A 56321-nucleotide genomic window follows, 5' to 3' on the forward strand; every position below is an offset into this window, starting at 1 on the left:
AGCAAGGATCTGCACCGCGGGCTGCAGCAGATCGCGCGCACCAACAACGCGACCATGTTCATGGTCGTGCACACCGCGCTGGCGGTGTTCCTGGCGCGCCTGTCGGGCACCTCCGATATCGCGATCGGCGCGCCCATCGCGGGCCGTGGTGAGGCCGAGCTGGACAACCTGATCGGTATGTTCGTCAACACCCTGGTGCTGCGCACCGAGGTGAACGGACAGGCCGGCTTCACCGAGCTGCTGGCCAAGGCCAAGGACGGCGACCTGCAGGCGTTCGCGCACGCGGATATTCCGTTCGAGCGGCTGGTCGAGCTGCTCAACCCGGAGCGGTCCACCGCGCGGCACCCGCTGTTCCAGGTGGCGCTGTCGTTCGAGAACCTGCCCGACAGCTCCTTCGAGCTGCCCGCGCTGCGGGCCGAGGCGGTCGACTTCGAGAACGAGATCGCCAAGTTCGACCTCATGCTCACCCTGACCGAGGCTCCGGCCGACGCTCGTATCTCCGATGGGCAAAGCACAGGCGCGGGCATGTACGCCGAATTCGGTTACGCCCGTGACCTGTTCGACCAGGAGACGGTGGAGGGCTTCGCGGAGCGGTTCCTCCGCCTGCTCGGCGAGATCATCGCCGCGCCGCGCACCGCGGTCGGCGACCTGGAGATCCTGGCCGCCGACGAGCGCGCCGACCTGATCTCCCGCACGGGCGGTCCGGCCATCGAGCCGCGCGTGCTGCCCGAGCTGCTGGCCGAGGCCGTCGCCAACAACCCGGTCGGCGAGGCGGTCGTGTTCCAGGGCCAGGCCCTGGGCTACGCCGAACTCGACGCGGCCTCCTCGCGCCTGGCGCGCGTACTCATCGAGCGTGGCGCCGGACCGGAAACCCGTGTCGCCGTGGCCATCCGGCGCTCCTTCGAATCGGTGCTGGCCATCTGGGCCGTCGCCAAGTCGGGTGCGGCCTTCGTGCCGGTCGATCCGTCCTACCCGGCGGATCGCATCGCGCACATGGTCAACGACTCCGGCGCGGTGCTCGGCCTCACGGTCGACGCCGAGCTCGAGGGGCTGCCGCCGGTCAAGAGCCTGGCGGGCTGGATCTCGCTCGACGATCCCATGGTGCAGGCCGAGATCGCCTCGCACTTCGCCGAACCCGTCACCGACGCGGAGCGGTGGGCGCCGGTCCGGCCGGACCACGTGGCCTACGTGATCTACACCTCGGGTACCACGGGCATGCCGAAGGGCGTCGTGGTGACGCACTCCGGTCTCGCCAACTTCGCGACCGAGCAGATCGTGCGCTACCACCTCGACTCCGGTTCGCGGGCACTGCATTTCGCCTCGCCGTCGTTCGACGCGTCGGTGCTGGAGTACCTGCTCGCCATCGGCGCGGGCGGCACCCTCGTGGTGGTCCCGCCGGGCGTCTACGGCGGCGAGGAACTGGCCGAGCTGATCAAGCGCGAGCGGGCCACGCACGCCTTCATCACCCCGGCCGCGCTCGCCACCCTCGACCCGAAGGGTCTGGACTCGCTGCGGGTGCTGGTCGCCGGTGGTGAGGCCGTGCCTGCCGATCTGGTCGAGAAGTGGGCGATTCCGTTGGAGAACCGCACGATTCGTGCGTTCCACAACGGGTACGGCCCCACCGAGACCACGATCATGACCAACATCAGCGATGCGCTGGTGCCGGGCGATCTGGTCACCATCGGCGGTCCGATCCGCGGTATGCAGGCCCTCATCCTGGACGCGCGCCTGCGTCCGGTGCCGGTGGGCGTCGCGGGTGAGCTGTACCTGTCGGGTATCCAGCTCTCGCGCGGCTACCACGACCGCCCGGGCCTGTCGGCCGAGCGGTTCGTCGCCAACCCGTTCGTGGCCGGCGAGCGCATGTACCGCTCCGGTGACGTGGTCCGCTGGACCCCCACCGGCGAGGTGGAATACGTGGGCCGCAACGACTTCCAGGTGAAGGTCCGCGGCTTCCGCATCGAACTCGGTGAGATCGACGCCGCGCTGGCCTCGTACGAGACGGTCGACTTCGCGGTCACGGTCGGTCACAAGACCGAGGCCGGGGCCACCATCCTGGCGGCATACGTGCTGCCGGTGGCGGGCCGGACCATCGACATCCCGGCGCTGACCGAGCATGTCGCGGGCCGCCTGCCGGAATACATGGTGCCGACGGCGATCACGATCCTGGATGCCATCCCGCTGACCCCGGTCGGCAAGCTGGATCGCCGGGCGCTGCCCGAGCCGGTGTTCACCGCGCGGGACTTCCGCGCGCCGGTCACCGAACTGGAAGCGACCATCGCCGAGGTCTTCGCCGACGTGCTCGGCGTCGACCAGGTGGGTGCGGACGACTCGTTCTTCGCGCTCGGCGGCGACTCGATCCTGTCCATCCAGCTGGTCTCGCGGGCCAAGGCGCGCGGCATCGTGTTCTCGCCGCGCGACGTGTTCGAGAAGCGGACCGTCGCCGGGCTGGCCGAGGTCGCGACGCTGGGCGGGGACACCGCGCAGGAGAAGCTGGCGGAACTGCCGGGCGGCGGGGTCGGCGACATTCCGCTGACGCCGATCATGCACGCGATCCTGTCGAGTGGGTCGTCGTACGAGCGGTTCTCGCAGACCATGCCGCTGCGACTGCCGGACGGCATCACGCGGACGGTGCTGGTCGGGGCCATCGGTGCGCTGTTCGACCACCACGATGTGCTGCGGTCGCGACTGCGCGGCAGTGCCCATGGAAAGAATGCAACGGAGGGCTTCGAATTCGAGGCGCTGCCGCGCGGGGCCGTCGACGTCGACGCGCTGGTGCACCGGGTCGAGCTGGCCGCGGACATCTCCGACGAGGAGCTGACCCGGGTCGGCAGCATCGAATTCGATGCGGCGCTGGGCCGTTTGGATCCGGCGAATGCCGCCATGGTGCAGTTCGTCTGGTTCGCCTTCGCCCCCGAGGGTTCCGACGAGGCACGCGTCCGCCGGGACGTGCTGCTCATCGTCGCGCACCACATGGTGGTCGACGGCGTGTCGTGGCGCATCCTGATTCCGGACCTGGGCCTGGCCTGGTCGCAGGTGGCGTTCGGGCAGCCGCTGGCGCTGCCCGAGACCGGCACCTCGATGCGGCGCTGGGCGCACGCCCTGGTCGGGGAGTCGCGCAGCGAGGCGCGGGTCGCGGAACTGCCGTTCTGGCAGCGGGTTACCGAGACTGCGGATCCGTTGGTCGGATCGCGGGCGTTCGACCCGAAGGTCGACACCTTCGCCACCGTCGAGCGGATCGAGGTCACGGTGCCGACATCGGTCACCGAGGCCGTACTGACCGCCGTCCCGGGCCTGTACCGGGGTGGCGTCAACGACGGTCTGCTGTCGGCGCTGGCCCTGGCGGTCGCGCGCTGGCGCGGGGAGACCACCGGCGGCTCGGCGCTGATCAAGCTCGAGGGCCACGGCCGTGAAGAGAACATCGTTCCGGGCGCGGATCTTTCACGGACGGTCGGCTGGTTCACCGCCGCCTTCCCGGTGCGACTGGACCTGAACGACGCGGATCTCGCCGATGCCTTCGAGGGCGGAAGCGCCCTGGGCGACATCGTGAAATCGGTCAAGGAACAGCTGCTGGCGCTGCCCGACAAGGGTCTGGGCTGGGGTCTGCTGCGCTACCTCAACCCCGAAACCGCCACGCAGCTGCGCGATGTCGGCCAGATCAGCTTCAACTACCTGGGCCGGATGTCCGCGGGCGAGGTGCCCGAGGGCATGGCCGAACTGGGCTGGGTGCCGGTCGACGACCTGGGCCGCCTCGACGGCGACATGGACGCCGACATGCCCGCCAACGCCACCCTCGACATCAACGCCATCGTCACCGACGGCGCCGACGGCCCGCAGCTGGGCGCGGCCTTCTCCTACCCGAGTGGGCTGCTCGAGCGCGAACGGGTCCAGGAGTTCGCCGACCTGTTCGTGGCGGCGCTGACCGCGCTGGCCGTGCACGCCAAGCGGCCGGAGGCGGGCGGCTTCACGCCGTCCGACCTGCCGCTGGTGCGGGTGGAGCAGTCCGACATCGAGGTGTGGGAGCAGACGTACCCGGCACTGTCCGACGTGTGGCCGCTCTCGCCGCTGCAGTCGGGTCTGCTGTTCCACGCGCTGCTCACCCAGAACACGGTGGACGTCTACACCATTCAGACCGTGCTCGACCTGAGCGGTGTGGTGGACGTGGATCGGCTGAAGGTGGCCGCTCAAGCCATCCTGGACCGGTACCCGAGCCTGCGGACCGCGTTCGTCACCGACGCCGACGGCCAGGCCCACCAGGTGGTGCTGGACCAGGTCGAGGCGCCGTTCACGGTCATCGATCTCACGGATCTGCCTGAGGCCGAACGCAATCCGCGCATGCGGGAGATGATCGAGGCCGATCGCGCCGATCACTTCGACCTGTCCGCGGCGCCGCTCATGCGGTTCAACGTGTTCCGGATCAGCGACGACCTGGTGCACCTGGTCATCACCACCCACCACATCCTGGTGGACGGCTGGTCCATGCCGCTGCTCATGCAGGACCTGCTGGTGCTGTACGCGGTGCGCGGGGACCAGTCGGTGCTGCCGCGGGTGCCCTCGTTCCGGAACTACCTGGCCTGGCTGGCCGGACGCAACCGGGACGAATCGCTGGCCGCCTGGCAGCGCGCCCTCGCCGGAGTGAGCGAGCCGACCCAGCTCGCGCCCGCCGCGACCCGCGACGAGAACTACGAAATCGGCCGCTACACACTGGATATCGACGCCGACCGCACCCGCGCGCTCACCCAGCGCGCCGGGGAACTCAATGTCACGCTGAACACGCTGATCCAGACCTCCTGGGCGGTGCTGATCGGCCGCCTCACCGGGCGCAGTGACGTGGTGTTCGGCGCGACCGTCTCCGGTCGCCCAGGTGATCTGCCCGGTGTCGAGTCCATGGTGGGTCTGTTCATCAACACGGTGCCGGTGCGCATCCGGGTCGATGACCGGTTGACCATCGCGGGGCTGCTGCAGCGGGTTCAGCACGATCAGGCCGATCTGCTCGAACACCACCACATCGGGCTCACCGAGATCCAGCGATTGGCCGGTGCCGGAGCGGAATTCGACACCATCATGGCGTTCGAGTCCTACCCGGTGGACAAGGACGCCATCGCCGCGGCCAGCTCCATCGACGGCATGTCCGTCAGCGGTGTGGGCATCAACGACAACACCCACTACCCGATGAGCCTGGTCATCATGGCGGGCGAGACCATCGACATCTCCATGCGCTACCTGGGCAGCCGGTTCACCGCCGACGAGGTCGCCATCCTCGCCGCGCGCTTCAACCGGATCCTGGACGCGCTGGTCGGAGACGCCGAGGGCCTGGTCGGTGACATCGACATCCTCGAGGCCACCGAGCGCGCCCGCATCCTCGCCGAAAGCGCCGTCACCCCCGCCGATTCCGCGGCGGACGCGGCGCGCGTCGGCACCGCGACCGTGGCCAATGTGCTGGCCGAGGTCGTCGAAGAGGACCCGCAGGCGCCCGCCCTGCTGTCCGACGGCCAGGAGATCGCGTATGCCGTCCTGGACCGCCGCAGCTCCCAGCTGGCGCGCCTGCTCATCGAGCGCGGTGCGGGCCCAGGCGACGTCGTCGCCGTGGCCCTCCCGCACACGGTGGACGCGGTGGTCGCGGTCTGGGCCATCCACAAGGCCGGTGCCGCAGTGCTCTTCGCCGACGGCCTCTCCTTCGGCGACATCCTCGCCGCCGGAGCCGGTTTCGGCATCGCCCAGGAACCGGCCGCCAGCTCGGTCCGCTGGCTGGTCCCGTCGGACCCGAAGGTCCAGTCCGACCTGACCACCCGCCCCGCGCACCCGGTCTCCTACACCGACCGCGTCCGCCCCCTGTCCGAATCCGACCCCGCCTTCGTCTACCGCGACGCCGACACCTGGGCCACCCTCACCCAGTCCGAGGCCCTCGACCGCGCAGCCACCCTGCGCGCCGACAACGACGTCGACTACGAGTCCACGACGTACACCACCGCCTCCACCGACCAACCCGCGATCGACGAATTCCTGGCCTCCGCCACCGCAGGCGCCCTCTCCGTCCTCCCCACCGGCAACACCCCCGCAGACCTGGAAGACGGCGAAGTCACCCACTGGTTCACAACCCCGGCCGACCCGACAGCCGAAGCAGGCGAGGACATCCACCTGATCGACTAACCCCGCCCCGCCGGTGACGAACACCCCCGTCCGTCACCGGCGGCAAACGGCCTGCTCGTTGAGCAACCTCAGCCAGGTCGATGTGGACGTGCGCTGCCGCATGCGGTGACCATGCTCCTCACTGAGAATGTCGGGCGGCCAGCAGATTGCTGGGTCGATTGTCGAGCTCGGTGGGTACGGTCGGGGTTGTGGAGAGTGAGAGCGTCGCGGCGGCGGATGCTGGGGACGAGGCGGCGTTCGCGGGGTTGGCTGAGCGTTACCGCTGGGAGTTGCGGGTGCACTGCTATCGGATGTTGGGCTCGTTCGACGAGGCCGAGGACTTGGCGCAGGAGACGTTGCTGCGGGCGTGGCGCTATCGAGGAAGTTTCCAGGGCCGCTCCACGTTTCGGGCGTGGCTGTATCGGATCGCGACGAATGTGTGCCTGGACTTCCTCGACCGGCACCCACGGCAGCCGGTGGCGGGTGAGGCCGGCGGACCGGCGGAGGTGGGATGGTTGCAGCCGTTTCCGGATCGGTTGCTGGAGCCGGTGGCCGACCCGGAGGCGGAGCCGGAGGCCGTGGTGGTCGCGCGGGAGACCATCGAGCTGGCGTTCCTGGTGGCGATCCAGCACTTGCCGGCTCGGCAGCGCGCCGTGTTGATCCTGCGAGACGTGCTCGGCTGGTCAGCGGTGGAGACCGGTGAGTTGCTGGGCATGAGCGTGGCCGCGGTGAAGAGCGCGTTGCAGCGGGCACGACCTGTGCTGAGGGCGCATCTGCCGCAACGCGGCTCCGGGCAGGCTGTGGTCCCGACTGCGCAAGAGCGGGAGCTGCTGCGGCGTTTCGTGACCGCCCACGAGCGCGCCGATATCGCGGCGTTCGCGCAGCTGTTGAGCGCGGATGTGCGGCTGTCCATGCCGCCGTTGCCGTACTCCTTCGTCGGCCGTTCAGAGGTCGCCGCGTTCGCCGAGAACGCGTTGCGGCCGGACTCGACCTTGCATAAGGGGCAGTGGCGGGGCGTGCCGGTTCGGGCGAACCGGCAGCCGGCCATGGCCGGCTACCTCTGCCGGCCGGATGAGCAGGTCTACCGGGCACAGGTGCTCAACGTGGTGCGTGTCGAGGACGGGCAGATCGTCGAGATCACCGCGTTCGGGCCCGAGGTGTTCGCCGCGTTCGGTCTGCCTGCGGCCCTGCCCTGATTCGGCTCCGATTCCTTTTTCGCGCACTGCCGGTCTCACAGGGGCACGACCGCGACCGGCGCGGTCGATGACCCCAAGGAGTTGGGTATGCACATGTTGACGCGCGAGGAACTGCCGGCGCTGCCGCGGGGCGATGTCCGCCTGCTGGACAGCGACATCGCACAGGACATGCTGACCTCGACCGAGCCGGCGCGCGCCCGGGTGGGGGTGCTGGACTTCCAGGCCCGGTTCCCTGGTGGCTCCACAGCGGCCGAGTTCGCGCAGCGGGGGCAGGCGTGACCGAGTACGTGTTCATCCCCGGGGCTGGGTCCGATTCCTGGTACTGGCACCGGCTCGCGAGCGAGCTACGGTCCCGCGGCCACCGCGTGGCCACTCCCGACCTGCCCTGCGACGACGACGCGGCCGGGCTGCCCGAGTATGCCGACACCGTGGCCGCTGCCATCAGCGATCACACCGACACCGTGCTGGTTGCCCACTCCTTCGGCGGGTTCACCGCACCGCTTGTCTGCCAGCGCTTCCCGGTCCGGCGACTGGTGCTGTTGTCCGCGATGATCCCGCGGCCTGGAGAAGCCCCCGGTGAGTGGTGGGCCAATACCGGTTACGAGCACGCCCGCCGCCGGCAGGACGAACGCGACGGCCGACACCCCGACGACGAGGATGCTCTGTTCTTCCACGATGTCCCGCCCGAGTTGGCAGCCCAGGCCCGGGAACACAGCCGTCGGCAATCCGCCACCCCGTTCACCGAACCCTGGCCCCTGCCCACGTGGCCGGCGACACCGACGACCTTCCTGCTCTGCCGTCATGACCGCTTCCTGCCCGCCGCGTTCATGCGCCGTATCGTCGCCGAACGCCTCGGCGTCGTTCCCAGCGAGATCGACGGCGGCCACATGATCGCGCTCGCCCGTCCCCGACAACTCGCAGATCAACTGGAGGCATGTACCCCCACGAACTCAACACCACTGTGAACATCACGGGGTGCGATCGAGATCCTCGACGTTCCAATTGACCCGTGTCCTGTTGCCGGCCGGGCACTTTCCTGTCCGGCCGGCAACACATCGTTATTCGCATCGACCAGCGATCGATACCCACATCGGCAGCAGTGGATGTCTCTGGGCCGCCGTCGGTCTCGCCGCCAGATGGTTTGTGTACCAAGCTCTCTCATCCGGCCGGCCACGATAGTCAGCGGCCAAGCCGTCGAGGAACTCGATCAGCTCGTCACTGTCTACAAAGCTGTTGTTAGCCAATGATTTACCGCGCGTGTTGTGGTGATCCTGCTGTCGTGTCGCGTTATTCGAAACTATGATCGAATACATGGTCGAGTCTGCTGATGACACGCTTGCTGCCACCGAGGTGGTGGAGCGGCTCCAGGTCGTGCACTCGATGATTGCCACGGCCCAAGCCGAGGAGATCGGCCTGATGACACGGCTGTATCGATTGCGCCGCTCGCAGCAACTCGCACTCGGGGTCGGAGCCTTGTATGCGGGGGAGGATGCGGCCACCGAGATCGGGATCGCGCTGCGGGTGTCGCAGCGCTCGGTGGACGGGTTGATCGGGGTGGGGTTGGGGTTGGCGCATGGCTCCGTGCATCGCGTCCATGTCTCCGGCGATGAAGGTGTCGGGGCCCAGGGGCAGCTCTCGGCGATGGATGCGCTTGATCGTGTAGAAGCGAATCGGGATGCCGCGCTGCCGAAGTCCTTGCGCCAGCAGGCTCTCCTCGTGGCGCATCGGGCCATTGCCGGAGTACTGAAGGAACGCGGTGGTGATCATGGTGGTCACCATCTTGCACGGCTGACCTCCGGGCGGTGGTCAGCCGCGCAGGGTAGGTGGGTCAGGGCTGGGCGGGTCGTGGGTCGGTGCGGTGCGGGGAATAACGAATTGTCGTGATGTGGAGGGCCCCTCTTTATCGGAAAACTCGATGTCATGAGCGACACCGGCATCCGTCCCTTCCGCATCGACATCCCGCAGGCCGACCTCGACGACCTGAACCAGCGCCTGACTCGTACCCGGTGGATCGACGAGGTCCCGGGTACGGGCTGGGAACGCGGCGTTCCCACCTCCTACCTGCGTGAACTCGCCAACTACTGGTCCGAGAAGTTCGACTGGCGGGCCATCGAAGCCACGCTGAACGCCCATCCGCAGTTCTCCACCACCATCGACGGGCAGCACCTGCACTTCCTCCACGTCCGCTCCGAACGGCAGGACGCGACCCCGCTGCTGCTCATCCACGGCTGGCCCGGCACCCCCGCCGACTTCCTGGACATGATCGGTCCGCTGACCGATCCGGCCGCCCACGGCGAGGCCGACGCCCCGGCCTTCCACCTGGTCATCCCGACTCTGCCGGGGCACGGCTTCTCCGGGCCGCTGACCGAAACCGGTTGGGACGATGGGAAAGTCGCTGCCGCGCTGGCCGAGCTCATGACCCGGCTCGGGTATGAGCGGTTCGGGGTGCACGGCGGCGACCACGGCGCATTCGTGGCGCCGCGCGTGGCCCGCGATTTCAGCGACCGGGTGATCGGGGTTCACGTCAACGCTTTGGTCACTTTCCCCACGGGCGACCCGGTCGACATGGCCGCGCTCACCGAGGCGGAACAGCAGCGGTTGGCGGCGATGAAGCAGTTCCAGGACGACGGCTCCGCCTACATGAACCTGGCCGGGTCGCGGCCGAACACGATCGCGCAACTGCTGGCGGATTCGCCTGCGGGACAACTGGGTTGGATCGTGGAGAAGTACAAGGAGTGGACCGACGCCGGCCACGAGCTGCCCGAGGACGCGATCGATCGGGACAAGATCCTGACCACCGTGGCGATCTACTGGCTCACCGACACCGCCCGCAGTGTCGCCAACTACTACTACGAACGCTTCCACGACTACACGATGTTCGCCCCGAAGCCGAAGGGCACGGTCCCGACCGGCGTCGCGGTGTTCGCCACCGCTGACTTCGCCATCCGCCGCTTCGCGGAGAAGGCCCACAACATCGTGCACTGGTCGGAGTTCTACTCCGGCGGCCACTTCCCCGCTCTGGAAGTCCCCGACCTGCTCACCGGCGACATCCGCGCATTCTTCACCACCCTCACCCGCTGAATCCTGGTCCGCGAGGCCCGACGCACTCGCCCGGCCTCGCGAGGTGTCAAGGGTTTTCGAGGCTGCCCCGGGGAACGACCCAGCGGTGGTCGAGGTCGATGACGGAGGCGATCGTCTCGAAGTCCGCGTCGTAGTGGATCAGGACGAGTCGGTGCTGGCTTGCAACGACGGCGGTCAAGAGGTCAGGCATGCCGACCGCGCGATGGCGGCCGGTGCGGGCCAATTCTCGCTGAATGGTGAACGCGCACTGCCAATGTTCGTCGTCGGTCGGGAGGTACTCGTAGGCGATACGTCGACGGGACTTGATCTGTTCGTACTCGGTGGGGGTCCTGGCGCTGAACAGAGCCTCGGCGTCCAGTGTGGCGCAGGTGGCTGCCAGGCCGTGCTCGATCAGCGGCTCGAGCTCGCGTGCTACGGCGGGATGCCTCATCCGGGCCGCGGCGCTTGTGTCGATGAGAAACCGCGCGGTCAGCGCCACACTTCGCCTCTCTTGTCCGGGTCGGCCATCGACTCCATGCCGCCGCCGACGAGCCATTCGATCTCGCGAAGCCGGGCGCCCTTCGCAACCGCGTCCCGCAGGGCCGCGCGCACGGTATCCGACACACCGGTCGTGCCCAGCTCACGCTGGGCTGAGTCGAGTAGCTCGTCATCGATCTCGATCAGTCGCTTTGTCATGTCAGCTCCTTATATCGACGGCGTTGTCGAGTATATATTCGCGCGCTTCGTTGCGTAGTCGAGTTCTGCGGCGATGACTCTTTGAACAGCGGGTTCGTACGTATGGTGGGCAATGGTGTCGCCGATGCGCTTCAAGGAGGGGAAATGACTACCAACGGGCAACTGGCGCTCGAGCTGGACGGGCTCTACAAGAAGTTCGGCGGGCCTTGGGTGGTCGAGGGGGTGAGCCTGGCGGTGCCGCCCGGGTCGTTCTTCGGGTTGGTGGGGCCGAACGGGGCGGGAAAGACGACGACGCTGTCGATGGCGGTGGGGTTGTTGCGGCCGGATCATGGGGCGGCCCGGATCTTCGGGCATGAGGTGTGGGCGGATCCGGTGCGGGCGAAGACCGTGGTGGGGGTGCTGCCGGATGGGCTGGCATTGCCGGAGCGGCTCACCGGGCGGGAGTTGTTGAACTTCACCGGGTTGCTGCGCGGGATGGACAAGGCGACCGTGGTCGGGCGGGCAGACGAGCTGCTGCACGTGCTCGAGCTGGACGGCGCGGAAAACACTGTGGTGGTTGATTATTCGGCGGGTATGCGGAAGAAGATCGGCCTCGCCACCGCTCTGCTGCACGCACCGAAACTGCTGGTGCTGGACGAGCCGTTCGAGGCGGTGGATCCGGTGTCGGCGGGAACGATTCGAACGATCCTGCAGCGGTTCGTGGCCGCGGGCGGATCGGTGGTGCTGTCGAGTCATGTGATGGCACTGGTGGAATCCATCTGCGACCGGGTCGCCGTGATCAACCGGGGACGGGTGGTGGCGGGCGGGACGCTCACCGAGGTGCGCGGCGAGGGCACGCTGGAGGAGGCCTTCGTGCGGCTGGTGGGCGGACGCGTGGGCGGCGAGGAGGGGCTGTCGTGGTTGGCGTCCTGATCCGCATGCGATTGCGTATCACCGCGCGGCACATGCGGGAAGGCCGTGCGGCACTGAACTTCTGGACCGGCAGCATCTTCGGCCTGATCGCCGCGGTGGCCACCGCGCTCATCATCGCCCGCGCGCACGAGACCGTGCACGGGGGAGTGACGGTGGCGGCGGCGATCTTCGCGGCCTGGACCCTCGGCTGGATCTGCGGCCCGGTGCTCACCGGCAGCAGCGACGAGACCCTGCAGCCCGAGCAATTCCGCCTGCTGCCCTTGACGACTCGGCAACTGGCCTATGGGCTCGGCGCGGCGGCCTTCGTCGGGCCGGCACCCATCGTCAACCTGATCGCGTTCGGCGGCCTGGTCCTGCTCGCCGCGCCGATCGGCCTGGGCGCCACCGCGATCGCGGCGCTCGGCGCGGTCCTGCAACTGGTATTCGTGGTCCTGCTGTCGCGGGTCGTGGTGGCCTGGCTCGGCGCGGCCATGCGGTCCCGGCGCGGCAAGGACCTGGGCGTGCTCTTCGCCGCCCTCATCGGCCTGGCGTATTACCCACTGAACCTGCTGGTTTCGGCCGTCGGCCCGAAACTGGAGGGCGACCACAGCGGTCTGTCGGTGACGCTGCGCGCGGTCCCGTCGGGCTGGGCGCCCTACGCCGTCGAGGCCGCGGCCCGCGGCAACTACCTGCTCGCCCTGCTGCCCCTGCTGGGCCTGGTGTTGCTGTCGCTGATCCTGTGGCAGTCCTGGGCGGTCTTGCTGGAACGCCGCCTCACCACCCCGGCCGCACCCGCCGGCCAGGTGGTCGACACCGGCGGCGGTCTGCTCGACCGTTTCATCCCCGCCACCGCGGTCGGCGCCGTGGTCGCCAAGGAGCTGCGCACCTGGTGGCGCGACGGCCGTCGCCGCGCCGCCCTGCTGCCGCTGCTGCTCATCGGTTTCGTGCTGCCGATCTTCCTCTCGCTCCGCACCGGTGGTAGCGGAACCATCCCGTTCTCGGGCGCTTTCGTGGTGTGGCTGGCCACCATGTCCAGCACCAACCTGTACGGATTCGACGGCACCGCGATCTGGCAAACGCTGGTGACGCCCGGCGCGTCACGCGCGGATGTGCGGGGCCGCGCCTACGCCTGGCTGCTCCTGGTCATCCCGCCGTCGGTGCTCGCCACCCTCGTCCTGCCCGGCGCGCTCGGCCGGCCGTACCTGTACGTCTGGGCGCTGTCGACGCTGCCGGTGCTGGTCGGCGTCGGCGTGGGGGCCGTGGTGTTCCTGTCCACGCATGCCGCCTTCGCCCTGCCCCCGCAGCGCGGCAACCCGTTCGCGGGCTCGGGCAATCCCGGCTGCCTGAAGATCCTCATGCAGCTCGCGGTGGGCCTGGTGCAGTTGCTGACGGCGGCTCCGGTGCTCGCGATACTGGGAATCGGTGTGGCACTCCACAACTCGCTACTCCAGTGGGCGGCACTGCCGATCGGCATACTGCTCGGCGGGGTGGGCGCCGCACTCGGAATCCGCTGGGCGACCACCCGGTTGGAGGCCCGTGGACCCGAGCTGCTCGCCGAGGTCAAACCGCGCTGAACAGCGCCGGCCGCTCACCGGAAGGCCGGCGGCAGCGCGGTGAGATCCACCGCCTCCGCCATGGCCCGGGCCCCGTCGTCATTGAGATGCATGCCGTCGCCGCTGTCGAACTCGGGCCGGATGAAGTCCGGATCCGCCGGATTCTCCACGGCCGCAGCCACATCGAAGACGGCGTCGAACACCGTGGTGGTGCGCAGCCACTCGTTTACCGCGCGCCGCACCGGAATGCCCTCGGCCACCGCCAGACCCGGGTAGATGGCCCCGCCGAACGGTCCGATGGTGTTGGCGTAGATCGGCAGTCCGGCCGCGTGCGCCCGCTCGGCCAGCGCGGTGAAACCGGCGATGAGCGCCCCGGCGGTCGCGGTGCCGGCCAGGATCAGGTCATTGATGCCGAAGTTGGCCCACACGGCCGCGACCCCCGGCACCGACGGCACGTCCCGCTCGAACCGGGCCAGCCCGTGCTCGCCGATCTCGTCGGTGAGCAGCCGGTTGCCGCCGATGCCCTGATTGACCGCCCACCCGGTGGCCAGCCGCTGGTTCAGCACATCCACCGACCGGCGGTTCGCGCCGTGGGTCGAGCCGAAGCCTTCGAACCACGAGTCGCCGAAGGCCACCAGCACCGGAACCTCGGAGTCGACAGCGACGTCGATTCCGGTGAGGAGGAACCGCGCCGCGGTCTCCTCGGCATCGGACGGTGCAGCGTCGCCCGTCCGATCGCCGGCGCTGATCCAGCTGCTGTCGACCGGGAACTGCGCGAACGCGGGCAGTGCCGGTTCGGGCAGGTACACGCTCAGCGCGAGTTCGGTTCCCTCCTCGACGGCCAGGTCCACCGGGTCGCTGACGATATCGGCCCCGGCCGGGATCCGGATGGACGCGGACCCCGCGAACCGCACCGCGGTATCGGTCTCGGGCACGATCTCACCGCCCGTCTTGCGCACGGCGATCCGCGCCGCGCCGATCACGAGTTCGTCCGTGCCATAGCGATTGGTCAGGTGCACGCGCAGCCGTGACCCGCCGCCGGCCACCCGCACCACCTGCCGCACGGTCTCGCCGGCGAAGGCCCGCGGCTCCGCGAGCTTGATCTCCTCGGCCGGATTCACCAGCGGCGCACGGAATCCCGCCACCCAGCGCTCGATCGTCATCGTAACCTCCATGTAGTTGCAGTGCGGAATATTGCGTTAGCAACAAGATATCGAAAATGTTCCGCATGTCAACTATCCGCACTGAAAACGTCTGGTCTAGGCTGGTCACCGTGGATCCCAACCTCTTCGACGACCCCCGGCTGACCGCGATCGGACTGCTCTACGAGGCTCACGATGGGCTCATCGCCCGGCTCGAGGAGACCTGGAAGCGCAATGGCCTGTCAGGACTCGACCTGAATGCCCTGCTGCGGCTGAGCCGTTCACCCGGCCGCAAGCTGCGCATGACGGATCTCGCCACCCAGACCAGCCTGTCCACCTCCGGTGTCACCCGGCTGGTGGACCGCCTGGAGCGCAATGGCTTCGTCCGCCGCGAGGCCGATCCCGCCGACCGGCGCAGCTCGTACGCGGTGCTCACCGCCGCCGGGGCCACCCGCGTGGCGCGCGTGCTGCCCGCGTACCTCGACGGCGTGGAACGCTGGTTCACCGGCCTGCTCAGCCCCGAGCAACTCGACCAGTTCACCGCGAGCCTGCGCATCATTCGCGACGCCACCAATCCCGACGCGACGCACGTCTCGGAATGATTGGTGGAAATCAAGCCATAGCCACCGCTCCGGCGGCCTAGCCGGTAGTTTTCGTACCGCAGGGTGTCCTTCTCGGCGGGTAGGAAAGTGAGTGCGGGTATGACGACGGAACGTGCGCTGGTGATCGGCGGCGGCGGGGTGGCCGGGATCTCCTGGGCGACGGGCATTCTCGCCGGGCTGGCGGATGCGGGCGCCGACGTGACCGGGGCGGATCTGCTGCTCGGCACCTCTGCCGGGTCCAATGTGGCCGCCCAGGTGGGCAGCGGGCTCGAACTCGCGGAACTGGTTCGGCGGCAGGTGGATCCGGCGATGCAGAGCCGCGAGATCGTGCCGTCGATGGAGAAGTTCGCCGGGCTCTGGGAGACGCTGGCCGCCATCATCGAGGAACTGCAGGTGGATTCGGTCGAACGCCGGCAGCGCATCGGCGCGCTCGCGCTGCGGGCGGAGTCGGTCCCGGAGCCGGAGCGGCGGGCCGTCATCGAGACCCGGCTACCGGTGCACGAATGGTCCGATCGGGATGTCCGGATCACCGCGGTGAACGCCGCGACGGGCGAGCTGCGGGTCTTCGACAAGGATTCCGGTGTCGCACTGGTCGACGCGGTGACCGCCAGCTCCGCGGTGCCCATGGTGTGGCCCTGCGCCACGGTCGACGGCGCGCGCTACACCGATGGCGGCGTCCGGACATCGGTGAACGCCGATCTCGCCACCGGCTACGCCCGGGTGCTGGTGATCGCGCCCATGCCGGACGCGGAACTCGAGGCCCAGGTGGCGGGCCTGGTCGCGGCCGGCGCCCGGGTCGAGGTGATCGCCCCGGACGAGGCGGCCACCGCGGCCTTCGGCCTCAACCCGCTCGACACCGCCACCCGGGTCCCGTCACTGGAAGCCGGTCGCGCGCAGGGCAAGGCGGACGCGGACCGCGTCCTGGCGCTCTGGCAGAACTGACGGACCGTCAGCTCACCGCCCCGGCCGCCAGCGCCGCGCGCCAGCCACCGTATTCGCTGATGTCCTTGGCGGATTCGGCGGCCGCGCCGGTGCAGCCGAACCCGGTGTGCCAGGTGCCGTCGGCGAGTTCGACCGCGCCCAGCTGCATGGGGGCGGGCAGGGCCGCGAGGAAGCGGCCGAGGGCGGCGGGTGAGAGCAGCCAGCGTTCCCCGGCCACCGCGACACCGGATTCCATTGCGGGGACCCGGGTTACGGCCGGTTTGGGCGGCACCGTGTCCAGCGCGCCCAGGCGGTAGTGCGGAGCGGTCTCGACCGGGCCGCACCAGCGCGCGCCCAGGTCGGTCAGCTGAGCTTCGAGGGGCTGGCCGCGCAGGTGCGCGCCGAAGACGATCAGATCGTGCGCGGCCGCGACCGTCGCGGGCCAGCACGGCTCGCCGGGGTCGAGCGGGGCGCCGGTGATCAGGGCGGCGATATCGAGCGCCACGGCGTCCTCGAAGGCGCGGGCCAGCACGGTCACGCCGAAATGCGGCTCATCCGTGGGGATTGCGACCGCGCAGAGGTCGAAGAGATTGCAGAAGTTGGTGTAGGTGCCGAGCCGGGCATTCACGGCAATGGGATCGGCGTCGACCTCGGCAATGGTCGGGTGGGCCGGTGCGGTCGGGGTCAGCAGCGCGTCCGCCCCCGCGAGGCTCGCCATGGCGGTGGCGCGCAGGCGTTCGAGCGCGGCCAGATCGGTGACCAGCTGGTGCGCGGGTAGCTCGCGGGCGGCACGGATGATCGATCCGACCGTGGGATCGGCCGATTCGGGGTGCGCGTCGATGAATTCGCCCACCGCCGCATAGCGTTCGGCGACCAGCGCGCCGTCGTACAGCAGCCGGGCGGCGGCCAGGAAAGGCTCCGGATCGACTTCCACGATGGTCGCGCCCCGATCGCGCAGTGCCGCGACCGTCCGCTCGAAGGCGCTGTGCCACTGCGGATCCAGCTCCGGCAGCGCGCTGAACACCGCGATCACCGGCTGCGGCGGCGCGGCCAGCCGGACGTCGGCGGGCCATGGCCGGCCCGGCGCACCCGCGGCCATGACGCCCATGGCCCGATCGGCCAGGCGCAGATCGGCGGCGAAGATCGTCACGCAGTCATAGGTGCGGCAGGCGGGGACGACGCCCTCGGTGGAGATCACGCCGACGGTGGGCTTGATACCGGCCAGGCCGTGGAACGCGGCCGGAACGCGCCCGGACCCGGCCGTGTCGGTGCCGATGGCGATATCCGCCTCCCCGGTCGCGACCGCGACCGCCGACCCGGAACTCGAACCGCCCGAGACATATCCGGGTCGCAGCGCGTTCTCGACGACGCCGTAGGGCGAGCGGGTGCCGACCAATCCGGTGGCGAACTGATCGAGATTGGTCTTCCCGACCACGACCGCACCGGCCGCGCGCAGCGCGGCGACCGCAGGCGCGTCCCGATCCGGCGTATACGCGAAGTCGGGACAGGCGGCGGTCGTCGGCAGGCCCGCGACATCCACATTGTCCTTGACGGCGAGGCGCAGTCCCGCCAGAGCGCCTGCGGCGGTGGCCATTTCGGCGTCCACCTCGGCATCCGGGCGGTGGTGGATCCACACGGTCATGGGGTCTCCTAGGTCTGGGATGGGAGCGAACGGGCCGAGGCGCTCAGGGTGTTTCGGCGAGTTCGCCCGCCTCGCGCCAGGAATTGCGTTCGGCGGCGAAGGCGTCGGCCTGCCGGGCGCGGAACTCGTCGATGGATGCGGCATTGTCCGACAGGAACTTCCGGTAGTCGACGAGACGGAACTCGCCGTCCTCGGCCAGCAGCTCGCCGCGGCCCGCCGCGGTGTCGGCGCGCAGGTCGAGCAGTTCCTCGGCGCTCACCGGATACCAGCTGATGCGGTCGAAATACCGCAGCAGCCAGGGATCTTCGCCGACGCCACTGGAGCGGTGGTTCCACACCTGGGTGGTACGCCCGACGAACTGGTAGCCGCCGGGACCCTCCATGCCGTAGATGCAGAGGTAGGCGCCGCCGATGCCGACCGCGTTCTCCGGCGTCCAGGTGCGGGCCGGGTTGTATTTGGTGGTGACCAGCCGATGCCGCGGATCGGTCGGCGTGGCCACGGGCGCGCCCAGGTACACGTCGCCCAGGCCGAGGACCAGGTATTCGGCCGCGAACACGGTGTCGAAAACCTCGTCCACGGAGGCCAATCCGTTCATCCGGCGGATGAACTCGATATTCCACGGGCACCATGGGGCATCCGCGCGGACGCCGTGCATATAGCGGGTGATGGCCTCGCGGGTGGACGGATCGTCCCACGACAGCGGCAGCCGCACGGTGCGGCTGGGGACCACCAGCTCGTCGGCGGGCGGCAGCTCGGCCTCCACCTCGGCGAGCAGGCCCAGCAGGGTACGGGTGGGCAGCCGGCCGGGGTCATGGCGCACCTGCAGCGATCGCACGCCCGGGGTGAGTTCGGTGATCCCCGGTTCGGACCGTTCCAGCAGCGCCTGGTGCAGGGCGTGCACGCGGGCGCGCAGCTCCAGATCCAGTGTCATGTCCCCGTATTCGACGAGCAGGCCGTCATTGCCCGCGCGCCGATAGGTGACCGCGGTGTCCGCGCCGTCGCGGCGGGCCAGGACGCCGTCGTCACCGTCGCCGCCCGTGGACAGCACGACCGGCCAGGCGGCCCGGCGCTCGGCCCCGAGTTCCCGCAGCGAGGCCGCGTGGTCGGCGCGGACCGGGACGAAGCGCACGCGGTCGCCCGGCGTGAGCTGACCCAGCTTCCAGCGCTCGGCCGCCACCACGGTGACCGGGCAGACGAAGCCGCCCAGGCTGGGGCCGTCCGGGCCGAGCAGGATCGGGGTGTCGCCCGTGAAGTCCAGTGCGCCAACGGAGTAGGCGTTGTCGTGGATGTTGGACGGGTGCAGTCCCGCCTCGCCGCCGTCCCGCCGCGCCCACTGGGGTTTCGGGCCGATGAGCCGCACCCCGGTCCGATCGGAGTTGAAGTGCACCTCGTAGTCGGTGCCGATGATGGTGTCGAAATCGCTGCGGGTGAAGAACTCAGGTGCGCCGTGCGGTCCCTCGGTGACCGCCAGCTCCCAGCGCCGGGTCAGCACCGGCTGATCGTCGCCGGTCACCCCGGCCGTCACCCGCCCGGGCACACCGAGCGCGAACTCATCGCCCGCCGCCAGGGCTCGGCCGGTGCCGCCGCCGAACTTGCCGAGGGTGAAAGTCGCACGGCTGCCCAGGTATTCGGGCACCTCGATACCGCCGGCCACCAGCAGGTAGCATCGCATTCCCGGCCCGCGCACCATGCCGATGTCCAGCACGCCGCCCGCCGGCACCAGCACACTGCGCCACTGCCGCACCGCGCGGCCGTTCACGGTCACGGGCACCGGTGCACCGGTGACGCACACCCAGGTGGCGGCGTCGAAGCGCAGGGCCGGTCCGCCCAGGGTGCATTCCAGCCCGGCCGCGCCCTCCGGATTGCCGAGCGCCCGATTGCCGAGCCGGAACGACAGGTCGTCCATCGGGCCGGACGGCGGCACCCCGACATGCCAGTAGCCCACCCGGCCAGGCCAATCCTGCACGGTCGTCTGCATGCCCGGCCGGATCACCTGGAATGTCGCGGCCGGGGACGAGTGCTCGGGTGCGGTGAGGTCCGGCAGCACGGCGGTCATCGGGTCACCACCATGCGCACCGGGGTGGGGTCGAAGCCATTGCAGGGGTTGTTGATCTGCGGGCAGTTGGAGACCAGCACCAGGGTGTCGATCTCGGCGCGCAGCGTGAGCTTCTTGCCCGGCGCGGAGAGCCCGTCCACGATGCCGAGCGTGCCGTCCGCCTCGACGGGAACGTTCATGAACCAGTTGATGTTCGAGACCAGATCACGCTTGCCCAGCCCCCACTTCAGGCCCTCGGTAAGGAAGTTCTCCACACAGGCGTGCTGGTGGCGGGTGTGGTGGCCGTAGCGCAGGGTATTGGACTCCTGCGAGCACGCCCCGGCCACGGTGTCGTGATTGCCGACCTCGTCGGCGACCACCGTCATGAGCGGGGTGCCCGCCTCGGTCAGCAGGACGCTGCCGGTGGTCAGGAAGATATTGCGCTGGGCCGTGATCGTCATCTGCGCGCTGTACCGGTCGGTGTGATCGGCGGCGTTGTAGAGCAGGCAGTCCACCGCCTGATTGCCGTGCAGATCGATGATGTCCAGCTGGTCTCCCGCGCGCACCACGGCCGACCAGGGGGCGCGGGCGGGGACGGTCTCGTCGAGTACGACGGTGCGAGCGGTGGTGATCATGCGCGGGCCTCCAGAGTGCGTGCGTGCCAGTCCTGTTCGGTGTTCTCCACCGCGCGCAGGTATTCCGGGTCGGTACCGTGCGCGAGCGCGAGCTCTTCCGGGGCGGACCAGGCCACGAGGTCGAGCTCGGCCGGGGGAGTGGGGTCGAGCGGGTGTTCGGCATTGGCGACCAGCAGGGTCACCGGCAGGTGCACGAGCAGGTCGACCGCCGTGCGCGCCGCCGCGCCGCCGGTGATCGTCAGCGCGCCATCGGATTCCACCCGCACACCCCGGAAGAACGAGACCGTCGGGCCGATATCCCGTGGCTCGAGCCCCTGCTTGACCCCGGCCAGCCGCAGGCCCCGGCGCGCGGCGGGCGACGGGCCGCACAGGGTGTCGTGACGACCGGAGGAGTCCGCGATCACCGTGGCCAGCACTCGCCCCTGATCGGAGAGCAGCGGGTGGCCGACGCCCAGATACGCCTGCCAGGGCACCTTCACCGTGTCGGCGACATTCAGCCGCTCCCAGGGCGATCCGGCTCGCAGCAGCAGCAGATGCGCACACGCCGCACCGAACGGATCCGACAGCCGCACCCGGGTACCACGCGCGAGCACCACATTCGTGTATCCACCCGCCGGAATCCGCTGGGCGAACGTTATTTTCGCGATGTCGACGTCCACGGGGAGCTCGGGCCCGACGCGTTCGGCGGCGGCCGCCTGGGAGCGGGCATGATCCCGCGCGCCGGTGGTGTTGGCTGTGCTCATTGCTACTCCGTTTCTCGGGGATCGCCGGAGACCCGGCCGGCGGTGCAGGCGTTGGCCGGGCTCGGCGATTTCATCGGAATGTCGTGCCGGTCAGGCGATTTGAGGAATGGGATCGGTGACTATGCCGCGCGCGGGGGTCACCATCCGGTGCACCACCGCGCCGACCGCCACCGTGAGCAGCACGAACAGCGGTGCGGCCCAGAGCATCCACCAGCCGCCGCCGGTCGGGGTGTAGACCTCGGCGCGCGGCCAGGCCAGGTTCACCGCCATGGCGATGCCCCAGATCACCGCGAGCGCATTGATCGCAATGCCATAGCGGCCCAGCGCGAACAGTTTCGTGCCCGCGGCGTCGCCGGCGATATCGGCGGGCCAGCCCTTGATCCGGCGCACCAGCAGCGGCACCGTGACCAGCAGGTACGCGAGGTAGAGCATGACGATGCAGACACTGGCCAGCGTCGCGAAGATGGCGGCATTGCCCAGGTTCACCACCAGCAGGCCGATACCCAGCACGCCGATCGCCACGGCGGGCCACACTGGAGTGCCGAAGCGCGGATGCACCGTCGACAGCGGCTTGGCGAACGGCAGCCGCCCGTCGCGGGCCATCGAGAACAGCAGGCGCGAACCGGCCGTCTGAATCGCCAGGGTGCACACCGTGATCGCGCACGCCACGCAGGCCAGCACCACCTTGCCGGGCACGCTGGTCAGCTTGGCCTCGATCACGTACGCCAGCCCGCCACTGGCCAGCGAGCCGTCGGACAGGCTCGGTGCGGCCATGAGCGCGCCCAGCAGGATGAGCCCGCCGCCCAGCGCGGACACGGCCAGCGCTGACAGAATGGTGCGCGGCGCGACGTGCCGCGGATTCCTGGTCTCCTCGGAAAGCTCACCGGCGGAATCGAATCCGACCATGACGTAGGCGGCCATCAATCCGGAGGCCAGGAAGGCGGCCCAGTACGGCCCGGCCGCGGCCTGATCGGTGTGCGTGACCACGCCCGGCCCGCGGTCGGTGTGGGTGAAGAACACCGCGATCACCGCGATCACACCGACGATCTCGATGGTCACCCCGAGCGAGTTGATGCGCGCCATCCAGTCGATGCCCACCACATTGATGAGGGTGGTGATCACCAGCAGCACGCTGCCCAGCAGCACCGCGTTCGACGCCCCGTCGCGGGAGGTGAGATCGCTGTTCGTGCCGATGAGCTGGAATCCGGACCAGATGGTCGGCAGCACCACCTGCAGCGCGATCGCGGCCGCCGCGGCGGTGACGATCTGGGCGATGATCATCATCCAGCCCGCGAACCAGCCGACGACCTCCCCGGCCAGCCGGCGCGACCACTGATAGATGCAGCCCGAGATCGGGTAGCGGGCGGCCAGTTCCGCGAAGTTCAGCGCCACCAGGAACTGGCCCGCGAACACGATCGGCCAGGTCCAGAAGAAGGCCGCGCCGCCGAAGGAGTAGCCGAAGCCGAAGAACTGGAAGATCGTGGTCAGGATGGAGACGAAGGAGAATCCGGCCGCGAAGGAGGCGTAGCGGCCGAGCTTGCGGTGCAGCACCGGCTGATAGCCGAAGCGCGCCAGATCGGCGCTGTCCGAGCTGGTTTCGGTGCTGTTCGTGCTGGTCTCGGCGGTGACCGGTGGGGGCTGGGGAATGATGGCGTCGGCGGAGGCAACCATGGCGGTGAGTCTTTCGCGAGGCGAATATCTATCGCTTGAAAGTTTTCCGGTCGCGATCGCGGCTCAGGTGACGCCGCTGTATCGGTCGGATGGCCCGCCGTAACTTCTGTATTGCCGGTATTTCTGTCAAATGACAGGAAACTCACTGCGCAGGTCGGCCGCTCGGGTAGGCGGGCCGACTATGCGCGCAGGCAGGCCGATGGTGCGGGTAGGCCAGAATGGCAGGGTGACCCAACTCGGACCCGGCCGTCCTCGTCTCGAACCGCGCCGGCGCGCAGGCCAGACGCCGCGCGCCGAAATCCTCGACGCCGCCGCCGAGTTGTTCACCAGTCACGGCTACGGCAATACCTCCACCCGCGCGGTCGCCGACGCCGTCGGCATCCGGCAGGCCTCGCTGTATCACCACTTCGCCGCCAAGGACGACATTCTCGACGCGCTGCTCGCCGAAACGGTCACCACGCCACTGGAATTGGCGGGCGTGCTGGCCGGGCGGACCGAGCCCGCGGCCGTGCGGTTGTACGCGCTGGCCTGGTACGACGTCAGCCAGCTGTGCGCCAGCCGCTGGAATCTCGGCGCGCTGTACCTGCTGCCGGAACTGCGCAGCGAACGCTTCGCCCGGTTCCGGGAACGCCGCGACGAGCTGCGCGGCCACTACGAGACGCTGTCCGCCGCCGTCATCGCCGAGGCCGGGTCCGTCATCGCCACGGCCGGCGCGGGCGCGGTGGCCGGGGCCGAACTGCTGCCGTTCCGGCTGGTGGAGTCGGTCATCAATATGCGCTCCGACGAGGGCGCGGCGCCGGAGTACGCCGAGCAGCTCATTCCCGACGCCATCCTGCGGCTGCTCTGCTGGCCCGGTTCGCTGGCCGAAACCCGGGTCGCCGCACTGGAATTGGCGCGGCGACTCGCTCCGGAGTGATCCGCGTCAGGACTTGCCCTTCGAGGTGCCCCACTTGAGGCCCCAGCCGTAGGCCTGATCCACCGCCAGCTTGCCCCAGAACCGGCGGCCCTCCGGCGGGCGCACGAACCGGCCCTCGCGCCGCACCACCAGCTCGCCGTGCACGTTCTCGATCAGCGCCAGCACCATCTCGCGCGAATCATCCTGGCAGCCACCGACTTCCATGTCGATCGGCGGCGTATTGCGGGGGAACAGGGTCGCGGTGGCGTGCACGCCACGGAAGTCCTGCGCGCCATCGTAGAGCGAGGCGAATACCAGGATGCGGCGGAAATCCGCGATGTGATCGAGGTTGATGGACAGGTTCTCGCCGGTCGCGCTGCCGCCGGTGCGATCGTCGCGATCCAGCGCGATGAACGGCGGCTTGTGCAGATCGCCGAAGGTGTCCAGCGCGCTGACACAGCCCCTCGACCCGTCGGCCAGCTCCCAGAACGCGCACAGATCCAGGTCGAGCCCGCCGTTCGTCCGCTTGCGCCCGAACAAACCGCCCGAACTCGGCACCGACCAGTTCAGGTTGACCCGCATGATCCCGCCGGTCGCGCCCTGCTTGGTCAGCGAGACCGCCGGAGCCTCCTTGGTCAGCGAGATCTTGCCCGTATTGGGCCGGGCTGCAGGCGTCGGCGGCGGCCCGAAATTGTGCTGCTGCGCCGGCACCGGCTGCGAGGGAGCGACGGGCTGCGGTGTATTCGGCTGCGGGGCAGGCGCTTCATCGACCGAGATGCCGAAATCGGTTGCCAGCCCGGCCAGTCCGGAGTCGTAGCCCTGACCGACGGCGCGGAACTTCCAGCCGCCGTCGCGGCGATACAGCTCGCCGAGCACGAAGGCGGTCTCCGAGGTGGCGTCGGTGCTGTCGAAGCGGGCCAGCTCCACGCCGCCCATATCGACCAAACGCACATGCAGGCCCCGGAATTGGGCGAAGGTGCCGCCGTCGGCCGAGGCCGCGAGCACGATGGCGTCGATCTGCGGTTCCACCCGGCCCAGGTGCACCGAGAGGGCGTCCACGATCACCGGTCCCGTCTGCTTGCCGTGGTGACGGACCGCGCCCGAGGCGTGCAGTGGCTGGTTGTAGAAGACGAAATCGGCGTCCGAGCGCACCCGGCCGCTCGACAGCAGCAGTGCGGAGGCATCGGCGTCGGGAACCCCGGGTCCCGACTGCCACCCCAGTTCGATCCGAATCTCGGACACCACCACCGGAACGTTGGAACCCTTCATCATCGACACACGATTCAAGGTATCCGATCCGGACATCCGCCGTTCAGAGGTCACCTGTCGGCAAATATTCGGCTGCCCAGCCGCCTCGACATACACTGTTGAACGGACAATTGGCGCATAGGCGGCTAACGGATTATCGGACTCTTCGGACGGCTGTTCAGCGGCGGGAGCGACGAATGACGGAAACGCAGCTCGACCTGGGTCGCAACAAATGGCTCACCCTCGGTGTCCTGGCGCTGGGACTGTCCATGGTGGTGCTGGACGGCACCATCGTCGCGGTCTCCCTGCCCGTCATCATCGACCAATTGCAGTTGAATTTCACTCAGGCGCAATGGATCAACAGCATCTACGCGGTCGTGCTGGCCGCGCTGCTGATCACCAGCGGCCGCCTCGGCGACCGGCTCGGACGGCGCAGGATGTTCGCCCTGGGCGTGGTGATCTTCGTACTCGGCAGCGTGCTCTCCGCAGCGGCGCACAGCGCCTGGCCCCTGCTCCTCGGACGCACCGTGCAGGGCATCGGCGCGGCCGGTGTCCTGCCCGGCACGCTGGCCACCATGAACGCCCTCTTCCGGGGCCGTGACCGGGTGATCGCCTTCGCGGTCTGGGGCTCGGTCATCTCCGGTGTCGCCGCCATCGGCCCGCTGCTGGGCGGCTGGCTCACCACCTACTTCACCTGGCCGTGGATCTTCCTGGTGAACCTGCCGCTGGGCGCGGTGGTGCTGATCGGGCTGGTGCGGTACGTCCCGGAGACCCGCATGGGCAAGGCCGCGCCGGGCCTGGACGTGGACGGATTCCTGCTCAGCGCAGCGGGTTTCGCGCTGCTGGTGTTCGCGCTCATCGAGGGCCAGACCTACGGCTGGGGGAAGCCGCTGCGGGAATTCCCGCTCGTCGGGTGGAACTGGCCGGCGAGCGCGCCGGTCTCGCTGATCCCGATCCTGCTGGTGCTCGGGGTGGCGGCGCTGTACCTGTTCATCCGCTGGGAGCAGCACCGCCGTCTGATCGGCCGCTCGGCGCTGCTGGATCCCGCGCTGTTCCGGATCCCCAGCTTCCGCTGGGGCAATATCACCGCGTTCCTGGTGGCGCTGGGCGAATTCGGCCTGCTGTTCGTGCTGCCGCTGTTCATGGTGAACGTGCTCGGGCTGTCCACCCTCGGCGCGGGCTATGTGCTGGCCGCCATGGCGGTCGGCGCGTTCCTGGCCGCGGGGCTCGCCGAGGGGCTGGTGCGCCGGTTCGGACCGGTGCGAGTGGTGCAGCTGGGCCTCGTCTTCGAGGCCGTCGCCGTGGTGCTGGCCGCGCTGTTCGTCACCCCGCACATTTCCGGCTGGTGGCTGGCGGTGCTGCTGGTCGGGTACGGCATCGGGCTGGGGATGGCCTCGGCGCAGCTGACCGGGACCGTGCTCGCCGATGTGCCGCCGGAGCATTCGGGCCAGGGATCGGCCGCCCAGTCCACGGTGCGGCAGATCGGTTCGGCCTTCGGTACCGCGGTCATCGGTGCGCTGCTGTCGGCGGCGCTGGCCCACGATCTGCCCAAACGGCTCGCACACGTGCCCGATCTGCAGAAGCCGGCCGCCGACACCCTCGCCACCGCGACCCGGCAGTCGGCCGGTGGGGCCATCAGCGGGTTGCGGGACCACCACGGCGCCGCGGCCATCGTGGACGCGCTGAGCCGGGCCTTCACCGACTCCACCCGGACCGCGCTACTGGCCGCGGCACTGTTCCTGCTCGTCGGCCTGGCCTCGGCGGCCCTCATCCCGAACCGGCCCTACACGGCGGCGGACGAGGACGAGGACGCTCAGAGCAGCTGACCGTCGAGGCACATCCCGGACGAGCGGGTGGATGTCTTCGGTTGCACCACACCGGGGTCGAAGGTCCACTGCGAGACCGGACCCGCCGACTTCCACAGCAGGCCACCGCTGGTCGGGACCGCCTCGAAGACGTCCCCGACACCGGGGATGAGCTGATCGCCGACGCAGTAGTCGTCGTAATCGGTGCCGGGCTGCCGCGCCCCCGCGCTGAAGCGGCCCGCCGGATTGGCATCCGCCCCGGGATTCGGCACGGTGCTCCCGCCCGCCGCGCCGCTGCGGTACCAGTGCGGACCGGCCGCGTCGCTGCCGCAGGTGAAGGCCGAGCCGCCCGCCACCACCTGCGACCCCTGCGGGTGCGCGCCGCCCGCCCACAGGCAGTCGGCGCCGGAGTCGAAACGGGTGTCCGCCACGGTGCCGAAGCCGAGGCCACCCGCGGCCATCACGGCCGTCGCGAGCAGAGTAAGCGGTTTGATCACTGCAATCACCCTTGATTCGGTGCGATCCGGAATCCGGACCGGCGCATCTCGGGGCGCGGATCCGGTTGGCGTAGTTGCCATTCAGAAATAGCGCGGGTGGTTACAGTGCCAGGGTCAGTCGATCAGGCCGAGCGCGTGCAGCCGCCGGAAGACCAGCAGTGAGCCGGGGGCGACCGCGTTCATGGCGGCGTATTCGCCGAGGGTGAACCAGCGCAGTTCGGCGATCTCCCCGGAGGGGCGCGGATCGTCGGTGAGCTCGCCGAGGAAGCAGGTCATGTGCAGGCGGGTGCCGGGCGCGTGCCCGTAGGCCTCCGCCTCGAACACGCCCAGCTCGCTGACGCCGGTGGCGGTCACCCCGAGTTCCTCGTGGATCTCCCTGTGCAGGGCCATCTCCGGGGTCTCGCCCGGATCGATCTTGCCGCCCGCCATATAGAAGACGTCCTTGCCGGTGGACCGGGTCTGCAACATGCGACGATCCCGGATATGCGCCAGTGCCGCGGTGCGAATCACCCGTCCCACCCTAGCCAGCCGCGGTAGCGCGGGAGGCGCGGGCGCCCTTGTCATCGGGCCGGTGTCAGCAGGCCACGGTCCGCAGCCGCGCCCGGTCGCCGGCCGCGACGGCGCGCACGGCCGCGGCGATGGCGACCACCGGCGGCACCCAGCGCGCCTCGTGGGGCATGACGCTCCACGCGGTCCCGCGGCCGGGCTGCGGCAGCGGGACCCGGTCGCCGTCGGTGTGCACGATCGCCCCCGCGGCGCGCAGGCTCTCGATGGCCCGTGCGGCCTTGGCCACGCCGACGACCAGATGGATTTCCCGCCGCTGCGGACCCGGGACCTCGATGATCGGGCCGGAAAGGTTGTTGGCGCGCAGGTACCGGCGCACCCCGGCAGCGACGGACCCGGTGAGTTCGATGGCCGCGATCTGCTCACCGGTGATCAAGTCGACGCCGTCGCCGGTCGTCTCGATCGTCCATCCATACTGGCGGAAGTCCTCCGCCACAACGCTCAACGCCACGATCATCACCCTCACACCTGCGGCTGTGCATCCGATCCGCCGTGGCTGTGAGGTTCCGTAGAGGACGCTGCGATCACCAGCCACACCAAGGATTCTCGGGCTGTGACGGGAGCGGATGCATCGTCCTGTGGTCGCCGGTCGCTCAGGGAGATCCCCTAGGTGTGCGGGCTCAGCGGGTGGGCGGGGCGATCTTCCAGTGCCGCTGCAGGGCATCGGCGATCTCCGGCAGGATGGTTACCGGAATCCGCCTGTGCCGCAACATGGTTCGAATCTCATCGACCTGTTCACGCTTGCGCATGTCGTAGGCGTTGGCGATGGGCCGCTGCACCGGCGGGATGGACAGCAGCACCAGTTCCCGATGCGGCTCGTCGCCGCCGTTGAGATCGAGTGCGAGGGTCCAGCGGCCCTTCTCGTCCAGCGCGAACCGTCCGGCCACCACCCGATCCCATGCCACCGTCGAGGCGCCCCACGGGGTCCGCCGCACGATCGCATCCTCGGTCAGCTCCACCCGGTCCCGCCCGAACAGCGCGACCATCAGCCCCACCGCGGCGGCCGCGCCGAAGAACAGCCCGGTGAACACTCGATTCAGCCCGAAAACTCCGACCGTGCCCGCACAGACGACGGCCACCACGAGTATCCCCGCGGCCACGTACCCGGCCATGCGCCGCCCCGGCACCACGCCCGCCCGCACCATCGTCATTCCGCCTCCCGAAACCGACTGCCGGTCACCGTACCCGCCGGTGCGCGTCGTCGATGAATTCGACGCGGACGGATCGTCTTCATCCGCATGACGCAATCGACCTTCACCGCCGTCGTCAATATCGCGGTGCCCGTGACCGATCAGGACCGGACCAAGGCGCTGCTCGAGCGGCTCGGGCTGGTGACCCGCATGGACGCCGAACTGCAGCCGGGCTTCCGCTGGATAGAGATGTCGCTGCCCGGCGGGACGGCCTCCTTGGCGCTGGTGCGCGCGTCCGCGGAACTGCCCGCGGGCATCGACACCGGGATCCGGCTGGCGACCACGGATGCCCGCGCCGCCCATGCCACGCTCGCCGGCCTCGGCCTCACCGTCGGCGCGCTGCTGGACTGGGATTCCGCGCCGCTCATGTTCGCCTTCCGGGACCCCGACGACAACCGCTTCTACGTCATGCAGATGGACTCCTGAGGCGGTCGAAACCGGAGGATTCCCAGCCGATCTCGACATCGACGCCCTTGTCGACCTACCGTGCCTCTACCACCGCCTACCGGTGGTCCCGCAGCACCCGAAGGAGCGACCGATGCCGCACGCCGTCGACCTCGAGCGCCGACTGGCCGACTCGATCGAGGAGCACGGAGTCCCCGGCGCGCAAGTGGCGGTGCTGGTCGGCGGCGAGATCACGGACGCGGCGGCCGGGGTGCTGAACACCACGACAGGTGTTGCGGCGACCAGGGATTCGGTGTTCCAGATCGGCTCGGTCACCAAGGCGTGGACCGCGACGCTGATCATGCAGCTTGCCGCCGAGGGGCTGATCGAGCTGGACGCCCCGGTGCGCCGGTACCTGCCCGAGTTCCAGGTGCGCGACGCAGCGGCCGCGGCAGTCATCACGGTCCGGCAGTTGCTCGGCCACACCTCGGGCATCGACGGCGACCTGTTCCTCGACACCGGGCGCGGCGCGGACGCGGTGGAGAAGTTCGTGCCCGCCATCGCGGACGCCGGGCAGGTGCACCGGCCCGGCGACATGTTCTCCTACTGCAACAGCGGCTACGTGCTGCTCGGCCGAATACTGGAGGTGTTGCGCGGCAAGCCTTTCGACGCGGTGTTGCGGGAGTGGCTGGTGACCCCGCTCGGGCTGACCCGGGTGGCCACCGACGCCGACGAGGCCATCCTGTTCCGCGCCGCGGTAGGGCATATCGGATCCGCGCCGGGCGCCGGCCCGGAACCCACGCCGGTCTGGGCGCTCCCGGCCTCCAATGCGCCGGCCGGCGCGCGGCTGGCGATGTCCGCGCGCGATCTGCTGGGATTCGCCCGGCTGCACCTGTCCGGCGGTCGCACCGTGGAGGGCGTCCCCGTCCTCCCCGAGACCGCGGTCCAGGCGATGACCCGGCCGCACGTCGAGGTGCCCGATATCGGCTACGGCACCCACTGGGGTCTGGGCTGGCAGCTGTTCGATCCCGCCGGAACCGGGTTGTTCGGGCACGATGGCAGCACCATCGGCCAGAACGCCTTCCTGCGCATCGCGCCCGCCGCCGGCGTCGCAATCGCCTTGCTGGCCAATGGCGGTGACGCGTTCGCGCTCTACCAGGATCTGGTCGGAGACCTGCTGTGGGTGCACGCGGGTATCCGGTTGCCCGCCCGGCCCGTGCCGCCCGCCCGGCCCGAACCGGTGGATGCGGCGCGGGTCAGCGGACGGTACCGCTCGGTCATGTACGAGCACGCCATCGACGTCGACCCCGACGCCCGGGCCTGGCTGTCCACGATTCCCCTGACGGCGGAAGCGGCCCTGGTTTCCGCCCCGGACCGCATGGAACTTCTGTACCTCCGCTCCGACGCCCTGATCGCCGCACGCCCCGTCCGTGGCCGGCACGCCGTCTACGGCCTGATCGACGGAGACGGTGACCCCGCTGCCCGCTACCTGCACACCAGTCGCGCGATGCCCCGCCAGCCCTGACGCGGTACCCGGAAGGCCCGAGGGTCAGTTCAGCTCGGCGGCGGAGGCCACGACGACACCGTAGAGGTCGGCGATGGTGGCCAGGGCGCTGTCGTGCAGCTGTGGGGCGGTCACCTCGCCGACGGCCGACTTCAGGGGGCGGGTGGCGCAGGCGTCGGCCACGACGGTGGGGTGGTTGCCGCGCAGGAAGGCGCCCTCGGTGGTGAAGGTGACGCACATGTGGGTCATGAAGCCGGCGATGATCAGGTTCCTGTTGCCCGCGGCGTCCACCTGGGCGGCCAGGTCGGTGTCGTGGAAGCCGTTCGGAACCTGTTTGACGACAACGGGTTCGCCGTCGGCCGGGGCCACGGCGGGGTGGATCGCGCCGATGTCGGCGGTGATGTCGTAGGGGGTGCCGGGGCCGCCGTCGTTGACGATGTGGATGATCGCCGAGCCGGCCCGGCGGGCGCGGGTCAGCAGGTCGGCGGCGGCGTCGAGGGAGGGCTGCCAGCCGGTCAGCTCCATCACGCCGTGGGTGTAGGTGTTCTGGTAGTCGACGAGGATCAGGGTCGCGTCGGCCAGGGTGGCCGGGGTCTGATCGAAGCCGCTCAGGTCACGCAGGGTCTGCGCGGGCATGGAGATCCTCCTGAATTTGCACATCCGAACCGCCCTGTGCGGTGGACGTTTTCCACGCTATGGGCCGGCAGGCATGTCGGAAATGTCATGTAGCCTGCAGATTCGGACATGCCGAGGGAGGGAGGAACCGTGGGTGCACCGGCGCGATTCGTCGTCATCGTGCTGTTCGACCGGGTCGATCTGCTGGATGTGACCGGGCCGCCGGAGGTTTTCGCGCTGCTCCAGCGAGAGATGAACGGGGACACCGGGTATCAGGTGGCGCTGGCCGCCGAGACCCTCGACCCCGTCACCACCTCCGCCGGAGTCCGAGTGCTGCCCGACATCACCTTCGCCGACCTCGCCGGGCGCGCGATCGACACGCTGGTGGTGCCCGGCGCGGTGGAGGTGGACGGCGACGGCCGGGTGCGCGCGCTCAGCGACCCGCGGGTGGTGGCGTGGGTGGCGAAGCTGGCCGCCGACAGCCGCCGCGTCGCCTCGGTCTGCGTCGGCGCGCACATTCTCGCCGACGCCGGGCTGCTGGACGGCAAGCGCGCCACCACCCACTGGTCCACCGCACAGCAGCTCGCGGCGGAACATCCGGCCGTCACCGTGGACGCCGATCCGATCTTCATTCGCGACCAGAACGTCTGGACCGGTGCGGGACTCACCGCCTGCCTGGATCTGGCCCTGGCACTGGTCGCCGACGATTTCGGCGACGCTCTCGCACTGCGCGTGGCGCGGCAGCTGGTCATGTTCCTGAAAAGGCCCAGCGGGCAGAGTCAGTTCAGCGTGTCACTCGAACCCATTTCGACCACGCGCCGGATCGACGACCTGCGGCACTACATCGCCCGCCATCTCGCCGAGCCGCTGACGGTCGCGGATCTGGCGGCGCAGGCCCATATCAGTGAACGGCAGCTGACCCGCATCTTCAAGACCGATCTCGGCGCCACCCCGGCGGCCTATATCGAGTCCGCCCGAGTCGAATTCGCGCGCAATCAGCTCGAGACGACCGATCACACGCTCGAACGGGTGGCGACCCTGAGCGGTTTCAACACCACCGACACCCTCACCCGGGCCTTCCGGCGCGTACTGGACACCACGCCGACGGAGTATCGAAACCGCTTCCGGCTCACCTAGTCTCGCCTCGGATCAGCTGGTCACGCCTCGAGCGGGACCGCCGCCTCGGCCGTGTACACCAGGAACGTCAGGCTCTCCTGGAAGTACAGCTGCACCGTCTCGGCATCGTGCGAGAGATAGCCGATGGACAGATCCTGGCCGATCTGCAGATCGAAATCGCCGCCGCGCGTGGACAGGACGAACGCGCCGTCTATGGCCGGCGCCCAGATGATGTCACCGTCGATGAGCCGCTCGATATGGGTGCGGATCGGGTGCCCGTGATCGGAGGTCTCGCTCACCGCGGTGTACAGATCCGCCGACAGCAGCACGGAGTACGGCCCGTCCACACCCGCCAGCCGCAGCTTGCTCAGCGCCTGCGCCACCGCCTCCGGGGCCAGGCGCGGGTCGCCGGGCAGCTTCACCGGCTCGCATGAAGTGGAGGCCCGGACGCCGATGATCCCGGCCGCCGGATAGCCCTCGAAAATGGCGCGGTCCTCGGCGAAGGCGATCTTCTTGGCCGCGGTCTTCACCGGATCCAGATCGGCGTCGTGCGCGCCGCGCTCGATATTGTCCAGCTCCTCGCGGGAGAGCGTGAACGGCACCCGCAGCTCCACCAGCGGCAGCACCACGCGCTGGCGGGCCTGCACCCCGTCACCGGGGGAGGTGATGGCGGAGGTGCGGCCCAGTCCGGCGGCGGAGTAGTCGGTACCGTGCGGGCCGGACAGATCGACCACGCGGCGACCGGCGATGTGCCGCTTGAAGGTTCGCGTCGCCTCCTCCTCGATGGCCGACCAGGCCTCCGAGGTGATGGGCGCGAGTTCGCGATGCAGGTTGTTCATGCGTCAGCTCCGTTCGGTTCAACGATTCCGTAGCGCCGGCTCAACGATTGCGTAGGGCCCCGATGCCGAGGGATCCGTCCCCGGACACAACGCCATTGCCGTCGGGGGATTCCCGCTGGGTGGCCGCCGCCGGCGCCGGTGCGTCCGGCAGCGCGTCGAAGAACCCCGTGGGCGGGGCGAAGAAGGAGGTGCCGGTGACCGCGGTGGAGAAATCCAGGATGCGGTCGTAGGCGGCGTCGGCCGTGCCCAGGAACATGCGGACCAGCATGTTCTCGGTGATGGCGGGGTCGTCGGCGTAGGCGATGTAGTAGGTGCCGAATTCGCCGTCCTGGATCGAGCCGAACGGCATATTGGCACGCACGATATTGCCGATCTCATCCTGATCGTTCACGGCCACATGCGAATTCGCGGGCTTGTCGGCGTCGGACAGTTCGAAGTCGTCGAGTTTCGTTCGCCCGATGACCTTTTCCTGCTCGGTGGTGGACAGCGCCTTCCACGAGCCCAGATCGTGCAGGTACTTCTGCACGATGACGTAACTGCCACCGGCGAACTCGGGATCCTCGTCGCCGACCAGCGCGGCGGTGGCGGCGAGCTGTCCCTCGGGATTCTCGGTGCCGTCCACGAATCCGAGCAGATCACGCTGCTCGAAATAGCGGAAGCCGACCGTCTGATCCACGATGGTGGCCGCGCCGGACAGCCGCTCGGCGATCTTCATCGCCAATTCGAAACAGGCGTCCTGGGTTTCGGCCTTGAGGTGGAACAGCAGGTCGCCCGGCGTGGCCGGGGCCTGGTGCCGCTCACCGATGAAACCCGGAAACTCGTGCAGCTGTGCGGGTTTCGGCCCGGAGAACAGGCGGTCCCAGGCGGCGGACCCGATGCTGGTGATGCACGCGAGGCCGGATCCGGGCACCCGGAATCCGACGGAGCGGCGCAACCCGGGCAGATCTGCGAGCAAATCCCGCGCCACCGACTCGCCACCCTCGTCGATGGTGACGACGAGGAAGATCGCGGCCGGTGTGAGCGGGTCGAGGATCGGCTGTGGCTCACCCATGGGCACCACCTTATGCGCTGCGGCCGACCGCCGACCCGTCCGGTATGCCCGCGTCCCCCGGGCTACTTGGCGACGGTCAGCAGAAATGCCACGTCATCGATGGCTTTCACGCTGTGGCGGGCGTTGGGGATCACAATCAGGTCACCCGCCGAGCCCTTCCACTCGTTGGTGCCGCTGATCAACACCAGCACCCCGCTCAGCACCACGAGGGTCGCCTCGCCCGGATTCTCGTGCTCGGCCAGCGTCTGTCCGGCCGTCATCGCGATGACCGTCTGGCGCAGGGTGTGGGTGTGGCCGCCATAGATGGTCAACGAACTGCGCCCGCTCGAGGCGGTGGCCGCCAGCTTCAGTTGCTGGCGGGCAACCGCGGTCAGCGATTTCTTGTCCATGGACTGCCTTTCGCCGGAATATCGCTGAGTATGCCGGACGCACCCGGGCCGATCGGCGGTTTCGAGGCGGTGTTTGCAGGAATTGCCGGACTAGGAATACAGGCGTTACCGCAAGCCCGGGGTGGCGCGGCGATAACGGCGGAAGCGATACCGCAGACCCGTCGACGACTCGCGCCAGTCGGCCGTATCCGTCTGCCACGCGCGATCGATGGCCGGTGCCAGGGTGTCGCCGTCGATGTCCGCGTCGATCTCGGTGACCATCAGCTCGGTCGCGAAAGGCATTGCGGCACGGTAGATCTCGCCTCCGCCCATGATCCACACCGACTTCTCGCCGGTCATGTGCAGGGCCTCGGCCAGCGAGCCCGCCCGCTCCGCCCCGGCCTCGGACCAGTCCGCCTGCCGGGTCACGACGATATTGCGGCGGCCGTCGAGCGGACGGAAGCGCACCGGCAGCGAATCCCAGGTCTTGCGGCCCATGATCACCGGATGTCCGAAGGTGACGTCCTTGAAATGCGCCATGTCCTCGGGCACGCGCCACGGAATCGTGTTGTCCCGCCCGATGATTCCCCGCGGCGTCTGGGCCCAGATCAGCCCGATGGTCCGGTTCATACCGCGACCGGCGCCTTGATGGCCGGATGATGCTGGTAGCCCTGGATTTCCACGTCCTCGTACGCGTAGTCGAACAGTGTGGGCGCGGGCCGCAGGTGCAGCTGCGGGAACGGGTAGGGCTCGCGGGTCAGCTGCTCGCGCACCTGGGCCAGGTGATTGTCGTAGATGTGCACATCGCCGCCGGTCCAGATGAAGTCACCGGGCAGCAACTCGGTCTGCTGGGCCACCATGTGGGTCAGCAGCGCGTAGCTGGCGATATTGAACGGGACGCCCAGGAACAGGTCCGCGCTGCGCTGATACAGCTGGCACGACAGCTTGCCGTCGGCCACATAGAACTGGAAGAAGGCGTGGCAGGGGGCCAGCGCCATTTTGTTCAGCTCGGCCACGTTCCACGCCGAGACGATGATGCGCCGCGAATCCGGATCGGTGCGCAGCGTCTGCAGCACCTGCGAGATCTGATCGATGTGGGTGCCGTCCGGGGTCGGCCAGGACCGCCACTGCACGCCGTAGACCGGGCCCAATTCGCCCTGCGCGTCGGCCCATTCGTCCCAGATGGTGACGCCCTGCTCCTGCAGCCACCGCACATTGGAGTCACCGCGCAGGAACCACAGCAACTCGTAGACGATCGACTTGAGGTGCACCTTCTTGGTGGTGATCAGGGGAAAGCCCTGCGACAGGTCGTAGCGCAGCTGATGCCCGAAGATGCTGCGGGTGCCGGTTCCGGTCCGATCCGCCTTGGGGGTGCCGGATTCCAGCACCAGTCGGAGCAGGTCCTCGTACTGGGTATCTCGGGCGCTCTCCACGCCTGGCAAGCTTACGCACCGTGCGGAAGTTGTTTGTGATCGGAATCGGGGCGGGGGACCCGGACCAGGTGACGGTGCAGGCCATCAAGGCGATGTGCCAGGTAAACGTGTTTTTTCTCATCGGCAAGGGGGCCGAGAAGCAGGAGCTCACCGACGTGCGGTCGGCCATCCTGGCCGAGTACGCGCGCCAGCCGCACTCGATAGTAGAGATCATCGACCCGCCGCGCGACCGGGGCGTGCCCGTCAGCGGCGCGGACGCCGTCTACCAGGGCGCGGTCGCGGACTGGCACGAGGCGCGGGCCGAGCTGCTGGAGCGGGCCTTCGCCGAAACCGACGGTGTGGGCGGCATTCTCGTGTGGGGTGACCCGTCGCTGTACGACAGCACGCTGCGCATCGTCGAGCGGGTGCTCGAACGCGAGCGCATCCAGTTCGAATACGAGGTGATTCCGGGCGTCACCAGCGCGCAGGCGCTGGCCGCCGCGCACCGCATCGTGCTGCACGAGATCGGCGAGCCGCTGCACATCACCACCGGGCGGCGGCTGCGCGAGGAGGGGCTGGTCCCGGGGCAGTCCACGCTGGTGATGCTGGACGGCGAGTGCTCGTTCACGCAGGTACCGGGCGACGATGTCTACATCTGGTGGGGCGCGTACCTGGGCATGCCCGACGAGGTGATCGTGGAGGGCCCGCTGCGCGTGGTCGAGGGCCGCATCGCCCGCCGGCGGGCGGCCCTGCGCGAGGCCAAGGGCTGGATCATGGACATCTACCTGCTGCGGCAGGCGGGCGCCGCGCGCTGAATCCGCCGGGTGTCGGGGTGTGCGGTTAGGGTGGACGACGGAAATGGTCGCCCATTGGAGGAGATCCGTTGCCCGAACTACCGGAGATTGTGGCGCTCGAGCAGTTCCTGGCCGAGCATGCGGTGGGGGCGGTGGTCGGGCGGGTCGACGTGGCCGCCCTGAGCGTGCTGAAGACCTTCGATCCGCCGGTGACCGCGCTGTCGGGGCGCGACGTGACCGGGGTGGGGCACTGGGGCAAGCACCTCGGAGTGGATTGCGACGGGCTGTGGTTGATCACGCACCTGTCGCGCGGCGGCTGGCTGCGGTGGATCGACGAGCCCGGGGTCAATCCGCCCAAGCCCGGCAAGGGACCGCTGGCCCTGCGCGTGCATTTCTTCACTCCCGAAGGCGCCACCCCCGCTTTCGATCTCACCGAGGCCGGCACCAAGAAGCGGCTGGCCGTGTGGGTCACCGGCGATCCGCTCTCGGTGCCCGGCATCGCGCGCCTGGGACCCGACGCCCTGGCCGTGAGCGAACCGGAATTCGCCGAGATCCTGCGCGGCACCTCGCAGCGCGTGAAGAACGCGCTCACCGATCAGAGCCTGCTGGCCGGCATCGGCAATGCCTACTCCGACGAAATCCTGCACACGGCAAGGCTTTCGCCGTTCGCCACCGCCGGCTCGCTGGACGCCGGACAGGTGGCGCGCCTGTACGCGGCCATGCGTGCCACGCTGTCCGACGCCATCCTGCGCTCGGTGGGCCAGGACGCCGCCCGCCTCAAGGGCGAGAAGCGTTCCGGTTTCCAGGTGCACGCCCGCACCGGCCTGCCGTGCCCGGTGTGCGGCGACACCGTCCGCGAGGTCTCCTACGCGGACAAGTCGTTCCAGTACTGCCCGACCTGCCAGACCGGCGGCAAGATCCTGGCCGACCGCCGCATGTCCCGGCTGCTGAAGTAGGCCCCTAGACCACGCCCACCGCATCGGTGCGGCGGTCCAGCACGTGTGCCGGAATCTCCACTCCCGCTTCCAGATCCGCGGCCGGGATCGGGGCGTCGAAGACCTGACGCAGCGGCAGGACGCCGGCCCAGACGCCACCGGTGTCGATATCGGCCTGCTCGTCGCGCGGGCCGCCGGTGCGGACCTTGACCGAGGCCTCGGTGAGGTCGAGGGCCAGGACCATGGTCGCGGCCATCTCCTTCTTGTTCGGCGAGCGGACCGCGTCCCACGCGCCGGGTGCGGCCTGTTCGACGATGACGCGCAGCGCGTGCATGCACTCGTCCGGGTCGGTCACCTCGACCGGCCGGGCGTGGATGACCGCCGAGCGGTAGTTCATGGAGAAGTGCATGGCGGAGCGGGCGTAGACGATGCCGTCCACGTGTGTCACGGTCAGCGAGACGTCGCCGGTGATGGCGGCCCGCAGATTGCCGGAGCCGGTGGAGCCGTGCAGGTACAGCGTGTCGCCGTCGCGGCCGTAGATGGTCGGGATGGCCACCGGGCTGCCGTTCAGGACCACGCCCAGGTGGCAGATGAGCCCGGCGTCGAGGACCGCGTCCAGTTCGGCGCGCTCGGTGCGACCCCGCTCCCTGGACCGGGTGAGGCTGCTGCGCGGGGTGGGTGACAATGGGGTCCGGTTCGAAGCTGTCTCACTCATAGGACCAGTTTCGAAGGGGAAATGGCATTCCTGAATAGCCAATTCTCCGCAAGATCTACAGACCACTTCGGGGGATCCGTGCCGTTCACGCTCGCGCATCCGGCCGCCGTGCTGCCCATACGGCGGATGCTCTGGTTTCCAGGACTTGTCGCGGGGAGCATCGCGCCCGACATTCCGTACTACCTGTGGATCGGTGTGGATGGTGAGCTGACGCATGCGCTCCGGGGGCTTCCGGTGGACGTGCTGCTGGGCGCGATCCTGGTGGCCATCGGGTGGGCGCTGCGCGGCACCGTCTCGGGCATGATCGGCAAGGAGATCACCGCGAGTAGGCCGGGGCCGGTGGCGGCGGTGGCGGCTCTCCTCATCGGGGCGCTCACCCACCTCGCCTGGGATGCCTTCACCCACACCGATGGTCCGGCCGTGCGTCATTGGGACGTGTTGCGGGAGTCCGTGATCGGACCGCACCGGGTGTACAACATGATCGGCTACATCTCTTCGATCGGCGGAATGTTGTTGCTCGCGGGCTATTTCGCCGCCTGGTACCGGCAAGCCCGGCCGGTCGCGCCGGATCCCCGGCGTGCCCTGGTGCTGGCTGCGCTGCTCGCGGTGGCGGTGCTCGCCGGTCTCGTCGCCCGAACCGATCCGGTGGCGCACGTCAGTCTCTACGACTGTGTTCGGCATGTGCTGATTTACGCAATCACCAGCGCCGCAACGGTTTTCGGGGTGTACGCCCTCGTTTACACGGCAGCTTCGGCCGTCAGGGGGCATCGTTGATCGCACTGTCGTGCGCGGAGTGGCATTCTGATATCCACCAGTTGTCGGATGATCAGGAGGCCACTTGCGGGTGAATCGGCTGGTCGACGATGATCTACCGTTCATCGTCGAACGGGACAGCGGCGTGCCGCTGGCCGTTCAGGTGGCCGATGGACTGCGCCGGGCCGCCACCACCGGCGCGTTGCGCGGCGGTGATCGGCTGCCGTCCTCCCGTGAGCTGGCCAATCGGCTGGGGGTGAGCCGGACCGTCGTCACCGCCGCCTACGACCAGTTGCACGCCGAGGGCTGGCTGGACGGGCGGCACGGCTCGGGCACCTACCTGACGGCCGCGCCCGCACCGGTGGGCGCGCAGACCGGCGGGCCCGAACTGCCCGAACCGCTGGCGGGACTGCTGGATCTCGGCGCGGGCGCGCCATCCATCGAGGCCATCGACCCGGCCGCCTGGCGGCGGGCGTGGCGGGCCGCCTCGGATCGAATGCCGTTGATCCGCAAGGACCGGCGCGGGGAGCCCGACTATCGGGAGGCCGTCGCCGAACACCTGCTGCGGCATCGCGGGCTGGGCGCGGGCAGTGGGACCACGGTGCTGGCCACCGCCGGAACCAGCGCGGCCGCAGGCGAACTCGCGGCGGCGCTGCTGCGGCCCGGCGACATGGTGGCCATCGAGGATCCCGGCTATCACCGGGCGGCCGGGGCGTTCCGGGCGGCGGGCATGCGGCCGGTTCCGGTGCCCGTGGACGCCGAGGGCTTGCGGGTGGAGCTGCTACCCGAGGACGCGGGCCTGGTGTATTGCACGCCCGCGCACCAGTTTCCGCTCGGCGCGCGCATGCCCGCCGCCCGCCGGGTCGAGCTCATCGAATTCGCCCGCCGCACCGGCGCACTCGTGGTCGAGGACGACTACGACGGCGAATTGCGTTATGACACCGCGCCGCTGCCGCTGCTGGCCACCCTGGCCCCCGATGTGGTCGTGCATCTGGGCACCACCAGCAAGATCCTCACGCCCACCCTCGGCATCGGCTGGCTGGTGGCGGATCCGGCCGTCGCCGCGGCGGTGCTCGCCCATCGCGAACTCACCGGCACCGGCCCGGCCCCGGCGGGTCAGCAGGTGGTGGCCGAACTGGCCCGGCACGGTGACCTGGCCCGCCACCTGCGCCGCCTGCGCCGCGACATGCCGGCCCGCCGCGCCCTGGTGGTGGACGAGCTGCGCGGCCGCGGCCTGGACGTGCGTGGCGACGACGCCGGGTCACACGTCTTCGTCCCGCTCGCCACCCCGGAGCAGGAGGACCGCGCGGTGGCCGCCGCCCGCGAGCTCGGCGTCCACCTCGACGCGCTGGCCCGCCACCATCTGGGCGCCCGGCACACCTTCGGCATCGCCCTCGGATATGCCGCGCTGCCTGCGGCAGAGCTGCCACGCGCGGTTCGGTCGGCGGGGGCGGCGCTGGCCCGGGTCGTAGAGTGGTCCGCATGACCGAAAAGGACATCCACGCGCGCATCAAGGAACTCGTGGATCGTGAGCACGAGCTCCGGGCCAAGACCACCGGTGGCGAACTCGACCCCGAGGCCGAGCGCCGCCAGCTGGCCGAGATCGAGGTCCAGCTCGACCAATGCTGGGACCTGCTGCGTCAGCGCCGCGCCCGCATGGACCAGGGGCGCAACCCCGACGAGGCCCAGGTCAACCCCGCCCGCCAGGTCGAGGGCTACCTGCAGTAACCGCCCACCCGCCGTCCGGCCGTTCCCGCCGTCCGGCGGGTCGGCCGTTCCCGCCACCTTCGGGGTCCATGGTCCGAGGCCCTGGGAGCCCCCGAGAGTTGGGACTACCCTTTGTGAATGGTGGCAACGACGGACATCACGACCGCGGACGGCACGGTTCGCGGACTCCGGGGCCGCCGCGTTTCACGCTGGCGGTCCATTCCTTTCGCGGCGGCTCCGGTCGGGGAGTTCCGTTTCCGGGCGCCGCAGCCGGTGCAGCCGTGGAGCGGGGTGCGCGACGCCACCGACTTCGGTTATGCCGCAATGCAACACCGGAACGGCGCGCGGATCGGGCCGCGGCAGGCGCAGCCGACCGGCGAGGATTGCCTCACGCTGAACGTGAGCGCGCCGAACGCGCCGTCGGCCACGCCCCGCCCGGTCATGGTGTTCATCCACGGTGGTGGCTACATGATCGGAACCTCCGCGCTGCGGCTGTATTCCGGCGCCCGGCTGGCGCTCCGCGGCGATGTCATCGTGGTGTCGGTCAACTACCGGCTCGGCGCCTTCGGCTACGTCGACTTCGGTGAATACTCCACGCCCGACAGCCGATTCGACTCCAACCTGGGCCTGCGCGATCAGGTCGCGGCTCTGGAGTGGGTGCAGCGCAATATCGCCGCGTTCGGCGGCGACCCGAACAATGTCACCATCTTCGGCGAATCGGCCGGGGCCCACGCGGTGCTGGCCCTCATGGCCACCCCCGCCGCGGCCGGGCTGTTCCACCGCGGCATCGCCCAGAGCGCGCCCGCGGACTGGGCCCCGAGTCAGGCCGAAGCCCGGCTGTTCGCCCGCCGCTGCCTCGACGACCTCGGCATCGCCCCCGGGGACGCCGCCAAAGCGCTGCGCACCGCCGGTGCGAACGACATCCGCAAGGCCGTCGATCACGCGGTCGCCCGGATCATGCACCAGCAGCCGGGACTGTTCCCGGTGGCCCCGGTGGTGGACGGCGAATTCCTGCCCGCCGCACCGCTGGCCGCGTTCGCCACTGGCACCGCGCACCGGGTGCCGCTCATCATCGGGACCAACCGGGACGAGGCCACCCTGTTCGTGCGCTTCGACGACACCCTGCCCACCACCCCCGATCGCATGCGCTGGCTGCTGCGCCATGTGGACCAGGCCCTGGGCGAGGGCGGCGACAGCCCCATCTTCACCAAACTCGGCCAGTCCATGCCGACCTCACGGGAGCGGCTGCACGAGACGCTGGCCGAGTTCGGCGCGGCCGTCGAATCCCGGGTCACCGCGGCCTATCCCGGTTTTCCGGGCAAGCGGGCCTCCGTCCGCATGGGCGGCGACTTCACCTTCTGGCGGCCCTCGCTCCGCGTCATGGAGGCGCACAGCCGGTACGCGCCGACCTACGCGTACCGCTACGACTTCGCCCCGCGCGCAATCCATTTGAGTGGTTTCGGCGCCACGCACGCCCTGGATCTGATCCCCGTCTTCGGCGCGGTCGATTCGTCCTTCGGCCGTGCCATGACCGCGCTCGGCGGTCACCGCGGCTTCCGTGAGGTGTCGAGCCAGTTCCAGGACAACTGGCTGGCCTTCGCCCGCACCGGAACTCCGCTGCCGGCCTGGCCCGCCTACACCGAGGAGCAGCGCGCGACGCTGATCATCGATTCGCCCGGCCGCGTCGAACTCGACCCGGACCGCACCAAACGCCTGGCGTGGCAGGGGGTTCGGATCCCCGCCCTCACCTGAGCGGCGGTCACCAGGCCGTGCAGGACAGGCCGAGCGCGGACAGTTCCGTCTCGGCCAGCGCGGTGAGCGCGGCGGAGGTCGGGATGGCGTCCGGATCCAGTCCGATCAGCGACAGCGTGTAGGTGTCGGCGATCCGGGTCAGGTAGCCCGAGAGCCGGGTCCGGGGCAGGGCGTCGGGCCGGAGCCCGGGGTGGATGGCGCGGGCCGCCACCCCGGTGCACGAGTGCGGGCCCAGCGCCAGCAGCGACTCGGGCAGGTTGCCGATATTGGAGCACAGGACGTCTCGCTCGCCCGCGCCCCGGGCCAGCCGATACGCCCACCGGTCGGGCATGACCTGGAGGATCTCCTCGGGGATGCCGCCCGGGCTGGTCATGCGGTGCTCGTAGGCCGCACGGGCCTTGCGGCGCAGGGTCGCCGGGGTGTCGTCGCGGGTGATGGCGACCTCGGTCATGGACATGTCGTTGTCCACGCGCGGCTCGTCGCGGGTGTCGACCGGGAGGCTGGCGGCAATGGTGTCGGCGGGAAAACCGCTGGACCACAGCATTTTCGCGATCAGATGGACGAACAGACTGTTGGCGGTGCCCGCGTGCGCGACCGCGACGCGGTTCCAGTCCCGGGCGGGGATCTCTAGCACTGTCCCGCAGGTGGTGGCGGTTCCGGGCAGGGCATTCGTGATGCCCGGCACCACCTTTCGCGCTTCGGGTGCGGCCGGGCGTTCGGGAATGCCGCGCCGCAGCGCGCGGGCGGTCCCGCCCAGGACCGTGGCCCACATGCGCCGGGCGTCGGCCCAATCCGAATGTCCCGTAAGGGGCGCCGCGAGCGGGATGCCGGACAGCGCGTTGTCGATGGCCAGGGTCAGCGCGCGGCCGTCGGCCAGCGCGTGCGAACAGGTCAGCGCGACCAGGCAGCCGCCGTCGTCGAGGCGTGCCGCCGACAGCCGCCAGCCCGGACCGGCCTCGGGATCGAGGTCCGCGCCCTGGCGGTCGGCCCAATCCAGTACGGCCGCACGCGGAATCGGCTCCGGCGTCATGGTGAACGGGTGCGTGCTCTCGTTCGGCTGCCAGCGTGGCCGTGCCCCGGGCACCCGCGAGCGCACCACCCGGCGGCCGAGCGGCCCGGTGCGCAGATCGCGGTGCACCCGCCAGAGCAGGGCCGGATGTACCGGTTCGGCGGTACGCCAGAGTCCCTGCAGGACGATCGGGGTGCCCATGCCCCGATGCGACCGCAGGAAGATCTCGTCCAGCACGCTCAGCCGATCCATCGAACGGCTAGCGTACCGATCGGTTCCATGGGGTGCTGCCGCGCGTATTCGCGGCTTTCGCGCGACCGATCGAACCGGAGCCCGGATCAGGCCGGGCGGCCGTGGCGGCCCTCGCCCGAGGCGAAGCGCTGCGCCCCGTCCAGCGCGCCGTCCATCAGGGCCTTCATGCCGTGGCGCAGCTCGTTGGCGATGGCCTCGGACTCCTGTAGGCCGTTCTGCTCCAGCACCGACATGCGGTCCGAGCGCAGGCAGGTCTGCGGCAGCGTGGCCAGCTCGAGCGCGAGTTCCTCGGCGGCGCGGCGGGATTCGCCGTTCGGCACCACCCGGTTGACCAGTCCGATCTGCAGCGCCTCGGTGGCGCCGACGGCCCGGCCGGTGAGAATCAGGTCCATGGCGCGGCCCTCGCCGATGATGCGGGGCAGCCGCACGGTGCCGCCGTCGATGAGCGGCACGCCCCAGCGGCGGCAGAACACGCCGAAGGTGCTGTCCTGCTCCGCGATTCGCAGATCGCACCAGAGCGCCAGTTCGATGCCGCCCGCGACCGCGTACCCGGAGACCGCGGCGATGACGGGCTTGGACAGCTTCATGCGGGTCGGGCCCATGGGTCCGTCGCCGTCCTCGGTGACCTGATTGGAGCGTTCGGTGCCGAGGGCCTTGAGGTCGGCGCCGGCGCAGAAGGTGCCGCCGTCGCCCCACAGCACGGCGACCGCGGCGGTGGGGTCGGCGTCGAAGTCGCGGAAGGCGTCGGCCAGGGCTTTCGCGGTGGGGCCGTCGACCGCGTTGCGGGCTTCGGGGCGGTGCAGGATCACGGTGTAGACGGGTCCGTTGCGCTCCACTCGTACTGTCACGGGGCCGACAGTACGCCGTAAACCGGGGGTTGCGTCAAGAAATGAATCGGTGGTTCACTTCTTGTATGGCCTATCGCAGAACCCCCGCTGTCCAGGCCCGCCTGGATGCTCAGGCGGGGTCGATCGTGCGTGCCGCCATGACCGTGCTGTCCCGCGACGGGTTCGCCGGACTGTCCATGGCCGCGGTCGCCGCCGAGGCCGGAGTCGCCACCGGGACGGTGTACAAGAACTTCAGCGGCAAAGCCGAACTCGTCACCGCCGTCTTCCGCGAGGTCGTCACCCGCGAGGTCGACGCCGTCGCCGCGGCCGGAGCGGCGGGGGAGGGGCGCACCGCCCCGGACCGCGTCACCGCCGCCGTCGAGACCTTCGCCGGCCGCGCCCTCAAGAACCCCAAACTCGCCTACGTGCTGCTCGCCGAACCCGTGGACGCCGCCGTCGACGCCGAACGCCTGCGCTTCCGCCGGGCCTTCGCCGAGACCTACGTGTCCGCCATCTCCGACGGCATCGCCACCGGTCAACTGCCGCCGCAGGATCCGCGCACCTCCGCGACCGCGCTGGTCGGGGCCATCGGCGAGGTGCTCGTCGGCCCGCTCTCCGAACAACTCCAGAGCGAATCGGTGCTGCCGGAACTGGTCGCCTTCGCCCTGCGCGCCCTCGGTGTCCAGCCGGACGCCTCCGGCGACCACCCCGAATCTCGCGGCGTCCCACACGAATAGGAGTCACCCGCAATGCACACGCACGACGTCTTCAACCAGGTGCCGCCCATCGTCCCCTTCGACAATTCGCGCAATCCCGCGCTGCTCGAGGGCCTGCACCGGGAAGGTGCGGGCTGGGCCGAGGCCGAGGTGCGGGAGCTGGGCGTGCTCGCGGGCGGCGCGGCCGCGCAGGAGTGGGGCCGGCTGGCCAACGAGAACCCGCCGATCCTGCACACCCACGACCGCTACGGCAACCGCATCGACGAGGTGGAGTTCCACCCGTACTGGCACAATCTCATGGACACTGCGGTGTCGCACGGCCTGCACGGTTCGCCCTGGCAGGACGACCGGTCCGGCGCGCACGTGGCCCGCGCCGCCAAGTTCTTCACCTGGGGCCTGGCCGATGCCGGGCACATGTGCCCGATCTCCATGACCTACGCCGTGGTGCCCGCGCTGCGTCATAATCCCGAACTGGCCGCGAAGTTCGAGCCGCTGCTGGCCTCCCGCGTCTACGACTTCGGCCTGCGCGAGCCGTCCACCAAGGCCGGTCTCATCGCGGGCATGTCCATGACCGAGAAGCAGGGCGGCTCCGACGTCCGCGCCAACACAACCACGGCTACCCCGCTCGCCGACGGCACCTACCGCATCGTCGGCCACAAGTGGTTCACCTCGCACCCCATGGGCGACCTGTTCCTGACCCTGGCCCAGGCGCCGGGCGGCCTGTCCTGCTTCCTGCTGCCCCGGGTGCTGCCCGACGGCACCCGCAACGCGCTGCGCATCCAGCGGCTCAAGGACAAGCTGGGCAACAAGTCCAACGCCTCCTCGGAACTGGAGTACGAGAACGCCATCGGCTGGCTGGTCGGCGAGGAGGGCGCGGGCGTGAAGACCATTATCGAAATGGTCAATATGACCCGGCTGGACTGCGTGATCGGCTCGGCCACCGGCATGCGCGCCGGGGCCGTCTACGCCACCCACCACGCCCGGCATCGCCAGGTGTTCGGCAAGCACCTGGTCGACCAGCCCGCCATGCGGAATGTGCTGGCGGACCTGGTGATCGAATCCGATGCCGCGACCACCGTCATGATGCGCCTGGCCGGGGCCACCGACCGCGCCGACGCCGATCCCGCCGAGGCGGCGCTGCGCCGCATCGCGCTGGCGGTCACCAAGTACTGGGTGTGCAAGCGCGCCCCCGCGCACGCGGCCGAGGCGCTGGAATGCTTCGGCGGCAACGGTTATGCCGAGGAGTCCGGCATGCCGCGGCTGTACCGCGAGGCCCCGCTCATGTCCATCTGGGAGGGCTCGGGCAATGTGGCCGCGCTGGACGCGCTGCGCGCCATGGGCCGGCAGCCGGAGACGGTCGAGGCATTCTTCACCGAGGTGAACCTGTCCCGCGGCGCCAACCGCCACCTGGACGAGGCCATCGACCGAATCGGCAAGGAGCTCACCGACTTCGCCGATATCGAGTACCGCGCGCGCCGCGTGGTGGAACTGATGGCGCTGGTGCTGCAGGGCGCACAGCTGGTGCGGCACGGCCACCAGGCCGTCGCGGACGCCTTCTGCGCCACCAGGTTCGGCGGCGACTGGGGCATCGCCTTCGGCACGCTGCCCACCGGCGTGGACACCGAGGCGATCATCCAGCGCGCCTACGTCGACTGAGCCGACACGAGGTCATGGCCGTGGGCGGCGATCGATAGCCGCCCCCGGCATCAGTTGAACCAGTAGTCGAGCCAGATCTGTGCCTCTGTTGTTCGGAATGCGCCTGCGGCGCACGACTATTGTGCTCCACCTTCGAGCGGTGCAGGGGCATTCATCCATTAGTGAATCGGGGTGGATCGAGAAGCCTCGTTAATCGATGCCTGAATTGTGAAGTACGTGAATTCGCGCTGGTGCCAAGGGGTTCCGGTGCTCTAGGGTCGATGGTCATGAACGTGCGTAGTGTTATCGGCAGTGCGATGGCAGCGGTCGCGCTCACAATTCTCGGCACCGGCGCCGCCTCGGCGGACTCGGGTGTCATCGAGGCGGACAACTCGGATTTCCTGGTGGGCGACACCCTGTATTTCAATGATTTCGCCACCCAGTGCGCCATTCACGCGAATGGCGATGTCGCCTGCGATCTCGGCCAGGGCAACAAATTGTGGGGCCTGATTCCCATCTCCGACATCGTGATCGACGGCTCCTTCCTGCCCGCCCACCCGACCTTCGGACTCGGTGGCCAGCACGGCAATCCGAATGCCCGTCAGCTCTGGGACGTGCCGCGCCCGCCCGGAAACGTGTACGCCGGCACCCAGTTCGACTACGCGGGCGCGACCTGCCTCGGCGGGCGTCCGCACGGCGGCGGCATGACCTGCACCTCGCACGGCCACACCTTCACCCTCGGCACCCAGACCAGCATCGGCTGACACCCGCCCCGACCACACCGCGCGGGCTGCGACCAAGACCACGCTTCCCGCCGCAGCCCGCCGGTAATAGCGTCGGAATCATGCCTCGTACAACGACGTACACCCAGTGGATCGCCCTCCCGCCGCAGCAGCTGTGGGCCGTCCTCGGCGATCCCGCCCGCTGGCCCGAGTGGAATCCCGCCGTCACCGCGGCGACACTGCACGGCACACCCGCGGCGGGCGTCACCGGCGACTACCTGCCGCGCGGGCGCGTCACCGAGGCAGTGCACGGGCGGCTGGCGAAACCGTTCGTCGTCTCCACCTTCGTGCCCGACCGCGAAATAACCTTGGAGCAGCCGGAACCCGCGGGCACCATGCGACTGCGCTGGGTGCTCACCCCGCGTGACGGCGGCACCGAACTCCGCCAGCAGCTCACTTTCACCGGCGCCTCGGCCGCGGTCATGCGCAAGGCCGTCGGGGACCTGCTGCAGACCGACACCCACACCTGCTTCACCCGCCTGGCCCAGCTGGCCGGGCTGCGGCCCGCCGCGGACGCGCTCACCGTCGTGATCGCCGGCGGCACCGGCGCCCTGGGCCGCACCCTGGCCGCCGACCTCACCTGCCGGGGCCAGCGGGTCGTCATCCTCACCCGGCGCACCGCGCTGGAACTGCCCTACCCGCAATACGAATGGGACGGCCGCACCGTCGGCCCGTGGGCCGACGCCCTGCGCAATCCGGGACGCACCGCGGTGATCAACCTCGCCGGCAAGCTCGTCGACTGCCGGCCCACCGCCCGCAATATCGCCGAATTGCGCCGCAGCCGCGTCGATTCCACCCGCGCGCTGGTGGCAGCGTCCAAGACACTGGATCGGCCCGTCGACTACTGGATCCAGGCGAGCACCACCGCCATCTGGGCCGACGCCGGGGAACTCCGCTGCACCGAGGGCACACCCCTGCCCGAGCCCGGCCTGCCACAGATGACCGGCGTGGCCGCACCCTGGGAGGCGGCCTTCGAGGGGGCGAATGCCACGCACTGGACCATCCTGCGCACCTCCATCGTGCTGGACCCGGACGCGCCCGCGCTGCGGCGACTGGTGGGCCTGACCAAGGCGGGCCTGGGCGGCAGTGTCGGCAGCGGCCGGCAGTGGTTCAGCTGGGTCCACGGCGAGGACTGGCTGGCCATCGTGCGCGCCGGGCTGGGCCTGGACCCGCGGGTCGGCCTGCCCACCGGCGTGGTGGTCGCGGCCACCGACTTCCCGGTGCGCAACAAGGAGCTCATGACCACCCTGCGCAGGCAGCTGCGCCGCCCGTGGTCGCCGCCCACCCCCGCGGCCGCCCTCACCGTGGGCGCGGTCCTGCTGCGCACCGATCCGGCGCTCGGGCTGACCGGCCGGCACGCCACCTCGGAGGTGCTGCGGCACAGCGGGTTCCGCTTCCGCTACCCGACCCTCGACGAGGCGCTGTCGGACCTGCTGCCGCGCTGACCCGGCCGTGCGCGGGGTGTGATCCGGGACAACTCCTCGATCCAGGTGTCACGTTTCGGCCCGCTCCGGCGTCTCATGTTCATGAACGCCACCGCGAACCGCGCCGATGCCGCCGACCAGCGGTATCACCTGGCCGCGGGCCTGAAACGCTCCATCAACAAGGTCTTCCCGACCCACTGGTCGTTCCTGCTCGGGGAGATCGCGCTCTACAGCTTCATCATCCTGCTGCTGTCCGGGGTCTACCTGACGCTCTACTTCGAGCCGTCCATGACCGAGGTGACCTACAACGGCAGCTACCAGCCGCTGCGCGGCGTCCAGATGTCGGCCGCCTACCGCAGCGTTCTGGACATCTCCTTCGACGTGCGCGGCGGGCTGTTCGTGCGGCAGGTCCACCACTGGGCCGCCCTGCTGTTCGCGGCGTCGATCATCATCCACATGTTCCGGGTGTTCTTCACCGGCGCCTTCCGCAAACCCCGCGAGGCCACCTGGGTGATCGGCGCGGTCCTGCTGATCCTGGCCATGTTCGAGGGCTACTTCGGCTATTCGCTGCCCGACGACCTGCTCTCCGGCACCGGCCTGCGGTCACCGCTGGGCGGCATCACCATGGCGGTCCCGGTGGTGGGCACCTGGATCCACTTCTTCCTCTTCGGCGGGGAATTCCCTGGCACCGTCCTGATCCCGCGGCTCTACATCACCCACGTGCTGCTGTTCCCGGGAATCATGCTGGCGCTCATCGGTGCTCACATCGCACTCGTCTGGTACCAGAAGCACACCCAGTTCCCCGGGCCCGCCCGCACCGAGCGAAATGTGGTGGGCGCGCGCATCGTTCCGGTGTTCTCCCTGGACCAGGGCGCGTTCTTCGCCTTCACCCTGGCCACCGTCGCGCTCATGGGCGGGCTCTTCCAGATCAACCCGATCTGGAATCTGGGGCCCTACAACCCCGCCCAGGTGTCGGCCGGATCCCAGCCCGACTTCTACATGATGTGGACCGACGGCCTGGCCCGGCTCATGCCGCCCTGGGAGATCTACCTGGGCCGCTACACCATTCCCGCGCCCTTCTGGGTGGCGGTGGTGATGGGCATCGTGCTGGCGGTGATCCCGCTGTACCCGTGGATAGAGAAGCGGCTGACCAAGGACACCGCGCACCACAATCTGCTGCAGCGGCCGCGAGATGTGCCGGTGCGCACCGCGATCGGAGCCATGGCCATTGCCTTCTACCTGGTGCTCACCTTCGCCTGCGTGAACGACATCATCGCGCTGAAGTTCGACGTCTCCCTCAATGCGACCACCTGGTTCTTCCGGATCGCGCTGCTGACCCTGCCGCCGCTGGCCTACGCCGTGGCCTACCGGTTCTGCCTGGGCCTGCAACGTAGCGACCGGGCGGTGCTCGAGCACGGCATCGAGACCGGCATCATCAAACGGCTGCCGCACGGCGAGTACATCGAGGTGCACCAGTCGCTCGGGCCGGTGGACCGGCACGGTCATCCGATTCCCCTGGAGTACCAGGGCGCGGCCGTCCCCAAGAAGATGAGCAAGCTCGGCTCCGCGGGCAAACCCGGACCCGGCGGGTTCCTCATCGCCGACCCACCCGAGGAGCGCGCGCTCCTCGCCGCCCAGCATCATGATGAGGAGCACGCGCAGCTCACCATGCTGAAAGCCAAGCAGGACAACGGGAGTCGAGGATGAAACTCCGGACACGCACCGACGACGAGGAATACGGGCTGCTGGTGCCCGCCGCCACCGTCTACGACATGCAGTCCGCGCGCGCCGTCCGGCAGCTGCTGCACTCCCACGGGGTACGCGCCACCATGGGCCGGGCGCGCATACACCGCTGGCGAAACCTCCAGGACCGCTTCCGGATCCTGGTCTTTCCCGAGGACGCCGTGCGCGCCTACGACGTCCTCAGCCGCCACACCAGCTGATCAGAGCTTGGTCAGGGTCCGGCTGTACTGCGGGATCAGCCGGATCTTGCCGGCCGTGCCGAAGTCGATGGTGACCGTCGCCAGCGAGCCGAAGCCCTCGGCGGCGATCACCCGGCCCAGGCCGTACTTGTCGTCGTTGACCCGGTCGCCGACGGCCAGCACCAGACCGGTGTTGTTGCGCTTGACCCCCGCGGCGGCCGGCGCGGGCCGCCGCTCGCCGCGATCGCGCAGACCGGGGCGCGGCTCCGACCAGCCGTCACCGCGGGTCCAATCCCGTTCCAGCCCTTCGTCTTCGCCGCGCCGGCGGAAACCGCGCGAGGTTTGCGACGGGGCCGGCTCCAGCCGCCGCCAATCCATCAGGTGACCCGGAATCTCCTGCAGGAAGCGGGATTCCGGATTGGAGACCGGCTGCCCCCAACCCGAACGGACCACGGCCCGGGTCAGATACAGGCGCTTGCGGGCGCGCGTGATGCCCACATACGCCAGCCGGCGCTCCTCCTGCAACTCCGTCGGATCGCCCAGGGCGCGCATGTGCGGGAACTGGCCGTCCTCCCAGCCGGTCACGAACACGACCGGGAACTCCAGGCCCTTGGCGGTGTGCAGGGTCATCAACGTGACCACGCCGGAACCCTCTTCGGGAATCTGGTCCGCGTCGGCCACCAGCGAGACCCGCTCCAGGAACGCCGCCAGCGAACCCGGCTCCGGTTCGCCCTCGGCTTGCTCGGGCAGCATGCCCTCGGCCCGCGCGGCCTCCACATTGTTGCGCGCCTCGGAACTGAATTCGCGTGCGACGCTGACCAATTCGTTGAGGTTGTCCAGGCGTGCGCCGTCCTGCGGATCGTCGGAGGCCTCCAGCTCGGCGCGATAGCCGGTGCGGTCCAGCACCGCCTCCACCACCGAACCCACATCCGGGAAGTCCATGTCGGCCTGCGCGCCCGCTGCCCGGATCTCCTCCAGCAGCTCCAGGAAGCCGGCGATGGCCCGCTGCGAGCGGCTGTTGAGCAGAGCCACCTTGCCCGCGGCCGCGTCCCGGAGCGCCTGCGCGAAGCCGATATTCCGCTGCTCGGCGTGCACGGCCACGCAGGCCTCCGCACGGTCGCCGATGCCGCGGCGCGGGGTGTTGAGCACCCGCCGCAGGCTCACCGCGTCATCCGGGTTCTCCAGGACGCGCAGGTAGGCCACGATGTCGCGAACCTCCTTGCGCTCGTAGAAGCGCACCCCGCCGACCACCTTGTAGGGCAGCCCCATGCGGATGAAGATCTCCTCCAGCGCCCGCGAATTGTTGTTGGTGCGGTAGAAGACCGCCACATCCGCGTAGTTGGCGTCGCCCTGGTCCACCAGCCTGTCGATCTCGCGGGCCACGAACGAGGCCTCGTCGTGCTCGTTGTCGGCCACATAGCCGACGATCAGATCGCCGTCGCCCTGATCGGTCCACAGCTTCTTCTCGCGCCGGCCCTCGTTGCGGGCGATGACCGCGTTGGCGGCGGTCAGAATGTACTGGGTGGAGCGGTAGTTCTGTTCCAGCAGAATGGTTTCCGCATCCGGGAAGTCGCGCTCGAACTCCTCGATATTGCGGATGGTGGCGCCGCGGAAGGCATAGATGGACTGGTCCGCGTCACCCACCACGCACAGCTCCGAGGGCGGCACCCGATCCTCGGCAGCGGCATCGTCACCCGGCCGGCCCCGATGATGGCCCACCAGTTCACGCACCAGCACGTACTGCGCGTGGTTGGTGTCCTGGTACTCGTCGACCAGCACGTGCCGGAAGCGCCGCCGGTAGTACTCGGCCACCTGCGGATGCCGCTGCAGCAGCGACACCGTCTCACCGATCAGATCGTCGAAGTCGAGGGCATTGGCCGCGCGCAGCCGCCGCTGGTACTCGTCGTAGACCCGGGCCACGATGCGCGGCAGCTCGCTGTCCTCGGTCTCGGCGTCGGCCGCGGCCTGCGGCGGGTCGATGAGCTCGTTCTTGAGATTCGAGATGGCGGTGGCCAGCAGGCGCGGCGAGTACTTCTTCGCATCGATCTCGAAGTCGCGAATGATCATGCCCAGCAGCCGCCGGGAATCGTCCGCGTCGTAGATGGAGAAGTTGGAGTTCAGCCCCGCCAGCAGCGACGCCTGGGTACGCAGGATGCGCACGCAGCTGGAGTGGAAGGTGGACACCCACATGCCGGCCGCGCGCGGGCCGACCAGCCCGGCCACCCGTTCGCGCATCTCGGCGGCGGCCTTGTTGGTGAAGGTGATGGCCAGCACCTCGCCGGGCCGCACCCCGCGAGCGTCGAGCAGATAGGCGATGCGACGGGTGAGGACAGCGGTCTTTCCGGACCCGGCCCCGGCCACGATCAGCAGCGGGGTGCCGGTGTGCATCACCGCGGCGCGCTGTTGCGGATTCAATCCCTCGAGCAACCGCTCGGTCTTCTGCTCGTCCTGTGCCACCGTCGTATTCATCGCCCATCCACGCTACCGGCGCGCACCGACAGGCGGCGGGGCGGACCGCACAGGTGTCCGATAAGTGCCGGTCCGGCGAACATCCGGTGAACCGCACCCGGTCGGGAAACTCAGGAGATTCACAAACGTACCTGTTTTGCATAGGTCCCTATGCATGGCACACTCGTCGCATGACCGGCTCCAAGGCGACGCATTGCACCTGAGCCCGATCCCGGGGGGACAATGTGGTGCGGTCCCAGGGGGACAATGTATGGCCAACAGGTCTGATTCTTGGTGAAGAACCGATCGGTAACAGGTTGGGTCCACCCGCCGATCGACGTTCTGGACCACGAGGAGTTGAAGAATGAGCATCTCGACGACGGGACATTCCGAGTCTGCCACCGGCTCGGACTCCGCCCTGCCCTCCGAGGCTGAGATCGACAAGCTGCGCTTGGAAATCGACAAGCTGGACGCCGAAATCCTCGCCGCTATCAAGCGCCGCACCGAGGTCTCGCGCATCATCGGGCGAACGCGTATGGCGAACGGCGGGCCCAAGCTCGTCCACTCCCGCGAGATGAAGGTGCTCGAGCGATTCAGCGAGCTGGGCCAGGAGGGCCACACCCTGGCGATGTTGCTGCTGCGCCTGGGTCGCGGCCGCCTCGGACACTGACCGACAACTCTCGCAAGGCTCTCGGGGGCCTGCTGCGCCCCCGAAACCCCGAAACCCCCGGCCCTGCCGCCTTCGGCGGGGCCCGTTAACGCCGGGCATCGCATGCTCGATACAACATGCGGTGCGTCGCGAAGTGCGGCCCCACACAGACCGCGCTGCATGCGTGCCACGGATGCAGCCTCCCCAAAGCCGCCCCGGGTGTCTCGACCCCGGGGCGGTTCTTTCCTGTCTAGGGCAGGGCGATGTACTTGGTGTCGAGGTACTCCTCGATGCCCTCGAAGCCGCCCTCCCGGCCGAAACCGGATTCCTTCACGCCGCCGAAGGGCGCGGCCGGGTCGGAGATGACGCCCCGATTGACGCCGACCATGCCGCTCTCCAGGCCCTCGGCCACCCGCAGCGCCCGGTCCAGACTGCGCGTGTACACGTAGGCGACCAGGCCGAATTCGGTGTTGTTGGCCGCGGCCAGGCCCTGCTCTTCGGTGTCGAAGCCAACGATCGGGGCGACCGGGCCGAACACCTCCTCGCGCAGGATGCGGGCCTGCGCCGGGATATCGGTGAGCACCGTGGCCGGATAGAACCAGCCCGGACCGCCGGGGGCCTTGCCGCCCAGCTTCACCTGCGCGCCCGCCGACACCGCGTCGTCGACCAGCTCGCTCACGGTGTCGAGCTGGTTCTCGTTGACGAGCGGGCCCAGCGTGGTGTCCGGGTCCACGCCATTGCCGAGCCGGTACTCCGCCATGGCCGCCACCAGCTTGTCGGTGAATTCCTGGCGAACCGAATTCTGGACATGGAAGCGGTTGGCCGCGGTGCACGCCTCACCGCCATTGCGCAGTTTGGCCAGCAGCGCGCCCTGCACGGCGGCATCCACGTCGGCATCGTCGAAGACCACGAACGGGGCATTGCCGCCGAGCTCCATCGAGGTGCGCAGCAGGCCGTGCGCGGACTGCTCGACCAGCTTCTTGCCGACCGGGGTGGAGCCGGTGAAGGTCAGCTTGCGCAGCCGCGGGTCGTTCAGCAGCGGCGCGGTGACCGCACCCGAGTGCGAGGTGGTGATGACCGACAGCACGCCGTCGGGCAGGCCGGCCTCGCTGCAGAGCTGGGCCAGCAGCAGCATGGTCAGCGGGGTCTCACCCGCGGGCTTCACGATCATGGTGCAGCCCGCCGCCAGCGCCGGGCCGATCTTGCGGGTGCCCATCGCCAGCGGGAAGTTCCAGGGCGTGATGGCCAGGCACGGGCCGACGGGCTGCTTGTGCACCAGGATTCGCCCGGTCCCGGCCGGGGCGGCCTGGTAGCGGCCGTGAATGCGGACCGCTTCCTCGCTGAACCAGCGGAAGAACTCCGCGCCGTAGCGAACCTCATTGCGGCTCTCCGGCAGGGCCTTACCCATTTCGAGGGTCATGAGGAGGGCGAACTCCTCGGCCCGCGCCGTGATCGCCTCGAACACCGCGCGCAGGATCTCCCCGCGCTGCCGGGCCGGGGTTGCGGCCCATTCGGCCTGCACGGCCGCGGCCGCGTCGAGGGCGCGCACCGCGTCCTCGGGTGTCGCGTCGGCGACCTGGGCGATGACCTCACCCGTCGC

General features: G+C 69.6%; 52 protein-coding genes (1 of these 52 running past the window's edge). 28 read left to right on the forward strand and 24 right to left on the reverse strand.

Annotation, left to right across the window (positions count from 1 at the left end; genetic code table 11):
• From ACFXHE_RS26965 to ACFXHE_RS26990, 6 genes are all read left to right on the forward strand, one after another.
• Positions 1 to 6147, forward strand: a 6147-nt coding sequence (locus tag ACFXHE_RS26965; RefSeq protein WP_379387254.1) for an amino acid adenylation domain-containing protein, incomplete at its 5' end; no start/stop codon positions are given.
• A gap of 188 nt (positions 6148 to 6335) precedes the next feature.
• Positions 6336 to 7322, forward strand: coding sequence for an RNA polymerase subunit sigma-70 (locus tag ACFXHE_RS26970; protein ID WP_379387255.1), 987 nt, complete (start codon positions 6336 to 6338; stop codon positions 7320 to 7322).
• 87 nt (positions 7323 to 7409) lie between these two features.
• Complete coding sequence (locus tag ACFXHE_RS26975; RefSeq protein WP_379387256.1) at positions 7410 to 7601, forward strand: hypothetical protein; 192 nt, start codon at positions 7410 to 7412, stop codon at positions 7599 to 7601.
• Positions 7598 to 8287, forward strand: coding sequence for an alpha/beta fold hydrolase (locus ACFXHE_RS26980; RefSeq protein ID WP_379387257.1), 690 nt, complete (start codon positions 7598 to 7600; stop codon positions 8285 to 8287). Before ACFXHE_RS26975 ends, ACFXHE_RS26980 begins: the two co-directional genes overlap by 4 nt.
• Positions 8288 to 8621: 334 nt before the next feature.
• The gene (locus tag ACFXHE_RS26985) at positions 8622 to 9206 is read left to right on the forward strand and encodes a hypothetical protein (RefSeq protein WP_379387258.1); all 585 of its coding nucleotides are present in this window, start codon (positions 8622 to 8624) and stop codon (positions 9204 to 9206) included.
• Between the two features lie 36 nt (positions 9207 to 9242).
• Positions 9243 to 10403: an epoxide hydrolase family protein gene (locus tag ACFXHE_RS26990; RefSeq protein ID WP_379387259.1), complete on the forward strand. Its 1161-nt coding sequence runs from the start codon at positions 9243 to 9245 to the stop codon at positions 10401 to 10403.
• Between the two features lie 46 nt (positions 10404 to 10449).
• Here ACFXHE_RS26990 and ACFXHE_RS26995 read toward each other — a convergent pair whose 3' ends face one another.
• Positions 10450 to 10881, reverse strand: a complete 432-nt coding sequence (locus ACFXHE_RS26995; RefSeq protein ID WP_379387260.1) for a PIN domain nuclease — start codon at positions 10879 to 10881, stop codon at positions 10450 to 10452.
• The gene (locus ACFXHE_RS27000) at positions 10872 to 11078 is read right to left on the reverse strand and encodes a type II toxin-antitoxin system VapB family antitoxin (RefSeq protein ID WP_354836393.1); all 207 of its coding nucleotides are present in this window, start codon (positions 11076 to 11078) and stop codon (positions 10872 to 10874) included. The genes ACFXHE_RS26995 and ACFXHE_RS27000 overlap by 10 nt, the downstream gene beginning before the upstream one ends.
• Before the next feature lie 144 nt (positions 11079 to 11222).
• Here ACFXHE_RS27000 and ACFXHE_RS27005 point away from each other — a divergent pair, with 144 nt between their 5' ends.
• Positions 11223 to 11990, forward strand: a complete 768-nt coding sequence (locus tag ACFXHE_RS27005) for an ABC transporter ATP-binding protein (protein WP_379387261.1) — start codon at positions 11223 to 11225, stop codon at positions 11988 to 11990.
• Positions 11975 to 13543, forward strand: a complete 1569-nt coding sequence (locus ACFXHE_RS27010) for a hypothetical protein (RefSeq protein WP_379387262.1) — start codon at positions 11975 to 11977, stop codon at positions 13541 to 13543. Before ACFXHE_RS27005 ends, ACFXHE_RS27010 begins: the two co-directional genes overlap by 16 nt.
• Before the next feature lie 14 nt (positions 13544 to 13557).
• Here ACFXHE_RS27010 and ACFXHE_RS27015 read toward each other — a convergent pair whose 3' ends face one another.
• Entirely contained in the window at positions 13558 to 14685 is a 1128-nt protein-coding gene (locus tag ACFXHE_RS27015; protein ID WP_379387263.1) for a GDSL-type esterase/lipase family protein, read from the reverse strand.
• A 110-nt stretch (positions 14686 to 14795) separates the two neighbouring features.
• Here ACFXHE_RS27015 and ACFXHE_RS27020 point away from each other — a divergent pair, with 110 nt between their 5' ends.
• On the forward strand, positions 14796 to 15266 hold the full coding sequence (locus ACFXHE_RS27020) for a MarR family winged helix-turn-helix transcriptional regulator (protein WP_379387264.1): 471 nt from the start codon (positions 14796 to 14798) through the stop codon (positions 15264 to 15266).
• Positions 15267 to 15365: 99 nt separating this feature from the next.
• Positions 15366 to 16208 (forward strand): patatin-like phospholipase family protein, encoded by an 843-nt coding sequence (locus ACFXHE_RS27025; protein WP_379387265.1) that lies wholly within the window; start codon positions 15366 to 15368, stop codon positions 16206 to 16208.
• A 7-nt stretch (positions 16209 to 16215) separates the two neighbouring features.
• Here ACFXHE_RS27025 and atzF read toward each other — a convergent pair whose 3' ends face one another.
• From atzF to ACFXHE_RS27050, 5 genes are all read right to left on the reverse strand, one after another.
• Positions 16216 to 17829, reverse strand: a complete 1614-nt coding sequence (gene atzF, locus ACFXHE_RS27030) for an allophanate hydrolase (RefSeq protein ID WP_379387266.1) — start codon at positions 17827 to 17829, stop codon at positions 16216 to 16218.
• A gap of 43 nt (positions 17830 to 17872) precedes the next feature.
• Positions 17873 to 19807 (reverse strand): 5-oxoprolinase/urea amidolyase family protein, encoded by a 1935-nt coding sequence (locus tag ACFXHE_RS27035; RefSeq protein ID WP_379387500.1) that lies wholly within the window; start codon positions 19805 to 19807, stop codon positions 17873 to 17875.
• A 74-nt stretch (positions 19808 to 19881) separates the two neighbouring features.
• Positions 19882 to 20499 carry an urea amidolyase associated protein UAAP2 gene (locus ACFXHE_RS27040; RefSeq protein ID WP_379387267.1) on the reverse strand — a complete coding sequence of 206 codons (618 nt, stop codon included), beginning with the start codon at positions 20497 to 20499 and terminating at the stop codon, positions 19882 to 19884.
• Positions 20496 to 21242, reverse strand: a complete 747-nt coding sequence (locus tag ACFXHE_RS27045) for a DUF1989 domain-containing protein (RefSeq protein WP_379387268.1) — start codon at positions 21240 to 21242, stop codon at positions 20496 to 20498. Before ACFXHE_RS27045 ends, ACFXHE_RS27040 begins: the two co-directional genes overlap by 4 nt.
• 90 nt (positions 21243 to 21332) lie before the next feature.
• Complete coding sequence (locus ACFXHE_RS27050) at positions 21333 to 22913, reverse strand: amino acid permease (RefSeq protein WP_379387269.1); 1581 nt, start codon at positions 22911 to 22913, stop codon at positions 21333 to 21335.
• A gap of 226 nt (positions 22914 to 23139) precedes the next feature.
• Here ACFXHE_RS27050 and ACFXHE_RS27055 point away from each other — a divergent pair, with 226 nt between their 5' ends.
• A complete protein-coding gene (locus ACFXHE_RS27055; RefSeq protein WP_379387270.1) occupies positions 23140 to 23829 on the forward strand; it encodes a helix-turn-helix domain-containing protein in 690 nt (229 codons plus the stop codon).
• Between the two features lie 6 nt (positions 23830 to 23835).
• On the opposite strand, the gene ACFXHE_RS27060 is transcribed toward ACFXHE_RS27055, so the two are convergent.
• Positions 23836 to 25080: a TerD family protein gene (locus ACFXHE_RS27060; RefSeq protein ID WP_379387271.1), complete on the reverse strand. Its 1245-nt coding sequence runs from the start codon at positions 25078 to 25080 to the stop codon at positions 23836 to 23838.
• 173 nt (positions 25081 to 25253) lie between these two features.
• Here ACFXHE_RS27060 and ACFXHE_RS27065 point away from each other — a divergent pair, with 173 nt between their 5' ends.
• Entirely contained in the window at positions 25254 to 26882 is a 1629-nt protein-coding gene (locus ACFXHE_RS27065; RefSeq protein ID WP_379387272.1) for an MFS transporter, read from the forward strand.
• On the opposite strand, the gene ACFXHE_RS27070 is transcribed toward ACFXHE_RS27065, so the two are convergent.
• The 4 genes from ACFXHE_RS27070 to ACFXHE_RS27085 all read right to left on the reverse strand — a co-directional run bounded on the left by ACFXHE_RS27070 (position 26870) and on the right by ACFXHE_RS27085 (position 29073).
• Complete coding sequence (locus ACFXHE_RS27070) at positions 26870 to 27358, reverse strand: hypothetical protein (RefSeq protein WP_379387273.1); 489 nt, start codon at positions 27356 to 27358, stop codon at positions 26870 to 26872. The genes ACFXHE_RS27065 and ACFXHE_RS27070 overlap by 13 nt on opposite strands.
• 114 nt (positions 27359 to 27472) lie before the next feature.
• Positions 27473 to 27922: an NUDIX domain-containing protein gene (locus tag ACFXHE_RS27075; protein WP_379387274.1), complete on the reverse strand. Its 450-nt coding sequence runs from the start codon at positions 27920 to 27922 to the stop codon at positions 27473 to 27475.
• 10 nt (positions 27923 to 27932) lie between these two features.
• Positions 27933 to 28379: a hypothetical protein gene (locus ACFXHE_RS27080; RefSeq protein ID WP_379387275.1), complete on the reverse strand. Its 447-nt coding sequence runs from the start codon at positions 28377 to 28379 to the stop codon at positions 27933 to 27935.
• 163 nt (positions 28380 to 28542) lie between these two features.
• The gene (locus ACFXHE_RS27085; RefSeq protein ID WP_379387276.1) at positions 28543 to 29073 is read right to left on the reverse strand and encodes a hypothetical protein; all 531 of its coding nucleotides are present in this window, start codon (positions 29071 to 29073) and stop codon (positions 28543 to 28545) included.
• 87 nt (positions 29074 to 29160) lie between these two features.
• Here ACFXHE_RS27085 and ACFXHE_RS27090 point away from each other — a divergent pair, with 87 nt between their 5' ends.
• Together ACFXHE_RS27090 and ACFXHE_RS27095 are read left to right on the forward strand one after the other, a co-directional pair.
• Positions 29161 to 29538: a glyoxalase gene (locus ACFXHE_RS27090; protein ID WP_379387277.1), complete on the forward strand. Its 378-nt coding sequence runs from the start codon at positions 29161 to 29163 to the stop codon at positions 29536 to 29538.
• A gap of 112 nt (positions 29539 to 29650) precedes the next feature.
• A complete protein-coding gene (locus ACFXHE_RS27095; RefSeq protein WP_379387278.1) occupies positions 29651 to 31021 on the forward strand; it encodes a serine hydrolase domain-containing protein in 1371 nt (456 codons plus the stop codon).
• A gap of 24 nt (positions 31022 to 31045) precedes the next feature.
• Here ACFXHE_RS27095 and ACFXHE_RS27100 read toward each other — a convergent pair whose 3' ends face one another.
• Positions 31046 to 31636 carry a cysteine hydrolase family protein gene (locus ACFXHE_RS27100; protein ID WP_379387279.1) on the reverse strand — a complete coding sequence of 197 codons (591 nt, stop codon included), beginning with the start codon at positions 31634 to 31636 and terminating at the stop codon, positions 31046 to 31048.
• Positions 31637 to 31765: 129 nt separating this feature from the next.
• Here ACFXHE_RS27100 and ACFXHE_RS27105 point away from each other — a divergent pair, with 129 nt between their 5' ends.
• The gene (locus ACFXHE_RS27105; protein WP_379387280.1) at positions 31766 to 32752 is read left to right on the forward strand and encodes a GlxA family transcriptional regulator; all 987 of its coding nucleotides are present in this window, start codon (positions 31766 to 31768) and stop codon (positions 32750 to 32752) included.
• Between the two features lie 20 nt (positions 32753 to 32772).
• Here the strand turns inward: ACFXHE_RS27105 and ACFXHE_RS27110 are convergent, their stop codons facing one another.
• From ACFXHE_RS27110 to ACFXHE_RS27130, 5 genes are all read right to left on the reverse strand, one after another.
• Positions 32773 to 33570: a family 1 encapsulin nanocompartment shell protein gene (locus tag ACFXHE_RS27110; RefSeq protein ID WP_379387281.1), complete on the reverse strand. Its 798-nt coding sequence runs from the start codon at positions 33568 to 33570 to the stop codon at positions 32773 to 32775.
• 40 nt (positions 33571 to 33610) lie between these two features.
• Positions 33611 to 34621 carry a Dyp-type peroxidase gene (locus ACFXHE_RS27115; protein WP_379387282.1) on the reverse strand — a complete coding sequence of 337 codons (1011 nt, stop codon included), beginning with the start codon at positions 34619 to 34621 and terminating at the stop codon, positions 33611 to 33613.
• Positions 34622 to 34683: 62 nt separating this feature from the next.
• Positions 34684 to 35010: a cupin domain-containing protein gene (locus tag ACFXHE_RS27120; RefSeq protein ID WP_379387283.1), complete on the reverse strand. Its 327-nt coding sequence runs from the start codon at positions 35008 to 35010 to the stop codon at positions 34684 to 34686.
• A gap of 105 nt (positions 35011 to 35115) precedes the next feature.
• A complete protein-coding gene (locus ACFXHE_RS27125; protein ID WP_379387284.1) occupies positions 35116 to 35619 on the reverse strand; it encodes a dihydrofolate reductase in 504 nt (167 codons plus the stop codon).
• On the reverse strand, positions 35616 to 36422 hold the full coding sequence (locus ACFXHE_RS27130; RefSeq protein ID WP_379387285.1) for a thymidylate synthase: 807 nt from the start codon (positions 36420 to 36422) through the stop codon (positions 35616 to 35618). The genes ACFXHE_RS27125 and ACFXHE_RS27130 overlap by 4 nt, the downstream gene beginning before the upstream one ends.
• Positions 36423 to 36442: 20 nt before the next feature.
• Between ACFXHE_RS27130 and cobF the strand changes: the two genes are divergently transcribed.
• Together cobF and ACFXHE_RS27140 are read left to right on the forward strand one after the other, a co-directional pair.
• Positions 36443 to 37216 carry a precorrin-6A synthase (deacetylating) gene (gene cobF, locus ACFXHE_RS27135; RefSeq protein ID WP_379387286.1) on the forward strand — a complete coding sequence of 258 codons (774 nt, stop codon included), beginning with the start codon at positions 36443 to 36445 and terminating at the stop codon, positions 37214 to 37216.
• 68 nt (positions 37217 to 37284) lie between these two features.
• The gene (locus ACFXHE_RS27140; protein ID WP_379387287.1) at positions 37285 to 38151 is read left to right on the forward strand and encodes an Fpg/Nei family DNA glycosylase; all 867 of its coding nucleotides are present in this window, start codon (positions 37285 to 37287) and stop codon (positions 38149 to 38151) included.
• Positions 38152 to 38155: 4 nt separating this feature from the next.
• Here the strand turns inward: ACFXHE_RS27140 and ACFXHE_RS27145 are convergent, their stop codons facing one another.
• On the reverse strand, positions 38156 to 38845 hold the full coding sequence (locus ACFXHE_RS27145; protein ID WP_379387288.1) for a pyridoxamine 5'-phosphate oxidase family protein: 690 nt from the start codon (positions 38843 to 38845) through the stop codon (positions 38156 to 38158).
• Positions 38846 to 38923: 78 nt separating this feature from the next.
• Here ACFXHE_RS27145 and ACFXHE_RS27150 point away from each other — a divergent pair, with 78 nt between their 5' ends.
• The 4 genes from ACFXHE_RS27150 to ACFXHE_RS27165 all read left to right on the forward strand — a co-directional run bounded on the left by ACFXHE_RS27150 (position 38924) and on the right by ACFXHE_RS27165 (position 43057).
• Positions 38924 to 39619 (forward strand): DUF4184 family protein, encoded by a 696-nt coding sequence (locus tag ACFXHE_RS27150; protein ID WP_379387289.1) that lies wholly within the window; start codon positions 38924 to 38926, stop codon positions 39617 to 39619.
• A gap of 70 nt (positions 39620 to 39689) precedes the next feature.
• Positions 39690 to 41084 carry a PLP-dependent aminotransferase family protein gene (locus ACFXHE_RS27155; RefSeq protein WP_379387290.1) on the forward strand — a complete coding sequence of 465 codons (1395 nt, stop codon included), beginning with the start codon at positions 39690 to 39692 and terminating at the stop codon, positions 41082 to 41084.
• Positions 41081 to 41326, forward strand: a complete 246-nt coding sequence (locus ACFXHE_RS27160; protein ID WP_354836333.1) for a DUF2630 family protein — start codon at positions 41081 to 41083, stop codon at positions 41324 to 41326. Before ACFXHE_RS27155 ends, ACFXHE_RS27160 begins: the two co-directional genes overlap by 4 nt.
• A 117-nt stretch (positions 41327 to 41443) precedes the next feature.
• Positions 41444 to 43057 carry a carboxylesterase/lipase family protein gene (locus tag ACFXHE_RS27165; protein ID WP_379387291.1) on the forward strand — a complete coding sequence of 538 codons (1614 nt, stop codon included), beginning with the start codon at positions 41444 to 41446 and terminating at the stop codon, positions 43055 to 43057.
• Between the two features lie 7 nt (positions 43058 to 43064).
• On the opposite strand, the gene ACFXHE_RS27170 is transcribed toward ACFXHE_RS27165, so the two are convergent.
• Both ACFXHE_RS27170 and ACFXHE_RS27175 read right to left on the reverse strand, forming a co-directional pair.
• Positions 43065 to 44318 (reverse strand): hypothetical protein, encoded by a 1254-nt coding sequence (locus ACFXHE_RS27170; protein ID WP_379387292.1) that lies wholly within the window; start codon positions 44316 to 44318, stop codon positions 43065 to 43067.
• Positions 44319 to 44404: 86 nt separating this feature from the next.
• Positions 44405 to 45166 carry a crotonase/enoyl-CoA hydratase family protein gene (locus ACFXHE_RS27175; RefSeq protein ID WP_379387293.1) on the reverse strand — a complete coding sequence of 254 codons (762 nt, stop codon included), beginning with the start codon at positions 45164 to 45166 and terminating at the stop codon, positions 44405 to 44407.
• A 65-nt stretch (positions 45167 to 45231) separates the two neighbouring features.
• On the opposite strand from ACFXHE_RS27175, the gene ACFXHE_RS27180 reads away from it, so the two are divergent.
• The 6 genes from ACFXHE_RS27180 (at position 45232) to ACFXHE_RS27205 (ending at position 51645) form a co-directional block, all read left to right on the forward strand.
• Positions 45232 to 45882, forward strand: coding sequence for a TetR/AcrR family transcriptional regulator (locus ACFXHE_RS27180; RefSeq protein WP_354836325.1), 651 nt, complete (start codon positions 45232 to 45234; stop codon positions 45880 to 45882).
• Between the two features lie 12 nt (positions 45883 to 45894).
• A complete protein-coding gene (locus ACFXHE_RS27185) occupies positions 45895 to 47517 on the forward strand; it encodes an acyl-CoA dehydrogenase family protein (protein WP_379387294.1) in 1623 nt (540 codons plus the stop codon).
• Between the two features lie 266 nt (positions 47518 to 47783).
• Positions 47784 to 48260, forward strand: coding sequence for a hypothetical protein (locus tag ACFXHE_RS27190; protein WP_364614348.1), 477 nt, complete (start codon positions 47784 to 47786; stop codon positions 48258 to 48260).
• 80 nt (positions 48261 to 48340) lie between these two features.
• Complete coding sequence (locus ACFXHE_RS27195) at positions 48341 to 49723, forward strand: DUF1731 domain-containing protein (protein WP_379387295.1); 1383 nt, start codon at positions 48341 to 48343, stop codon at positions 49721 to 49723.
• 81 nt (positions 49724 to 49804) lie between these two features.
• Entirely contained in the window at positions 49805 to 51409 is a 1605-nt protein-coding gene (locus tag ACFXHE_RS27200) for a cytochrome bc complex cytochrome b subunit (RefSeq protein WP_379387296.1), read from the forward strand.
• Positions 51406 to 51645 (forward strand): hypothetical protein, encoded by a 240-nt coding sequence (locus ACFXHE_RS27205; RefSeq protein ID WP_379387297.1) that lies wholly within the window; start codon positions 51406 to 51408, stop codon positions 51643 to 51645. The genes ACFXHE_RS27200 and ACFXHE_RS27205 overlap by 4 nt, the downstream gene beginning before the upstream one ends.
• On the opposite strand, the gene pcrA is transcribed toward ACFXHE_RS27205, so the two are convergent.
• A complete protein-coding gene (pcrA, locus tag ACFXHE_RS27210; RefSeq protein WP_379387298.1) occupies positions 51646 to 54093 on the reverse strand; it encodes a DNA helicase PcrA in 2448 nt (815 codons plus the stop codon). It abuts the gene before it with no gap.
• A gap of 343 nt (positions 54094 to 54436) precedes the next feature.
• Between pcrA and ACFXHE_RS27215 the strand changes: the two genes are divergently transcribed.
• Positions 54437 to 54742: a chorismate mutase gene (locus ACFXHE_RS27215; RefSeq protein ID WP_354836317.1), complete on the forward strand. Its 306-nt coding sequence runs from the start codon at positions 54437 to 54439 to the stop codon at positions 54740 to 54742.
• Between the two features lie 229 nt (positions 54743 to 54971).
• On the opposite strand, the gene ACFXHE_RS27220 is transcribed toward ACFXHE_RS27215, so the two are convergent.
• Positions 54972 to 56321, reverse strand: partial view of an NAD-dependent succinate-semialdehyde dehydrogenase gene (locus ACFXHE_RS27220; RefSeq protein WP_379387299.1) — the 3' portion only. 102 nt of this gene lie beyond the right edge of the window; only the last 1350 of its 1452 coding nucleotides appear in the window; the start codon falls outside the window, past its right edge; the stop codon is at positions 54972 to 54974.

Source organism: Nocardia sp. NPDC059229 (assembly GCF_042754165.1).
GTDB lineage: Bacteria > Actinomycetota > Actinomycetes > Mycobacteriales > Mycobacteriaceae > Nocardia.

What these genes read in the sequence shown, in the direction of transcription:
- ACFXHE_RS26975 (WP_379387256.1), top strand. Translation starts at nt 7,410, where the DNA reads ATGCACATGTTGACGCGCGAGGAACTGCCGGCGCTGCCGCGGGGCGAT.
- ACFXHE_RS26985 (WP_379387258.1), top strand. Translation starts at nt 8,622, where the DNA reads ATGATCGAATACATGGTCGAGTCTGCTGATGACACGCTTGCTGCCACC.
- ACFXHE_RS26990 (WP_379387259.1), top strand. Translation starts at nt 9,243, where the DNA reads ATGAGCGACACCGGCATCCGTCCCTTCCGCATCGACATCCCGCAGGCC.
- ACFXHE_RS27000 (WP_354836393.1), bottom strand. Translation starts at nt 11,078, where the DNA reads ATGACAAAGCGACTGATCGAGATCGATGACGAGCTACTCGACTCAGCC.
- ACFXHE_RS27005 (WP_379387261.1), top strand. Translation starts at nt 11,223, where the DNA reads ATGACTACCAACGGGCAACTGGCGCTCGAGCTGGACGGGCTCTACAAG.
- ACFXHE_RS27015 (WP_379387263.1), bottom strand. Translation starts at nt 14,685, where the DNA reads ATGACGATCGAGCGCTGGGTGGCGGGATTCCGTGCGCCGCTGGTGAAT.
- ACFXHE_RS27025 (WP_379387265.1), top strand. Translation starts at nt 15,366, where the DNA reads ATGACGACGGAACGTGCGCTGGTGATCGGCGGCGGCGGGGTGGCCGGG.
- atzF (WP_379387266.1), bottom strand. Translation starts at nt 17,829, where the DNA reads ATGACCGTGTGGATCCACCACCGCCCGGATGCCGAGGTGGACGCCGAA.
- ACFXHE_RS27035 (WP_379387500.1), bottom strand. Translation starts at nt 19,807, where the DNA reads ATGCAGACGACCGTGCAGGATTGGCCTGGCCGGGTGGGCTACTGGCAT.
- ACFXHE_RS27040 (WP_379387267.1), bottom strand. Translation starts at nt 20,499, where the DNA reads ATGATCACCACCGCTCGCACCGTCGTACTCGACGAGACCGTCCCCGCC.
- ACFXHE_RS27045 (WP_379387268.1), bottom strand. Translation starts at nt 21,242, where the DNA reads ATGAGCACAGCCAACACCACCGGCGCGCGGGATCATGCCCGCTCCCAG.
- ACFXHE_RS27050 (WP_379387269.1), bottom strand. Translation starts at nt 22,913, where the DNA reads ATGGTTGCCTCCGCCGACGCCATCATTCCCCAGCCCCCACCGGTCACC.
- ACFXHE_RS27060 (WP_379387271.1), bottom strand. Translation starts at nt 25,080, where the DNA reads ATGATGAAGGGTTCCAACGTTCCGGTGGTGGTGTCCGAGATTCGGATC.
- ACFXHE_RS27065 (WP_379387272.1), top strand. Translation starts at nt 25,254, where the DNA reads ATGACGGAAACGCAGCTCGACCTGGGTCGCAACAAATGGCTCACCCTC.
- ACFXHE_RS27075 (WP_379387274.1), bottom strand. Translation starts at nt 27,922, where the DNA reads ATGACAAGGGCGCCCGCGCCTCCCGCGCTACCGCGGCTGGCTAGGGTG.
- ACFXHE_RS27080 (WP_379387275.1), bottom strand. Translation starts at nt 28,379, where the DNA reads ATGATCGTGGCGTTGAGCGTTGTGGCGGAGGACTTCCGCCAGTATGGA.
- ACFXHE_RS27085 (WP_379387276.1), bottom strand. Translation starts at nt 29,073, where the DNA reads ATGACGATGGTGCGGGCGGGCGTGGTGCCGGGGCGGCGCATGGCCGGG.
- ACFXHE_RS27090 (WP_379387277.1), top strand. Translation starts at nt 29,161, where the DNA reads ATGACGCAATCGACCTTCACCGCCGTCGTCAATATCGCGGTGCCCGTG.
- ACFXHE_RS27095 (WP_379387278.1), top strand. Translation starts at nt 29,651, where the DNA reads ATGCCGCACGCCGTCGACCTCGAGCGCCGACTGGCCGACTCGATCGAG.
- ACFXHE_RS27100 (WP_379387279.1), bottom strand. Translation starts at nt 31,636, where the DNA reads ATGCCCGCGCAGACCCTGCGTGACCTGAGCGGCTTCGATCAGACCCCG.
- ACFXHE_RS27110 (WP_379387281.1), bottom strand. Translation starts at nt 33,570, where the DNA reads ATGAACAACCTGCATCGCGAACTCGCGCCCATCACCTCGGAGGCCTGG.
- ACFXHE_RS27115 (WP_379387282.1), bottom strand. Translation starts at nt 34,621, where the DNA reads ATGGGTGAGCCACAGCCGATCCTCGACCCGCTCACACCGGCCGCGATC.
- ACFXHE_RS27120 (WP_379387283.1), bottom strand. Translation starts at nt 35,010, where the DNA reads ATGGACAAGAAATCGCTGACCGCGGTTGCCCGCCAGCAACTGAAGCTG.
- ACFXHE_RS27125 (WP_379387284.1), bottom strand. Translation starts at nt 35,619, where the DNA reads ATGAACCGGACCATCGGGCTGATCTGGGCCCAGACGCCGCGGGGAATC.
- ACFXHE_RS27145 (WP_379387288.1), bottom strand. Translation starts at nt 38,845, where the DNA reads ATGAGTGAGACAGCTTCGAACCGGACCCCATTGTCACCCACCCCGCGC.
- ACFXHE_RS27160 (WP_354836333.1), top strand. Translation starts at nt 41,081, where the DNA reads ATGACCGAAAAGGACATCCACGCGCGCATCAAGGAACTCGTGGATCGT.
- ACFXHE_RS27165 (WP_379387291.1), top strand. Translation starts at nt 41,444, where the DNA reads ATGGTGGCAACGACGGACATCACGACCGCGGACGGCACGGTTCGCGGA.
- ACFXHE_RS27170 (WP_379387292.1), bottom strand. Translation starts at nt 44,318, where the DNA reads ATGGATCGGCTGAGCGTGCTGGACGAGATCTTCCTGCGGTCGCATCGG.
- ACFXHE_RS27180 (WP_354836325.1), top strand. Translation starts at nt 45,232, where the DNA reads ATGGCCTATCGCAGAACCCCCGCTGTCCAGGCCCGCCTGGATGCTCAG.
- ACFXHE_RS27185 (WP_379387294.1), top strand. Translation starts at nt 45,895, where the DNA reads ATGCACACGCACGACGTCTTCAACCAGGTGCCGCCCATCGTCCCCTTC.
- ACFXHE_RS27190 (WP_364614348.1), top strand. Translation starts at nt 47,784, where the DNA reads ATGAACGTGCGTAGTGTTATCGGCAGTGCGATGGCAGCGGTCGCGCTC.
- ACFXHE_RS27195 (WP_379387295.1), top strand. Translation starts at nt 48,341, where the DNA reads ATGCCTCGTACAACGACGTACACCCAGTGGATCGCCCTCCCGCCGCAG.
- ACFXHE_RS27200 (WP_379387296.1), top strand. Translation starts at nt 49,805, where the DNA reads ATGAACGCCACCGCGAACCGCGCCGATGCCGCCGACCAGCGGTATCAC.
- ACFXHE_RS27205 (WP_379387297.1), top strand. Translation starts at nt 51,406, where the DNA reads ATGAAACTCCGGACACGCACCGACGACGAGGAATACGGGCTGCTGGTG.
- pcrA (WP_379387298.1), bottom strand. Translation starts at nt 54,093, where the DNA reads ATGAATACGACGGTGGCACAGGACGAGCAGAAGACCGAGCGGTTGCTC.
- ACFXHE_RS27215 (WP_354836317.1), top strand. Translation starts at nt 54,437, where the DNA reads ATGAGCATCTCGACGACGGGACATTCCGAGTCTGCCACCGGCTCGGAC.